The sequence below is a fragment of the Streptomyces sp. NPDC044033 genome, from assembly GCF_056434425.1.
Map to the genome: position 1 here is coordinate 1 of NZ_JBWKFF010000035.1, position 46,987 is coordinate 46,987.

The 46,987-nt window shown below is 70.7% G+C and carries 34 protein-coding genes and 1 pseudogene; 14 read left to right on the forward strand and 21 right to left on the reverse strand.

Annotated elements, in window-relative coordinates; all coding sequences use genetic code 11:
• The 6 genes from AC07AB_RS37425 to AC07AB_RS37450 form a co-directional block, all read left to right on the forward strand.
• Window positions 1-231: hypothetical protein (locus AC07AB_RS37425; protein WP_478576533.1), on the forward strand; the 231-nt coding region annotated here is incomplete at its 5' end.
• Window positions 232-336: 105 nt separating this feature from the next.
• Complete coding sequence (locus AC07AB_RS37430; RefSeq protein ID WP_478576535.1) at window positions 337-819, forward strand: hypothetical protein; 483 nt, start codon at window positions 337-339, stop codon at window positions 817-819.
• Window positions 820-936: 117 nt separating this feature from the next.
• Entirely contained in the window at window positions 937-1,458 is a 522-nt protein-coding gene (locus AC07AB_RS37435) for a hypothetical protein (RefSeq protein WP_478576536.1), read from the forward strand.
• Window positions 1,448-2,620 (forward strand): MAB_1171c family putative transporter, encoded by a 1,173-nt coding sequence (locus tag AC07AB_RS37440; RefSeq protein WP_478576537.1) that lies wholly within the window; start codon window positions 1,448-1,450, stop codon window positions 2,618-2,620. The genes AC07AB_RS37435 and AC07AB_RS37440 overlap by 11 nt, the downstream gene beginning before the upstream one ends.
• Before the next feature lie 82 nt (window positions 2,621-2,702).
• A complete protein-coding gene (locus AC07AB_RS37445) occupies window positions 2,703-2,903 on the forward strand; it encodes a transposase (protein ID WP_478576538.1) in 201 nt (66 codons plus the stop codon).
• An 82-nt stretch (window positions 2,904-2,985) separates the two neighbouring features.
• Window positions 2,986-3,579 (forward strand): IS3 family transposase, encoded by a 594-nt coding sequence (locus AC07AB_RS37450; protein ID WP_478576540.1) that lies wholly within the window; start codon window positions 2,986-2,988, stop codon window positions 3,577-3,579.
• A gap of 4 nt (window positions 3,580-3,583) precedes the next feature.
• Here the strand turns inward: AC07AB_RS37450 and AC07AB_RS37455 are convergent, their stop codons facing one another.
• The 6 genes from AC07AB_RS37455 to AC07AB_RS37480 all read right to left on the reverse strand — a co-directional run bounded on the left by AC07AB_RS37455 (window position 3,584) and on the right by AC07AB_RS37480 (window position 7,683).
• On the reverse strand, window positions 3,584-4,399 hold the full coding sequence (locus tag AC07AB_RS37455; RefSeq protein WP_478576541.1) for an SDR family NAD(P)-dependent oxidoreductase: 816 nt from the start codon (window positions 4,397-4,399) through the stop codon (window positions 3,584-3,586).
• 431 nt (window positions 4,400-4,830) lie between these two features.
• Complete coding sequence (locus tag AC07AB_RS37460) at window positions 4,831-6,318, reverse strand: UvrD-helicase domain-containing protein (RefSeq protein ID WP_478576542.1); 1,488 nt, start codon at window positions 6,316-6,318, stop codon at window positions 4,831-4,833.
• Window positions 6,315-6,791 carry a hypothetical protein gene (locus AC07AB_RS37465; protein ID WP_478576543.1) on the reverse strand — a complete coding sequence of 159 codons (477 nt, stop codon included), beginning with the start codon at window positions 6,789-6,791 and terminating at the stop codon, window positions 6,315-6,317. Before AC07AB_RS37465 ends, AC07AB_RS37460 begins: the two co-directional genes overlap by 4 nt.
• A gap of 2 nt (window positions 6,792-6,793) precedes the next feature.
• Complete coding sequence (locus AC07AB_RS37470; protein WP_478576544.1) at window positions 6,794-6,994, reverse strand: hypothetical protein; 201 nt, start codon at window positions 6,992-6,994, stop codon at window positions 6,794-6,796.
• A 17-nt stretch (window positions 6,995-7,011) separates the two neighbouring features.
• Window positions 7,012-7,320: a DUF4238 domain-containing protein gene (locus AC07AB_RS37475; RefSeq protein WP_478576545.1), complete on the reverse strand. Its 309-nt coding sequence runs from the start codon at window positions 7,318-7,320 to the stop codon at window positions 7,012-7,014.
• Window positions 7,321-7,449: 129 nt separating this feature from the next.
• Window positions 7,450-7,683, reverse strand: coding sequence for a YozE family protein (locus AC07AB_RS37480; protein ID WP_478576547.1), 234 nt, complete (start codon window positions 7,681-7,683; stop codon window positions 7,450-7,452).
• A gap of 282 nt (window positions 7,684-7,965) precedes the next feature.
• Between AC07AB_RS37480 and AC07AB_RS37485 the strand changes: the two genes are divergently transcribed.
• Entirely contained in the window at window positions 7,966-9,075 is a 1,110-nt protein-coding gene (locus tag AC07AB_RS37485) for a three-Cys-motif partner protein TcmP (RefSeq protein WP_478576548.1), read from the forward strand.
• Between the two features lie 42 nt (window positions 9,076-9,117).
• On the opposite strand, the gene AC07AB_RS37490 is transcribed toward AC07AB_RS37485, so the two are convergent.
• The 3 genes from AC07AB_RS37490 to AC07AB_RS37500 all read right to left on the reverse strand — a co-directional run bounded on the left by AC07AB_RS37490 (window position 9,118) and on the right by AC07AB_RS37500 (window position 12,142).
• Window positions 9,118-9,876: a DUF5131 family protein gene (locus AC07AB_RS37490; protein ID WP_478576549.1), complete on the reverse strand. Its 759-nt coding sequence runs from the start codon at window positions 9,874-9,876 to the stop codon at window positions 9,118-9,120.
• A gap of 309 nt (window positions 9,877-10,185) precedes the next feature.
• A complete protein-coding gene (locus tag AC07AB_RS37495) occupies window positions 10,186-11,358 on the reverse strand; it encodes an AAA domain-containing protein (RefSeq protein ID WP_478576551.1) in 1,173 nt (390 codons plus the stop codon).
• Window positions 11,359-11,542: 184 nt separating this feature from the next.
• Window positions 11,543-12,142, reverse strand: coding sequence for a hypothetical protein (locus AC07AB_RS37500; protein WP_478576553.1), 600 nt, complete (start codon window positions 12,140-12,142; stop codon window positions 11,543-11,545).
• A gap of 27 nt (window positions 12,143-12,169) precedes the next feature.
• Between AC07AB_RS37500 and AC07AB_RS37505 the strand changes: the two genes are divergently transcribed.
• Window positions 12,170-12,985 (forward strand): AfsR/SARP family transcriptional regulator, encoded by an 816-nt coding sequence (locus AC07AB_RS37505; RefSeq protein ID WP_478576555.1) that lies wholly within the window; start codon window positions 12,170-12,172, stop codon window positions 12,983-12,985.
• An 87-nt stretch (window positions 12,986-13,072) separates the two neighbouring features.
• On the opposite strand, the gene ribA is transcribed toward AC07AB_RS37505, so the two are convergent.
• Window positions 13,073-13,723, reverse strand: a complete 651-nt coding sequence (gene ribA, locus AC07AB_RS37510) for a GTP cyclohydrolase II (RefSeq protein WP_478576557.1) — start codon at window positions 13,721-13,723, stop codon at window positions 13,073-13,075.
• Between the two features lie 185 nt (window positions 13,724-13,908).
• A complete protein-coding gene (locus AC07AB_RS37515) occupies window positions 13,909-14,664 on the reverse strand; it encodes a CDP-alcohol phosphatidyltransferase family protein (protein WP_478576603.1) in 756 nt (251 codons plus the stop codon).
• Between the two features lie 225 nt (window positions 14,665-14,889).
• Between AC07AB_RS37515 and AC07AB_RS37520 the strand changes: the two genes are divergently transcribed.
• The 5 genes from AC07AB_RS37520 to AC07AB_RS37540 all read left to right on the forward strand — a co-directional run bounded on the left by AC07AB_RS37520 (window position 14,890) and on the right by AC07AB_RS37540 (window position 19,325).
• Complete coding sequence (locus AC07AB_RS37520; RefSeq protein WP_478576559.1) at window positions 14,890-15,909, forward strand: zinc-dependent alcohol dehydrogenase; 1,020 nt, start codon at window positions 14,890-14,892, stop codon at window positions 15,907-15,909.
• Window positions 15,910-15,911: 2 nt separating this feature from the next.
• On the forward strand, window positions 15,912-16,310 hold the full coding sequence (locus AC07AB_RS37525) for a 6-pyruvoyl trahydropterin synthase family protein (protein ID WP_478576561.1): 399 nt from the start codon (window positions 15,912-15,914) through the stop codon (window positions 16,308-16,310).
• 11 nt (window positions 16,311-16,321) lie between these two features.
• The gene (locus AC07AB_RS37530; RefSeq protein WP_478576563.1) at window positions 16,322-17,428 is read left to right on the forward strand and encodes a glycosyltransferase family 4 protein; all 1,107 of its coding nucleotides are present in this window, start codon (window positions 16,322-16,324) and stop codon (window positions 17,426-17,428) included.
• A gap of 77 nt (window positions 17,429-17,505) precedes the next feature.
• Window positions 17,506-18,321: a class I SAM-dependent methyltransferase gene (locus AC07AB_RS37535; protein WP_478576565.1), complete on the forward strand. Its 816-nt coding sequence runs from the start codon at window positions 17,506-17,508 to the stop codon at window positions 18,319-18,321.
• A gap of 8 nt (window positions 18,322-18,329) precedes the next feature.
• Complete coding sequence (locus tag AC07AB_RS37540) at window positions 18,330-19,325, forward strand: lysylphosphatidylglycerol synthase transmembrane domain-containing protein (RefSeq protein ID WP_478576567.1); 996 nt, start codon at window positions 18,330-18,332, stop codon at window positions 19,323-19,325.
• On the opposite strand, the gene AC07AB_RS37545 is transcribed toward AC07AB_RS37540, so the two are convergent.
• The 5 genes from AC07AB_RS37545 to AC07AB_RS37565 form a co-directional block, all read right to left on the reverse strand.
• On the reverse strand, window positions 19,236-20,090 hold the full coding sequence (locus tag AC07AB_RS37545) for a RibD family protein (protein ID WP_478576569.1): 855 nt from the start codon (window positions 20,088-20,090) through the stop codon (window positions 19,236-19,238). The genes AC07AB_RS37540 and AC07AB_RS37545 overlap by 90 nt on opposite strands.
• Window positions 20,087-20,821: a creatininase family protein gene (locus tag AC07AB_RS37550; RefSeq protein ID WP_478576571.1), complete on the reverse strand. Its 735-nt coding sequence runs from the start codon at window positions 20,819-20,821 to the stop codon at window positions 20,087-20,089. Before AC07AB_RS37550 ends, AC07AB_RS37545 begins: the two co-directional genes overlap by 4 nt.
• Before the next feature lie 84 nt (window positions 20,822-20,905).
• Window positions 20,906-21,127 (reverse strand): DUF5988 family protein, encoded by a 222-nt coding sequence (locus tag AC07AB_RS37555; RefSeq protein WP_478576573.1) that lies wholly within the window; start codon window positions 21,125-21,127, stop codon window positions 20,906-20,908.
• Between the two features lie 105 nt (window positions 21,128-21,232).
• Window positions 21,233-25,744: a beta-ketoacyl synthase N-terminal-like domain-containing protein gene (locus AC07AB_RS37560; protein ID WP_478576574.1), complete on the reverse strand. Its 4,512-nt coding sequence runs from the start codon at window positions 25,742-25,744 to the stop codon at window positions 21,233-21,235.
• Between the two features lie 5 nt (window positions 25,745-25,749).
• Window positions 25,750-32,013 carry an SDR family NAD(P)-dependent oxidoreductase gene (locus AC07AB_RS37565; protein WP_478576576.1) on the reverse strand — a complete coding sequence of 2,088 codons (6,264 nt, stop codon included), beginning with the start codon at window positions 32,011-32,013 and terminating at the stop codon, window positions 25,750-25,752.
• Between the two features lie 307 nt (window positions 32,014-32,320).
• Between AC07AB_RS37565 and AC07AB_RS37570 the strand changes: the two are divergent.
• Window positions 32,321-32,698 (forward strand): annotated as a pseudogene (locus AC07AB_RS37570) (DDE-type integrase/transposase/recombinase); the annotation flags it as partial.
• Window positions 32,699-32,830: 132 nt separating this feature from the next.
• On the opposite strand, the gene AC07AB_RS37575 reads toward AC07AB_RS37570, so the two are convergent.
• The 5 genes from AC07AB_RS37575 to AC07AB_RS37595 all read right to left on the reverse strand — a co-directional run bounded on the left by AC07AB_RS37575 (window position 32,831) and on the right by AC07AB_RS37595 (window position 46,093).
• Window positions 32,831-34,042 (reverse strand): MFS transporter, encoded by a 1,212-nt coding sequence (locus AC07AB_RS37575; protein ID WP_478576578.1) that lies wholly within the window; start codon window positions 34,040-34,042, stop codon window positions 32,831-32,833.
• Window positions 34,039-34,242 (reverse strand): MbtH family protein, encoded by a 204-nt coding sequence (locus tag AC07AB_RS37580; protein WP_478576579.1) that lies wholly within the window; start codon window positions 34,240-34,242, stop codon window positions 34,039-34,041. The genes AC07AB_RS37575 and AC07AB_RS37580 overlap by 4 nt, the downstream gene beginning before the upstream one ends.
• A 26-nt stretch (window positions 34,243-34,268) precedes the next feature.
• On the reverse strand, window positions 34,269-35,459 hold the full coding sequence (locus tag AC07AB_RS37585; protein ID WP_478576581.1) for a cytochrome P450: 1,191 nt from the start codon (window positions 35,457-35,459) through the stop codon (window positions 34,269-34,271).
• Between the two features lie 72 nt (window positions 35,460-35,531).
• A complete protein-coding gene (locus AC07AB_RS37590) occupies window positions 35,532-44,870 on the reverse strand; it encodes an amino acid adenylation domain-containing protein (RefSeq protein WP_478576583.1) in 9,339 nt (3,112 codons plus the stop codon).
• A gap of 503 nt (window positions 44,871-45,373) precedes the next feature.
• The gene (locus AC07AB_RS37595) at window positions 45,374-46,093 is read right to left on the reverse strand and encodes a hypothetical protein (protein ID WP_478576585.1); all 720 of its coding nucleotides are present in this window, start codon (window positions 46,091-46,093) and stop codon (window positions 45,374-45,376) included.
• Between the last annotated feature and the right edge of the window lie 894 nt (window positions 46,094-46,987).

Sequence of the window (46,987 nt, forward strand, 5' to 3'; positions counted from 1 at the left end):
ACCGCGATCTCCTTAGCCCAGCAACTGGCCGGCGTGGTGTTCGGGGGCACGGCGCCGGCCCTGGCCCAGGCCCTGGTAACGGTGGGGCACGGCTCGCTATGGCTGGTGGCGCTCTACCAAGCGTTTCTGGCCGTCCTGTCAGCCTCCTGCCTGCTGGCTCTGACGTCTGCCCACCCCACTACCACGGCGGCCGCACACCCCCGCCGGGAGGTGACCAATGCGCCAGAGTAGTTCCCTTGGGGCAACGTCATTGGCCGGACTAGACTTTCTCCCTCCTGGCAGACGCCGGGTTGGCTCCTGCCTCCGTTGGGAGACCTCTGCTGGGAAGGGCAAGAGATGCGCAGTAACGGATCGGCACGCAGCAAGGAAGACCGTCCGCTGCTCCTGCAACTTGAGCAGCGCCTCAACAGGCTGATCGAGACACTCTATCCCGACGAACGCACCCGTCCCGGTTACGCGCGGCTCGCCAAGGAAATCAGCGAGACGATCGGAGGCACTATCTCCGCCACCTACCTCTGGGAACTGGCCACCGGAAAGAAACGCAACCTCACGCTGGAACAGCTGGACATTCTAGCGCAGTTCTTCGGGGTGCCACCCGAATATTTCCTCAACGAGGAGGTATCGGAACGGGTCAATGCCCAGCTAATGCTGGCCACCGCGCTGCGCGACACCAAGATCCGCAGTCTGGCGCTGCGCGCCGAAGGACTCTCACCTGCCAGCCTGGACGCCCTACTCACTATGGTCGACGAGGCCCGCAAACTGCAACACCTCTCGGCGGTGAACCACCCGAATCCCCCCGCAGCCGGATCCCATGACTGAGGAAGCGTTCCCATCGGAATACCCGGTGGGCCGGGTCCATTGGTATGCCACTGGCATACCGGCTCGCACGCGGCCCGAAAGCAACCAGTCTTCTCTACAGCAGGCTATTGGAGACGCATGTCGAAAAAGTACGCTCGATTACATCAGCGTTGCCAGTCGGTTCTGGACAAATTCAGTGTGCCACACCCCTTTGCCATCGATACTTTGTGCCAGGAACTTTCCGCCCAGCGAAGACGTCCGTTGCATCTGCATCCGTTGCCGCAACAGGCCGCCCGGAACAACATCTGCGGCATGTGGCTCACCACCGAGACCGACGACCACATCTTTTTCGAGCAGCGCACCAGCCGCGTGCACCAGGAACACATCCTGCTGCACGAAATCTGGCACATGCTGTTTGACCACTGTGGCGCGGGCCTGAGCCGCGGCGAGGCTTCTCAGGCCCTTCTTCCCGACCTGAGCTCGCAGTTGGCGCAACGGCTGCTCGGCCGCACCAGTTACACCAACCGCCAGGAACGGGAGGCGGAGATGCTTGCCAGCCTGCTGCGCATCCGCGCTTCACCGACCGCCGCCAGAACTCCGCACAGCGTGCTGGGCCGACTGGAAGCTGCGTTGGGGACGTGTACCGCAGATGAACGCTGACCCCTCTAGCTTACTGTACTGGTTCAACTACATCTGTGTGGGCTGCCTATGGCTGGCTCTGGCACTACGTGCCTCCATCGCACTACGCACCCCTGAGCAGCGCGGACTGTGGTTGGCCGTGGCTACCGCTGCGGTGGCCATGATGCTCACGCTCCCTGCCGTGACCCAGCTCGCTCTCCAGGCCACTGGAGGGGTCCATGCCATTGCCCTGCCACGGAACCTGATCGGAGTGCTCGCGTCGGGTGCAGTGCTGCACTTCGTCTCGGCGGTCGTCGGCGTCCGCTTACGTCTGAGCGTGTGGTACGTGATGGGCCTGGCTATGGCGTCCCTGCTGGTCCTGGATTTCTTGGCTCCACCACACCAGGAACACGCCGTAACGGGCCACAGTGCGCCGACTCCCTCCACTGCCTATTGGCTCGTCTTGGTTCTGGTCCATCTCACCGCGGACATCTCATGCGTTTCCCTGTGCCACCAGTACAGCAGACGCACGGCCAACCCCGTCCTCAAGGCAAGCTTACGGATGTTCGGGATCGGCAGCGCGCTCACCTTCTTATTCTGGTCCTGCCAGCTCATCAGCCTGCTATTCCACACCGATCGGCTGCTGCCGTACCTCCCGTACGTCATGGACTTGCACGGTCTGCTACGCGCGATCGCCCTCCTACTGCCCTCGCTCTGGGCAATGCGGGGCGCCGCAACGGAGATCTGCACCATCTGGCACCTGTGGCCGCTGTGGCGCGACCTGGTACAGGCCGTGCCGCACGTCGTGTTTCTCAAACCCCGCCACCGACTACTCGAGATCGTGTGGCCGCACGCATCCTGGCAGCTGCTGGCCTACCGCAAAATCATCGAGACCCGGGATGCCATTCTCGTCCTCAACGACTATGCAGCCGCTGGTACGTGGGCTCGCGCGCGCCGCGATGTGGCCGCTGTGGGTGTCGCTCACGCCAAAGTCGATGCGACGGTGCTCGCGTGTGTAATGACAGGGGCACGCAGCGCCAAGCTCGCCCGCCTGCCTCAGCAGCAGTCCGTCGGCAGTCTCGTCAACTTCGACAAAGGTGACCTCGATAGCGAGAAGGCATTCCTCCTGGACGTGGCGCGAGCTTACGCTTCGGCCCCAGCCCGGAACTTCGCGATCCATCCGAACACATCCGACAGGAAGTGAATATTCATGACCACTATCTTGATCACTGGAGCGACTGCGGGAGTCATGGCGGGCAAGAGGCGGAAGTTTGACACGGAGTTCCGTGAGGGAGCCGTGCGGACTCGTCGCCGAGACCGGCAAGCCGATCGCGCAGGTCGCGAAGGACCTGGGGATCAAGGACAGGACGCTGGCCAGCTGGGTGTCCCGTGCCCACAGGGCCAGCGGGGCCGGGGCGGCCAGCGAGAGCGGGGAGCTCGCGCGGTTGCGAGGGGAGAACGCCCAGCTGAAGAAGGACAACAAGTAGCTGGCCATGGAGCGTGACGTGCTCAAACGTTGCATCGTCCACTGGGTGAAGTAGCTGGGGCGGACCCGGCGGCTCTCGTCGGGTGATCAGCGGCCAGAAGACCGTGCACCGTGTTCCGTACCGCACCTCCTGCCGGGCGCTCGGGGGGTCGGAAGCCTGGTTCTACACGTGGCGGCGCCGTCCGTTCCAGCCGACGCAACGCGAGATCAGGCGGGTCGGCCTGGCCGAGCGGGTCCGCTGTTTCTTCGACTACTCGAGCCAGACGTACGGCTCGCCGAGGATCACGCTGGACTTGTGCGAGGAGAGCTGGCAGGTGTCGCAGAACACCGTCGTCGACATCATGGCCGAGCTCGGCCTGCAGGGCCGCACGCCGCCTCGCCGACGCCGTTCACTGACCCATCCGGGCAAGCGGAAAGCGGCTCCTGTCCTGCGGCGCACGTTCGACGCCGTCGCGCCCGACGTGTTGTGGTGGGGCGACATGACGCAGATCGACTCCGGAGCATCTCCCCGGACCTCACAAGCAGGGCGCCCCAAGAAGCCGTTGACAATGGGGGGCCACGCCGCCGGCATCGAAATCCCCGGCGCCGAGCACGGCTGCCGCTGGGGCTCCGTCCCGGCCCAGCCTCTTTGTGGGGCCAGGGCCCCGCCAGCCCTGTGGAACGGGCCTGTCCGGTAGTCCGTTACAGGCGCGGGGTGCGCGCCTCGATCCGGTATTCGAAGGCGGCGCCGCTGACGCTGGCTGTGGTCACCCCGCCGTCGACGGTGAGGACGGCCCCGTTGACGTAGGACGCGGCGGGCGACAGCAGCCAGTTGATCGCCTCGGCGACCTCCTCCGGATCCCCCGGCCGCTCGGCGGGAGACAGCCGGGTCGCCTCCTCGTACGCCGCCTCGACGCCGCCCGCCAGCCCCGCCTCCGCCGCGAACCGCGCCATCCGCCGGTCGGCCATCTCCGTACGCACCCAACCCGGGCACACCGCGTTCGCCCGCAGCCCCTGCGGCCCGTAGTCGACGGCGAGGGAGCGGCAGAGGTGGAGCAGACCCGCCTTGGACGTCGCATAGCCAGCGTTGCCGACGCTGTTGAGGAGCGCGGCGACCGAGGCGACCGCGACCACCGCCCCGCGGGCCGCCAGCAGATGCGGCAGCGCGGCACGCAGCAGCAGGAACGGGCCGGTGAGGTTGGTCCGTATCAGCTCTTCCCAGTCCTCGACCGCGATGTCGCCGACCGCGCCGGCCCGCCCGATTCCGGCGTTGAGCACCACACCGTCGAGTCTCCCGTAGGCCGTCACCGTCGTCTCGACGAGCTCGCGCACGGCCTCGGGGTCGGCGGCGTCGGAAGGGTGGGCCAGTGCCCCGGTCTCCTCGGCCACCCGGCGCAGGGGCTCGGGCCGCCGCCCGGAGATCACGACCTGGTGCCCGGCGGTGCGCAGCAGCCGGGCGGTGGCGGCCCCGATTCCCGTTCCCCCGCCCGTCACCAGGACAACACGCTGCTTGGACATGGTCGTTCGCCTCCGAAGGTGGTCGGCTTCCGGTTCCCCGCACTGCGATCATACGAAGCGCCGGCATCGCCGGGCCGAGCGGGTGCCGCTGCCGTCGGCACGCGGCTGGGTGCGGGGCGAGGAACGACTGCGGCGAAGGGCAGCGGCGTACAAAGCGGGGAGTAATCGGTGGAACGGTGCGACGGTGTGACGGCGGAGGCTTGCGGCAGAAACACGCCGCATCGAGACGGTCCTGCTCCTGAACCCGGCACTCAGCACTGGTGGGAGGCAGGCCAACCACGCCAGCTCAGCTCGTGCTGCTTCTGGTGCTTCTTCACCCATCCCCGTTCACTTGTACGGGACACTCGTCGTCGATCTATGCGGCCGGTGCGAAGTTCGACGGGAAGCGCATGGTCTTCGGGTGGACGGCTGTTGTGCGCCGACACCAGGCATCAAAGGTTCGGGGCAGGTGGGCTGGCCGCAAGGATTCCGTCGGGGTGTTGGTCGATCCAGGAGAGGCCGCCGATGTCGAGGCGGTTGCGGGTCCGGGTGACGGCGACGTAGGCGAGCCGGGCTTCGGCGTCGTCAATCGGGCCCGGAATGGGCTGTCCGGAGTCGTCCTGTTGGTCGCTGTCGCGGGGCGGTGGGAAGTCGCCTGAGATCCGCACACTGGGCCATTCGCGGCCTTTGGCCTTGTGTGCGGTGGAGACGGTGACCTGGGCTTGATCTTCGTGGGTGAGTTGGTTGACCGCGGCGAGGATGGCGTCCGTGCCGTGTTTGTCGACGAGGTCGACCAGTGGTTGCAGATCGCGGCCTGCCGGGTCATGGCCGGCGTAGTCCTGCAGGTCGCCCCAGGAGGTGAAGAGGACGAGTTCAGGGTGGTGGGTGCGGCGGCCTTCCTTGAGATCGCGGGCTGCCAGGGCCAGAGCTCGGAGGCTCTCCCCTCCCCCGACCAAGGCGACACTGTGGTCGGCAGCCAGGAGTTGGACGACTTCGGTGATGGCGCCGACGTTGGTGCGGCACAGCACCGCGTCGGTCCGTGGGACGAGGCCGAGTTCGGTGAGGACTTGGTCGCTGCCTTGCAGGCGGATCGGTGCGTCGGCGATGGAGAGCCAGCGGTTGGCTTCGTGTGCGAGGCGGGGGCCGAAGCGGAAGGACTTCGACAGGGCCAGGGCGGTACCGTCGAAGCCGGTCATGACGTCTTTGGCGCCGCGCCATTGGTAGATGGCCTGGGCGGAGTCGCCGACCATGACCAGTTGGGCGTGGGAGCGCTGGTTGTTGAAGATCTGCTCGACGACGGGGTTGGTGTCCTGGGCCTCGTCCAGGAGGAGGAAGTCGGCTGCGATCTTCGGGTTCGTAAGGGACCAGATTTTGAGGTAGTGGTCGTGTTCGAAGCGGACCTTGCCGTCGTCGGGGTGCTGGAGGTCGGCCCATGCTTTGCAGGCGAACGGCGTGATGAGTTCGGCAAGTTGTTTGTGCAGGGATGGGTCTTCGAGGCCGCGGAGATGGGGGACGTGGTGGCGGTTGATGGTGGGGTCGGCGGAGTGGCAGAAGCGGGTGACGGTGCGCAGGGCGGCGTTGGACAGGGTGCGTTGTGATACGTCGCGTTCGCCGATGCGGATGGGTTTGGTGATATCGAGGTCTTGTCCGGTCTGCCAGGCGGGGCGGCGTGGGGCGTTCAGTCGGCTGGTGTAGCGGTGGCCGATGGCGGCGAAGGCCAGGGCGTGGGCGGTTTTGCAGGTGACGGTGGTGGGGAAGCGGGTGGCGGCGTCGCGGGCGATGGCCCGGTTGTAGGCGAGGTAGCGGCCGCGGCGTTGGGTGGAGTGGGCGAGCAGGGCGAGGGTGGTGGTCTTGCCTGTGCCCGCGCCTGCTTGGAGGGTGAGGTGGTCGCCAGCGTGGAAGGCATCGGCTGCTGCCGTCTGTTCGTCGGTCGGCTTCATGGCATCGGTTCCTCGGGGAGTCGGGTGAGTGCGTGCCCGACGGCGGACAGCAGGTGCGCGGGGGTGGTGTGGGCGAGCAGGTGGCGTACGGCACGGTCGAGGCGGTCGGCCTGCTGGTCGGCGCGTTCGGCCAGGGCACGGTGGAGGGCCAGCTGCACGAAGTGTTCCGGGGACTGGTCCGCGTGACGGGCGTGGGCCTTCAGGGCGGTGTAGGTGTGGGGTGCCAGGGCCAGGTTGAGCAGGACCTGGCCGCTCGCGTCGGGGTAGTGGGTGGTGATGACGTCGATGGGCAGGTGGGCGGGAAGGCGGTGGCACGGGCGGCGCACGGCTCGGCCGGGGGTCTTGGCGTCCACGATGGTCATCAGGCGGGTGGCGTTGCTGTTGGCCGCAAGTGGCCAGGCTCGGGCGGCATGGTGGAGTTCGGCCGTCTTCAGGGGCCGGGTCAGCGCGATTTCCAGGGCGTGGTGCGGCATTGTCACCCGTTGTGGGGGTGGTGGGCTGGTGGGTGGGGAAGGCGGGTGCGGATGTGTTCCGCGTGCAGGAGGGGGTCGAAGGGGTGCCATGCTGCGGGGGCGAGATCGGCGGCGCCGGGGGCGGCGGCGTGTGCGGGGCAGCGCTGGGTGCGCCAGCGCAGTTGCTCGCTGTAGGGGAGGTTGCTCAGGTCGTAGACGGCCATCAGGGTGTCGGGGAAGGTCAGTTGGCCGTGCTGGACTGTGGTGGGCAGCAGGCGGCTCCGACGGCCGGAGACATTCCTGTCACGTCGATTCGGCGCAGGGCCGCGAGTCCCTGCTCTTCCAGGCCACTGAGTTCGAGCTCGATGGCCGTGGAGGGCACGCCGTTCTCGTCCGTGGTCGTGTAGAAACCGGTCTCGGCTGCGACGTTCTTGACGTTGGCGAGGTGCTTCTTCGGCGGGCACCGGCGCTTCATCCTCACCATGCCGTCTCGCCCGAATCGTGCCAGGTAGCTCTGCGGCACATAGTGGTGAAGTGTCGGTGCAGACACGTGACCAAGCGTAAGCGCTCCCGCGTGGAGGTGCGGTGGCGGTTCGGCAGCGCATCCCTGAGGACGACTGGTGATGCAGTCTCCGTCGCGTCATCCCTCGCGGTCGCTGTCCTTCAGATTCCCGCCCCCTCAGGTGTCCCTTTGGGTCGCCCGATACTCCTCGTACTGATCCCAGGCACGGTCGAGCGTCTCAATTGCTGCCGGGATGGCGCCGCGCTCCTCAAGGTAGTCAAGCTGCCCCTGGAGCCCCCTGCGCGAGGGCCAGTTGGGATCAGAAGATGCATCCCGCGCAAGATCTCCGATGGCATTGCGCTGTTCGGCGTGGGTCTTCAACCACGAGGTGAAGGTCTTCGGCTTGGTCATGTCGGCATCCTTCCGCCGTTGTGTCTGAGCAAACCCAACATGGATTGTTCAGCAACGCAACGCGGGAGCGAGGCCGTGGCTGGCGTTCTTGCTGGCTCGATGCAGGTGCCTGCGCGAATCCGTATGACGGCCCAGGGGGCGGGCGTTGTTGTCGTGGCTGCAGTGAACTGACGGGACAGCCGGCGGCCCGTACATGCTCTTTACAGCAAACCCGGAGTGCTCTCACCATCAGGCCCAGGGGCGGTCGGCGGACGCCCGCCTGTCGACCTGGAGGGGGCCAGGATGGGTGTGTTGTGGACGCTGGAATCGGCAACAGCCGCCAAACACCGCCTGTACGAACGCTACTTGGACGCCTGGTGGCCCATCCTGCTGCAGACGTCCCAGCGCACCGGTTACGCCCGCCCCCGCGTCACACTCCCGGACGCTTTCGCCGGTCCCGGCCGCTACCAGGACGGCGAACCCGGCTCGCCCGTCTTCATCCTCGAGCGTCTGCTGAACCACAGCGCGGTCGACCGCATGCACCTCAGCCCCCAGCGCGTCCACCTTGTCTTCATCGAGAAGGACCCCGCCCGGCACAGGCACCTGCTGGGCGAACTCCAGGATCATTTCGGCCCGTTGCGCTCCCTGCCGGTCCACGTGGAGGTCCAGCGGGGCGAGGCCGGGACCGACAGCCTGCCCCTGCTGACCCGGCTGGGCGCCTGGGGCCACCCCATCCTCGGCATATTCGACAGCTGGGGCAGCGTCAATGTTCCGCTGACCGCGATGCGGCGCATCGCCCGCAATCCTTCCAGCGAGGTCGTCACCACCTTCGGTCCCAACTGGTTCAGCCGCCGCGAGAACCTCAACCCGGACGTCCTCGACACGGTCTTCGGCGGCCGGGCGTTCTGGACGCCCGCCGACGCCGAACTGCGCTCCGACGAGCGGTGGCGCGTGTGGCTGTCGACCTACCGGGATGCTCTGCGCCGGTCCGGCTTCCCCTACCAGCTGCAGTTCAAGCTCGTTCCGCGCACCGGACAGCCCCTTTACCTCGTCTTCGGGACCGGCAGCACGGCCGGGCTGCGGGCGATGAAGGACGCCATGTGGAAGGTCGACGACCGGGACGGCGAAAGCTTCCGCGATCCGCGTACGCGCGGGGCCGTCCCCGACGGCCAAATCGATCTGTTCCAAGGGTTGGGGCTTGCCGACGAAGAGCTTCTGGAACTGGTCGCGCAGCGCCTGTCGATGGGGCCGGCCGCGGTGGAGACGATCGGCGAGTGGCTGCTGGCCGAGACCGCGCGCTGGCTGCCCAAGCATGCGCTGCAGGCCATACGGGAGATGCGGCAGAAGGGCCGGGTGACCCAGCTCTCGAGCGGGAGACTCACGACCAAGAGTCAGGTCGGCCTGCCTGCCTGAAGCGACGCCCCTCCCCCGCTGCCCTGGCTGTTCAGGCGCAGATCACACGCGGACGCGATGCTCGGGGTATTCACGCACCTGCAGCGCTGCGGGGAACTGTGCGATCTCCTTGTACTGCTTGCCCCAGCAGGACCCGAGCTGCTTCACGAACGGGGCGCACCCACACTGCCGGGACCTGGCCACCACGTCCATAGCCCAGACCAGGTCCATCGGGCGGGCCCCCGGCCCGGATTCGCCGCCCACGATCACCCAGTCGATACCCGTCGGGTCCAGGCCGTCGAGCGGGCCGAGCAGGGGCTCGCACGACAAGAACCGCACCGCGGCCGGTACTTGGCGCAGGTCATCGATCCGGGGCAGTTCCTTCGCGCTCTCCACCGAGACCCCCATCCACAGGTTCGGCGGCCATTCCAGCCGGTCGGCGATCTGGCGCAGGCGCCGGGCCCGTTTGGTGAGGACCTGGTAGGTGTGCTGCGGCGTCTCGTGGATCACCTCGAAGACTTGTCGCACGTAGTCCAGCGGGACCCGGGCGTGGAACAGGTCGCTCATCGAGTTCACGAACACCGTGCGCGGGCTCCTCCACCCGTAGGGCACCCGCAGGGCCTGAGGGTGCACGGTCAGCCCGAAGCCCGGCCCTGACGTGCGCGGGTCGCCGTCGGCTTGGTACTTGGGCGAGCCCATCGCCTTCAGCCGCTTCGCCAGCGTCAGCGCGTAGCAGTGATCGCATCCGACGGAGACACGGTCGCAGCCCGTCGTCGGGTTCCACGTCGCCTCGGTCCACTCGATCGCGCTGCGGTCGCTCACTGGACGGCCCTCCACCCCCTCGAACCGCGCTTCACCCCGGCGGCCCGTTCGGCGCCGCTGCATCCCCCAACGACGTGTCGTCTCACCGGACACCGGCATCCAATCATTTGACTGCCGTCGTGGAGCCGCCAAACCAATAATAGAACCTGTGAACTATTTTGTGAGGTTGGCGGCCCCTTGGAGGCCGCGCGTCCCGCCAACAGCCGTTCCGAGGCGACTCATTGAGAGCGTGCCCGCCAGGCCGGAACCGGTGCCCGTCGTTTGCCGCCCGTCCGGCGCACACGCTGCGGGCGCGTGGCCGCGGACCGGTCATGCGCGCCGGGGACGGGAGGTCGCCTGGGCGTGGACGGCATGCCGGGCCAGGTGGGCGAGGACTGACTGGTGGGCCTCCCAGCCTTCGGGGGCCTTCGAGGTGACGCCGAGGTGCACGGGGTCGTTGGCGGGGTGGGCGTCGAGGAGTTCGGGGATTCCGGCGCGGGCGACGACGATGCAGGCGTGCCGGTGCCGTGAGGTGAGGACGCAAAGACGGCCGGCTTCCAGGTGGAAGGCTGAGGCGTCCCCGCGGCCGGAGAGCGGGTGCAGGACGATGGTGATGCGGAATTCGGACCCTTGAAGCCGGTTGGCGGTGTCGACCGTGATGCCCTGGAGTTCGGGGTACTCGCGTGCCAAAAGCGCGCGGATCCGGTGGGCCTGGATGCGGTGAGCGGTTCCGATGGCGATGTCGTGGGGCTGAAGGACGTGACCGTCGGGGGCCCTTTCGCACGTGGTGACGGTGCGCCGGACCAGCAGCCGCTCGGCGATAGCGAGGACGGAGTGGAGGGCTTCGGTGTCGACCCGGTGGGTGATGCGGGCCGGCAGCTCGAACAGTGCCCATCCGGTCCGGGCTGCCGTTTCGACGACTTCGTCGATGGGAGTGCCCATGCCGGTGGCCGAGAACCTGAGCGTCCTGTCGGCTTCGCCGCTTCCGGCCCGGAAGGGGGTGGAGTAGAAGGCGTCGCTGATCAGGGGGACGGCCGCGGCCGGCAGCCGCCAGGACACGGGCAGGCAGTGGACGGGTAGGTCCGGGTTGTTGTCGAGCAGGACGGTGGCCGCGCTGTCCAGGGGGTCGTGGGGCCCTTTCGAGCGAGGGAGGTCGGCCGTGGAGAAGGGGTCGAGTTGCCCGGGGTCTCCGACGAAGAGGATCTGGTCGGCGAGGTGAGCGGTCCGCAGGAGCACGTCGGAGCGCATCTGGTAGGCCTCGTCGATGACCGCCCAGGGCCACCTGCGGCCTGTGACCGTGGCCCATTTCATGGCGGTCCCCACGATGACGTGAGCTGACTTTTCGAGGTCCTGGATACGGGTGCCTGTACGGACGTCGGGGTGTGCCTGCAGGTCGGCGGAGAGGGTGTGTTCCGCCGAGGTGAACCGGCCGATTTTCAGGCCGGGGCGGTCGCGGGTGAAGCGCCGGACCAGGTGGTCCACCTGGCTGTTGGTCTGGGCCATGACGACGCAGGGGGTGCCGGATTGCGCGAGCGTGCCGGCGGCCTGGACGACCAGGGTGGATTTTCCCGGCGCCGGGCGGGGCGTCCACGACGAGTCCGCGGTGGGGTGAGCGCGTGCAGTTCGTTCAGGATGGCGCGGGTGGCCTGCTCCGTCTGCTCCTGCGGCGACGGCCGGTGAAGGGATGTCACTGTCCGGCCTCGTCTTCGCCGCGGTCGTCCGTGTGGTCGCGCGGCGGCCCTCCATGGGTCCAGGGCGTGTGCTCTCGCGCAGGCAGTTCCGGCATCTGGTAGTGGTCTTGCGCCTGGGTGAGGACGAGGAAGTCGCCTGCTGTGGACAGGACGGCATGGGTGGGACTGATGACGCGGCCCATGCCGGCCGTGATCTCGAGTTCGACGAGCGTGGCGTCGTCTTCGTAGGTGACCTCGCAGAGCCTGTAACGGGCGTTGCGGTGCAGGTGTGAGGCCAGGAGCTGGCCGGGTTCCATGTGTACGGGGTCTGTGGTGGACAGGGTGAACCGGGGTCGCCATCGTGCGCGACCGGTGGGGCCGTGGACGATGCGCTCGGGGTCGATCGCGGTGACGGTGCCGCCGAAGGCCTCACCGGTGGTGCGCAGTTCGGCCCGTACGAAGGGGTCGTCGGCTGCGCGTTCGGCGGCGAAGGCGGCGGCCGTGCGTTCCCTGTGGGCCAGGCGGACGGCGGCGGCGACGGCTTGCTCGCGGGCCGGGCGGGGGCGCCCGTCGTGGGTCAGGTGGCGAGCGGCCATCGTCCGGTAATTGACGCTCATTTCCCCGCCAGAACGGGAGCATGTGCAGTGCGGTTCAATCTGATCGGGCCATTCGAGATCATCACGGATGACGGCCGGAGATACGCGCCCAAAGCGCCGAAGATCTCGCAACTGGTCGCTTTGCTGGCGCTCAGGCCCCGGGAGGCGGTGGCGACGGACACGATCATCCGGGAACTGTGGGGAGAGAGCCCGGCAGGGGGCGCGCTGCGGACATTGCAGACGCATGTGTATCACGCGCGCAAGATGTTCAACGATGAGCGGATAACGGCCGATGACCGGCGCATTGTGGTGACCGATCCGCCCGGCTACCGCGTTGAGGTGGCGGACGACGAGGTCGATGTGATGGATCTGGAGCGGCTGGTGCAGCGGGCTCAGCGGGAGTTCACCGCGGGGGCGCTCGATGAGGCCGCTGAACTGATCGGCCGTGCCCTGGAGTTGTGGCGCGGGCCGATTTTGAGCAATGTTCCGGCCGGCAGTGTGCTCGCCGGGCGGATCGGCCGGGTGGAGGAATGGCGGATCCGCGCGCTGGAGCTGCGGATCGAGATCATGAACCGGCTCGGCAGGTATCAGGAATGCCTTCCGGAGCTGCGCACACTGGTCGCGGACTACCCGCTTCACGAGTGGTTTCACGGTCAGCTCATCGTGGCGCTGCACCGTTCGGGCCGCCGGAGCGAGGCGCTGCAGGCGTATCAATACCTTTACAGCATCCTCAAGCGGGAGCTGGGCCTGGAGCCTTCGGCCGATCTGCAGCGACTCCAGGCCGATATCCTCGGAACGGCCCATTCCGGGGCCCTGGCTGGGGCTGAACTGGCACTGCAGCCGGCGGTTTCCGAACTCCGATGACGATGGGGAGGTGCCGGGGGTCACGTCACCGCGGACGGGATGAGGGCGCGGTGAGCGCGGTGCCGGGGCGGCTTTCCGGAGCGTCCGTCAGCTGACCAGGCCGTCCAGGTGCGGCAGGTGGTGGTCCAGGCGCTCACGCTTGGCCAGCAGGTAGCGGAGGTTCTCCTCGTTGGGAGTCGCCAGCAGCGGTACCCGTGCGGTGATGGTGATGCCGTTCTCCTCCAACGCGGCCCACTTTCTGGGGTTGTTGGACAGCAGCCGGACGGAATGTACGCCAAGATCGTGCAGGATTTCGGCGGCGAGGCCGAAGTCGCGGGCGTCGACGGGAAGTCCCAGTGCCAGGTTCGCCTCGACGGTGTCGAGCCCCTCGGTCTGGAGTTTCAGCGCCTTCAGTTTCGCGAGCAGACCGATCCCGCGCCCTTCGTGGCCCTGAATGTAGACGAGAATTCCGGCCCCTTCGGCGACGATGGCCCGAAGTGCCGCCGATAGCTGGTCGCCGCACTCGCAGTGCTTGGACGCGAAGACGTCGCCGGTCAGGCACTCCGAATGCACCCGGGTCAGCATGGCGCTCTCCGTCACAGCGCCATGGACCAGTGCGATTTGCTCATGCCCGGACTGGTGGTCCAGATAGCCAACGGCCAGAAAATCTCCGTATTCAGTGGGCAGTCGGACGTCCACCACTCTCTCAACCAGGGGCTTTTGAGAGGCGGCGTTTAATGCGAGATCTTGGTCTGCCATGCGCCTGATCGTACCGCGCAGGTGGCCATTCACCACTGTGTCCGTGTTTGCCGGGCCGCGCCCAGGCGCTCAACAGCGGGCGGTGCGCGCGGGGCTCGCACTGGTCACCGCAGTGGCTTCCGCGGCCGCCGGCGAAGTAGTGCTGCCCAGCGCGGGCTTCGGCGCATCCGCCTTCTCGGGCCGCTTCAGTGGGCGGCGTCGGATTCGGTGCGGCACGGTGTCGCCGCCGTCCGCCGCGGCTGCCGGCCCGCCCGGACCCGGCTCGCAGCGCCGTCGTCTTGGCGCGCGGCGGGCCGTGCGCGCCACAGCCACCCGCTGTCGCGCCCGAAGGACCACACCAGCAGGGCCAGGGACACGGCAACGGCGACGGCCGCGACCGTACGCGGAAAGACCCCGGACCCGGCGGCCACCAAAACGATTCCCTGCACGGCGGCCACGGTCTTGCGGGCGTAGCTCGCGGGCAGCGGCGCACGCAGCCAGGTCAGCCACCAGCTCAGCGCGGCGAACAGGTAACGCATGAGGCCGATGGCCAGCACCCACGCGCCGTGGAAGGAGGCGACGTACACGCTCAGGACGAGGATGAGGAACGCGTCGATCTCCATGTCGAAGCGCGCTCCGAGCGAGGAGGCCGTGCCGGTGCGGCGGGCGACCTGGCCGTCGACGGCGTCCAGGATCAGTGCCGGGGCGGCCAGGGCCACGACGGCGGCGGCGGGCGCCTGCGGCCCGGCGTCCGCCACCAGCGCCGTCACGCCTGCGGCGAGGGTGGCCCGCAGGGCGGTGACGCGGTCGGCGGGGCCCAGCGAGCGGGCCCCGGACCGGCGCAGTGCGTGCCGCGGCACGGCCCAGACGACCACACCCGAGGCCGTCCCGGCCAGCCAGCCCACGGGCCCCAGGCCCGCGGTGGCCCACAGCACGGCCAGCAGGGCGAGCTGGCCGGCCATGCCCGCTGTCACCTGCCGGTCCAACGTGCCTGTGCCGCGCTTTTCTTGCGTGACCACCTGGCCTCCCATGGCAGTGCGGAGCCTCATAGAACTGCTTATGGTACGTGTGGCTGCCAATGAAAGAGTCATCGGCCGGCGGTCCGTCCGTCAGCGGTCCGTCGTCCGGTAACTCAATGTCCGACTGCTCAGCCCGTGTTGAGCCCGAAGTTGTGGAGGACCCCGAATATGGAGCGCGCGGCTCGCGCCTTTTGGCTGTGCTCGCCCGGCCACGGAGAGATCCGGCCGGTTCCTCTTTCGCCGCCCGGTGCGGACGAGTTGATGATTCGCACGCTGTATTCCGGTGTGAGCCGGGGTACCGAAACACTCGTCTTCGGCGGCCGGGTGCCCGGCAGTCAGCGTACGGCGATGCGGGCGCCCTTTCAGGAGGGCGAGTTTCCCGGGCCGTTGAAGTACGGATACCTCAATGTCGGAGTGGTGGAGATGGGGCCGCCCGCACTGCTGGGGCACACGGTCTTCTGCCTGTATCCGCACCAGACCCGCTTCGTCGTCCCGGCCCACGCCGTGACCCCCGTGCCCAGCGCGGTACCGCCGGGGCGGGCGGTGCTGGCCGGGACGGTGGAGACGGCGGTGAACGCACTGTGGGACGCGGCACCGCTGATCGGTGACCGGATCGCGGTGGTGGGTGCCGGTATGGTCGGCTGCAGTGTCGCCGCCCTGCTCGCCCGCTTCCCCGGCGTCCGCCTGCAGCTGGTGGACGCCGATCCGGCGCGGGCCGCCGTCGCCGAGGCGTTCGGCGTGGAATTCGCCACCCCCGGCGAGGCGGCGGGCGACTGTGATCTGATCGTGCACGCCAGCTCCACCGAGGCCGGGCTCGTCCGGTCCCTCGAACTGCTCGCCCCCGAAGGGGAGCTCGTCGAGCTGAGCTGGTACGGCGACCGGAAGGTCAGCCTGCCGCTGGGCGAGGCGTTCCACTCCCGGCGGCTGGTGCTGCGCAGCAGCCAGGTCGGGGCGGTGGCGCCCGCGCGGCAGACCCGGCGCACGGTCGCGGACCGGCTCGCGCTGGCCCTGGACCTGCTCGCCGACCCGGCGTTCGACGCCCTGATCACCGGCGAGTCCGGCTTCGAGGAGCTGCCCGGTGTCATGCCCCGTATCACCAGCGGTGATCTGCCCGCCCTGTGTCATCGCATCACGTACGGCCCCGCCGCGGGCGAGAAGGCGCCGGCGGCCGCGAGTTCCGGAGAGTGACCTTGTTCAGCATCACCGTTCGCGACCATATGATGGTCGCCCACAGCTTCCGCGGCGACACCTTCGGACCCGCGCAGCGGCTGCACGGCGCGACGTTCATGGTGGATGTGACGTTCCGCCGCGCCGAGCTGGACGCCGACAACATCGTCGTCGACATCGGGCGGGCCACCGTCGAGCTGGGCACCGTGCTCGACGAACTCAACTACCGCAATCTGGACGACGATCCCGCCTTCGCCGGGGTGAACACCACAACGGAGTTCCTGGCGAAGGTCGTCGCCGACCGGATGGCGGACCGGGTGCGGGTGGGCGCGCTGGGCGACGACGCGCTCGGCCTGGACGCCATCTCGGTGGCGCTGCACGAATCGCACGTCGCCTGGGCGACCTACGAGCGCGCCCTGTGAGCCTGGCCGCGATGCCCCCGGCGGCCGACGGCATCGTCCATGTGGTGCTGCCGGGCGGCGTCGACGACCCGGCGGCGCCCAGCGGCGGCAACGCGTACGACCGCCGGGTGTGCCAGGGCCTGGCGGCGGCGGGCTTCAAGGTACGCGAGCTGCCCGTCGCGGGGGCCTGGCCCCGGCCAGGCGCGGCGGTATCCGCCCAGCTGGAGCACTTGCTGGGCCAGTTGCCCGACGGCTCGCTCGCCCTGCTGGACGGGCTGGTGGCGTGCGGCCTGCCCGAGGCCGTGGTGCCGCACGCACGTCGGCTGCGGCTGGCGGTACTGGTGCATCTGCCGCTGGCCGACGAGACGGGGCCCACGCCGCACGTGGCGGCCGAGTTGGAGCGGCGCGAGGGAGAGGTGCTGCGGGCCGCGGGCGCGGTCGTGGCGACGAGCTGGTGGGCGGCACGGCAACTGGCCGGGCGGCACGGCCTGGACGCCGGGCGGGTGCACGTCGCCGCGCCGGGTACGGACCCCGCGCCGCCCGCACCCGGCACCGACGGCGCCGCACGGCTGCTGTGTGTCGCCTCGGTCACCCCCCGCAAGGGGCAAGACCTCCTCGTCGAGGCTCTGGCCTCCCTCGCCGAACCGCGGCCGAGCTGCGATTTCGTGGGGCCGCTGCACCTGGACCCGGCGTACACCGCGCGGCTGCGCGAGCGGATCGAGCGGCACGGCCTTGGCGAGCGGGTCCGCCTGGCCGGGGCGCACACAGGGCAGGCGCTGGCCGAGACGTACGCCGCCGCCGATCTGTTCGTCCTGGCGTCCCGGGCCGAGACCTACGGCATGGTGGTGACCGAGGCCCTGGCGCGCGGAATACCCGTGCTGGCCACGGCCGTTGGCGCGGTTCCCGACACACTCGGCCGGGCCCCCGACGGCGGGGTGCCGGGCCTCCTGGTGCCGCCAGAAGACCCGCGCGCCCTGGCGGACGCGCTGCGCCGCTGGCTCACCGACGCCGCGCTGCGTGACCGCCTGAGGTCCCGTGCGCACAGCCGCCGGGCCGGGCTGGAAGGATGGCAGGAGACCACACGAGAGCTTGCGGGGGCACTCGGAAAACTTGCGTACGAGCCCCGGAGGGCTTCTTGAACACCCCTGACTCTTCCGCCGATTCGCCCGTTGACTCCCCCGTCGGTTCCCCCCGGTTCCCCTCGCGGTGGCTGGCGTTGCGCGAGAGCGCCGACGCCGCGGCACGGTCCGTCGCGCCGCTGGAGCCGCTGCGCACGTATCTGGAGCGGATACGGCCGGTCGGCACCCCTCTTCTCGTCCGTGATCTGGGCTGCGGCACCGGCTCGATGGGCCGCTGGCTCGCCCCCCGGCTCGACGGGCCGCAGCACTGGATGGTGTGCGACCGCGACGAAGAGCTGCTGGCCCTGGCCGCATCCGGCCTGCCGCGCACCGGTGCCGACGGCCGCCCGGTGACGGCCCGGGCCGAGCGGCGGGACGTCACCCGCCTGAACTCCGCCGATCTGGCGGGCACTTCGCTGGTGACCGCCTCGGCGCTGCTGGACCTTCTCACGCACGACGACGTGCGCCGCCTCGCGGCGGTGTGCACCGAGGCCGGCTGCCCGGCGCTGTTGGCGCTGTCCGTCGTCGGGCAGGTCGCCCTCGATCCGGCCGACCCGCTGGACGCGGAGTTCGCGGCCGCCTTCAACGCCCATCAGCGGCGTGCCGACGGCGGCCGGTACCTGCTGGGCCCAGACGCCGTCGCCGTGGCCACGGCCGAGTTCGAGCGGTGCGGCGCGGTGGTGTCCTCGTATGCGAGCCCGTGGCGGCTGGGCGCGAAGGAGGCGCCGCTGGCCGAGGACTGGCTGCGCGGCTGGGTCGCCGCGGCCCTGACGCAGCGGCCGGAGCTGGCGGCGCACGCCGACGCCTATCTGGAGCGGCGCATCAAGGCGTGCCGGGCGGGCGCGCTGCGTGTCACGGTCGGGCACCGCGATCTGCTGGTGCTGCCGGGCACGGCGGGGGGTACACCGGTATGAGTCCCCGTATGCCACGCGCTCTGTGGGGGCGGCTGCGGGTGCCGGCCGCGCTGGTGGTGCTGGCGGCCGTCGTCTACCAGGTGGGCACCTCGGCGTTCCTTCAGGCGCTGGGCAGTATCAATGCCCTCGCGGTACTGGGCACCTTCGCGCTGACGGTTCCGGCGACGGTCTTCAGTGCCTGGCGGTGGTGCCTGGTGGCCCGTCGGCTGGGCCTGGACCTGTCGCTGCGGACGGCCGTCGCGGACTACTACCGCGCGCTGTTCCTCAACGCCGTACTGCCCGGGGGCGTGCTCGGCGATGTGCACCGCGGGGTGCGGCACGGCAAGGACTCCGGGGCGCTGGGGCGCGGGGTGCGCGCGGTAGTGCTGGAGCGCAGTGCGGGACAGGTGGTCCTGGTGGCCGCCGGGGTGCTGGTGCTGCTGACCGGACCGGCCCTCACCCCGGTCATCGACGCCGTACGGGCCCCGCTGGAGGTCGCCGGGGCGGTGCTGTGCGCGCTGCTGGTCGTGGTCGCGCTGGGGCTGTGGCGGGGGCGCCGCACCGCGCGCTGGCGGCGGACGCTGACCGCGGCGGTGGCGGATGTACGCGCCGGCCTGTTCGCCCCCGACGTGTGGCCGGGCGTGCTGCTCCTGTCGGTACTGACGCTGGCCTGCCATCTGGGGCTGTTTTTGAACGCGGCGCGGGTGGCCGGTTCTTCGGCGCCACTGGCGACGCTGGTGCCGCTGCTGCTGCTCGCCCTGCTGGCGATGGCGCTGCCGGTGAACGCCGGCGGGTGGGGCCCGAGGGAGGGCGTGTGCGCGCTGGCGTTCGGCGCTGCCGGGCTGGGGGCCCGGCAGGGGCTGTCGGTCTCCGTGGTGTACGGGGCGCTCACCCTGGTCTCCAGCCTGCCGGGCGCCGGTGTGCTGCTCTTGCGCTCACTGGCCGCCCGGCACGGCGCGGGCGGCCGGCTCAAGTGCGAAGAGCGTGTCGTCGCCGAGCGGGAACGAGCGGACCGCCGGGCGTAGCGCGTCGTCCATGCGGTTTGGCCCGCAAAAGCGCAATCCGGGCACACCGTCACCGATGAGGACGGGTGCGACGGTGACATAGAGCCGGTCGAGCACCCCGCAGTGCACGAAGCGGGAGACGGTGCGGCCGCCGCCCTCGACAAGGACCCGCCGCAGGCCGCGGGCGGCGAGGGCGGCGAGCAGTTCCCGGGGGTCGAATCCGCCGCCGCGGTACGGCATCTGAAGCACATCAGCATCAACGCCGCCATCGGCGTCGGTGTCGCCCTGCCCGCCATCGCCCACCACGCGCAGCGTCCTGGCGTGGTTGTCGGTGAACAGCCGGGCGCCGGGCGCGGAGTGCAGCGCGCGGCCCCGGGGGTCGAGCACCACCCGCACCGGGTTGGGTCCCGGGCAGGCGCGCACCGTCAGCTGGGGGTCGTCCGCGACGACGGTGCCGGCGCCGACGACCACCGCGTCGGCCAGGGCCCGCAGCCGGTGCAGATGCAGGCGGTCCGCTTCTCCGGTGACGTAGTTGGAGTGGCCGGTGCGGGTGGCGATGAATCCGTCCAGGCTCTGGCCGAGCTGGGCGAACGCCAGGCGTGGCCCGGCCAGGCACAGGGGGGCGTAGAGCGCGGCGAGGCGGCGGGCCTCCTCATCGGCGCGCCGGCGCCACTGCCAGGTGCCGTCCGGCAGGCGAACGAGGCCGGCGGCCTCGGCCTGGGCGCGGGTGCGAAGGGTCAGCAGCCGCTCCCAGGCGCCCGCGGTCTCCAGCGGCGGCCGCGTCATCGGGAACTGACCTCCTTGAGCGCGTCCAGCACGGCGGTGAAGGAGTCCGTCAGCTGGTCCAGGACGAGCCGTCCCTTGTCGGCCGAGGCCAGTGAGGGGCGGCCGATGACGCCGGAGGAGGTGTAGCCGCCGATGCCGAGGGTGAGCAGGCGGGGGCGGTCGTCGCACAGGTGGTCCGCCGACTCGTAGCCGGGTCGCACCACTTGGGGGCGGGCGTGCAAAAGGACGGAGGTCTCCAGCTCCCCGGCGTGCATGTCGCTGCGCAGGAGCGTGGCCAGCCCGGCGCGGGCGGCCGCGGCCTCCCAGTCGGCGCCGCTGGGGAAGAGCGCCATCGGCCGCCCCTGGGCGTTGCTCTCCTGGACGGCGTTGCGCAGCACGTAATTGCCGCCGTGGCCGTTGACGACGACGAGCGCGGTGACGCCCGAGCGGCCGAGGCCGGCGGCGATGTCGCGAATCATCGCGTGCAGCGTGGGCGCCGAGATGCTGACCGTTCCGGGCCAGCGCTCGTGTTCGTGCGAGCAGGAGATGGTGACGGGCGGGAGGAGCTGGACTCGATACGCGGCGGCGATCCGGTCGGCGATGGCGCAGGCGATGAGGGTGTCGGTGGCCAGCGGCAGGTACGGGCCGTGCTGTTCGTGGCTGCCGACGGGCAGGAGCGCCACCGTGGCCTGGCGCTCGCCCGCATCGGCGGTGGTGTCCGACGGCAGTGTGTACGGGGCGAATTGATCCACGGGTATCCCCGTCTCTGTGTGGTGCGCGACTTCGATCACGCTGTCAGAGAGTACTTCGCACACCGCCGGCGCGAGGTGCCCCCTCTACTCGGCGATGGCCGTGCAGGCCGTCCACTGAAGGACCGGGATCTCCTCGCCGTCCAGGATGTGGAAGGCGTCCTGGTGGACGAAGTGCTCATAGCCGTTGCGGAATCGCTTCTTGAATGTCTCGGTGAGCGAGGTCGCGTACTGCACGCGCTGCTCGTCGGGGAAGTAGGCGGGGCCGCCGACCAGAACAACCTTGATTCCAGAATTGGTTCCAGACATGTTGCTTCCCTCCGTGTGCTGACTCATATCCTGACTCGGCCGTCTCGCGGAATACCGCATCGCATCCTGCGAGTACCCTGGTTTTCAAAGGGCGTTGACCAAGGATCATTCTTGATGTCCTTCGTCGAGCTGCTCTGCCTTGGCAAAGAGGAGTGCCGCGATCTCGCTGTCGGACAGCGCCTCCAGATCGCTCTCCCCGTTCCGGACGGGCGGTTCGGTGGGGGGTTGGGCCCGTGGCGCTACGGGCCTCGCGCCGGCCCCGGGCGCGGTCACGGACCCGGTCGCCGGGCCGGCTTCCAGCGCGATCTCCATGCGTTCGGCGAGGAACGGCACCAGCGCCTCGATGGTCGGATACCGCCAGCCGATCGTGGCCGGGAGCTTGATACTCAGCGACGTCTGCAACCGGGCACGCAGCTCCAGCGTCCGCATGGAGTCGAATCCCAGGCCGGCCAGCGGCGCCGCCGCATCGATGGGCGCACCCTGTGCGTCCAGCACCTCGGCGGCCAGCCGTGTGACATGCGTGACGAGCACGTGCCGGCGCCGACGGCCTGGCTCGACCTCCAGCAGCCGGCGGCGGATCTCGTCCCCGTCCGCGCCGGCGGTGCTCGTGGGGACGGCGCCACCGCGCTGTGCGGTGGCCGTGCGGCACCACACGAAGAAGTCCAACCGCAGTTCAGCGGCAGCCTGTTGCAGCTGCCAGGCTGCCGGGGTCGGCAACCCGGACCGGCCCTCCGGGGAGCCGGCGACATGCACGGCCCCCGCCAGCGGCGGCATGAAATCCGCCACTTGGTCCAGTGCGGCGGCCGCATCCTGGGGCGTGACCGCATCGGCGGCCAGCACTTCGACCTGGACGCGTCGGGAGCGCAGCTCCTCCCACGCGGCGTCGTCGCCGTCCGCCACGCCGTGGCCCACGAGCGCCAGGTGCCGGGCGCCTTCGTCGGCCAGCCGGCGGGCGGCCTCAAGGCCCGAAGTGCCGGGCTCGCCGGCGATGAGGTAGGTGCCGGCGGCACTGACAGGAGTGTGGCCGGGCACCAGCGTGACCGTCTCGTCGCCAAGCGGAGTGAGCACCAGCTTTCCGACGTGCCGGGCCTGTGCCATGCGGGCGAAGGCCGCCCCCGCCTCGGCGTAGGGAAAGGACGTGATCGGAAGCGCCTCGAACTGCCCGCTTGCGAAGCCGTGTCGCACCATGTCGAACAGCTCGTCGACGATCTGCGGCTGTTCCCACAGTGTCTTTTCCAGGTCGACGGCGAACAGTGAGCGGTTGTCTTTGAAGAACCCCAGCCCGATGGGGCTGTCGTCGTAGATGTCCCGCTTGCCGATCTCGACGAATCGCCCGCCCGGCGCCAGCAGCCCCAGGCTGTGCACCAGCGCCTGGCCGGTGACGGAGTTGAGCACCACATCGACGCCGTAGCCGCCGGTCAGGCGGCGGATCCCGGCGGCGAAATCCAGGGACCGCGAGTCCATCACATGATCGGGGCTGACGCCCAGTTCGTGCAGCATCCGCCGTTTCTCCTCGGTGCCGGCCGTAGCGAAGACCTCCGCACCGCACCGCCGTGCCACCATCAGTGCGGCCAGGCCCACTCCACCGGTGGCGGAGTGGATCAGCACCTTCTCGCCCTTGCGCAGCCGGGCCAAGTACTCCAGCCCGTACACGGCGGTGAGGAAGGCCACAGGGGTGGCGGCCGCCTGCTGGTCGGTCAGGCCCGCCGGCCGTGACGCCACCAGGCGTGCCTCGGTCGTGACGTACGCCGCCAGGCCGGAGGTCGCCACCGCCATGACCGGGTCCCCGACGTGGCGGCCCTCAACCCCTTCGCCCACCGCAGTGACGCGGCCGGCGCACTCAATGCCGAGCGGAACCGACCCGTGGGCACCGGGGTATGCACCCATCGCCTTGAGAACATCGCTGAAGTTCAGCCCGGCCGCGGTGACCTCGATCTCGACTTGCCCGGGGCCGGGAGGAGTGCGCCGCCACACGGTCGGCTCCAGGCTGTCCAGGATTCCGGGCTGCAGCGCCAGGACGCGGTGGTTGTCATCCTGCCCCGCCTCGAACGGCCGCCGCCACACTTCCTTTTCGGCCGGATCGCCGGAGCGGTGCGGGACGAGGACAGGCGTGCGACGGCCTTCGCCGCGCAGCACCACGTGCTCCTCGCCGCGGTCGCGGGTGCGCAGCAGTTCGTCGAGGAGACGGGCGGCCTCGTCATCGGCGGGCAGCGGGTCCAGGTCGATGAACGCGGGGAGCGGGGCAGCGTGCTCGGCCGCGGCCGCCCCGGCGAGCGCCCACAAGGGGGCCGGGGCGCCCGGGGAAGGCGCGTCCTGTCCAGCCACCTGTTGCGCACCACGGGTCAGCAGCACCAGCCGGGGCGCGCCGTCCACCCCGCCCCGGGCGAGCGCCCGGATGAGGCCAAGTGCCGAGGAGGTACCCGGCAACGGATGCTGACCTGACGGGAGTCGGCGGGGCTCGTCGGAGCCGAGCGGGAAGTCGTCCAGGCTCCAGGCGTGCACAACGCCCGCACAGGGCTCCGCATCCTGGGTGCGCAGCTCCTCGAAGAGAGCAGCGAGGTCCTCGCGCCGTAGCGGGTCGATCTCGAAGTGGGCGGCGTCCAGCCGCCGGTAGCGCTCCCCCGCCCGTACCGTCACGCAACGGCCGGAACGGGCGGCCAGTTCACCGGCCAGCGTGTCCCCCATTCCGGTGCGGTCGGCGAACAGCAGCCACCACCCGGGACCCGCCGCACGCGCCGTGCCGGTGTCATCGGCCTTCTGCCAGTGCACCTCGTGCAAGTGCTCGGCGTCATCGCTTTTACCGCCCGCCTCGGGCCGGTTCGGCTGCACACCGGTCACACCGGCCGCCGGGGCGGCGTTCACCGCGGCGGCCGTACGGTCCGCGGGCTGGGGGGCGTAGCGCCGGCGCTCCCACGGGTAGGCCGGAAGATCGGTCACGACGCGGGGAAGCTCCGCGGGCCCGGCACCATCGAGGTCTCCTGCGGGATCCTGTTCCTGCACCAGCACGGCGTCCGTGGTCGCGCCGGCTGCCAGCGCCTTGAGCGCGTCGAGTGCCAGCTCGCGGTCCGGGGCGCTCACCCGGGCGCGCCACTTGTGCCGGGCGCGCCCGAAGGTGACGGAGTACGCGAACGCCGGATAGCTGTCCGCGGGCAGTCCGGTCAGGCGGTGGTGCAGCCGCTCCGCCAGATCACGTACGGCCTGCGGTGTCTTGGCCGACAGCTCGAACCCCTCCACCGGTGTGGTGCCGGCCGGTGCCGTCGGCCCGGTGTCCTCGGCCGGGCCGAGGATGAGATGGGCGTTGGTGCCGCCCATGCTGAAGGCGCTGACCGCGACATGGCGGCCGTGCGCATCCCGTGGCCAGGGGGTGAGCTCGGTCGGCAGGGTCACGCCGGTGCCGTCGAGGTCGATGAGCGGGTTGAGGGTGGAGAAGTGCGCCAGTGGCGGCACCGCACCGTGCTGCAGGCACGCAACTGCCTTGAGTAGCGCGGCGATGCCGGCCGCCGACTCCAGGTGGCCCATGTTCGCCTTGACGGTGCCCACGGGCAGTGGGGCGCCGACGTTCTTGCGGCCCAGCGCGGAGACGATGGCCTCCATCTCGATGGTGTCGCCCAGCGACGTGCCGGTGCCGTGCGCCTCCACCAGGCCGATGTCGGCCGGGGCCAGCCCCGCGTCCGCCAGCGCCGCCTCCATCAGACTGATCAGCGAAAGCACATTGGGCGCGGTGAATCCGGTCGAGCGGCCGTACTGGTTGACCGCCGAGCCTTTGAGTACGCCCAGGACGCGGTCCCCGTCACGCCGGGCGTCCGCCAGGCGCTTGAGGACGATCACTCCGCAACCCTCACCGCGGGCGAAGCCGTTGGCCCGGGCGTCGAACGCCTTGCACTTGGCGTCCGGTGCCAGCGAACCCAGCGCGTCAAGCTGCTTGGTCATGTGGGGGGACAGCGCGAGGTTGACACCGCCGGCCAGAGCCACGTCGCACTCCTTGCGGGCGAGCGCCTGCCGGGCGAGGTGGACGGAGACCAGTGACGAGGAGCAGGCGGTGTCCACCGCGATGGCGGGCCCTCCCAGCCCCAGCTCGTACGCGAGCCGGCCGGCCGCGAAGTAGTGCCCGTTGCCGGTCGTCCAGTGGCGGTCGGGGTCGCCGTCCAGCCAGTGCCACCAGTCGTGGTTCATGATGCCGACGAACAGGCCGGTACGGGCGCCGTCGAGGCGGTCGACGGGCAGCGCGGCGGACTCCAGCGCCTCCCAGGCGACCTCCAGCAGCAGCCGGTGCTGCGGGTCCAGGGCCGCGGCCTCCTCGGCACCCATGCCGAAGAACGCGGCGTCGAAGTCCATGACCTCGTCGAGGAATCCGCCACGGGACCCGAGCCGGTCCCACTCCGCGGCGAAGGGTCCCTTGCGCTGTTCGGGCAGCGGCTGCACCAGGTCACGGCCCTCGGCCAGTGCCTGCCAGTACGAGTCGAGGTCATCGATGCCGCCGGGGAACCGCAGCCCCGTGCCGACGATGGCCAGCGGCTGGCTGCCACCGGCCTCCTCCAGTTGGCCCCGCAGCTTCTTGACCGTGTCCAGCGCCCTGCTCAGCGGGGTGGGGGCGGCGGTGTCGGGCGTGACGTCCATATCCATCAGTCCTTGTCGTCCTCGGCGGCCGGGGCGGCGGACAGCTGCTCCGCCAGGACACCGGAGAGAGCGCGTGTACTGCCGTAGGTCCACAGCAGCGTGGGCGAGAGCTTGAGGCCGAACGCCGCCTCGAGCCGGTTGCGCAGCTCAAGGCCCATCAGCGAGTCCAGGCCCAGCGCCTTGAAGGGGGTGTCCCGGTCGATGGCCCCGGTCTCCAGGCGCAGCACCCGGCCCGCCAGCTCCCGCACCGTGGTCTCCAGCAGCTCGGCCCGGCGCTCGGGCGTGGTCGCGCGCAGTTCGGCCAGGAAGGCACGGCCGGAACCATCCGCGCCCGGTACGTCCTTGGCCGCCTCCCGCAGTGCACTCCAGCTCGGCAGGGCGGCGGTGTCCGGATACGCCTCGAACCACTGGCGCACATTGAGCGGTACATAGGAGACGACCTGCTCCTCGCTGGTCAAGAAGCGCTCCAGCGCCTGCCACGCCTCGTGCGTGGTGATGCCGTCCATGCCGCGTTCCGCCAGCCGCGCGCCGCGGTTGGCGTCCTGCGCGGCGAGCCCGGCGTCGGAGAACGGTCCCCACTGCACGCTCAAACCGGGCAGTCCACGCCGGCGGCGGGATACGGCCAGTGCGTCCATGAAGGCGTTGCCCGCCGCATACGCCGCCTGGCCCGCGTTGCCGAACAGGGCGGCGGCCGAGGAGAACAGCACGAAGAAGTCCAGCGGGTCGCCTGCCGTGACGGCGTCGAGGTTGCGGGCACCGGCGGCCTTGGGCGCCAATACCCGTCGCAGCTGCTCGGGCCGCAGCTTCTGGATCGTGGCGTCATCCAGCAGACCGGCGGCGTGCACCACTCCGCGCAGCGGCGGCAGTTGGGCACGCACCCGTTTGAGCGCCTCCTCGTCGGCGGCATCGGCCTGGAAGGTGTCCACGCGTACCCCGCCAGTCCGCAGCGCCTCTATGCGCGCGACGGCCTCGGGGCCCGGCGCGGAGCGGCCGACCAGCGCCAGCGCACCGGCTCCCCGCCCGGCCAGGAACTCGGCCAGGGACAGGCCGAGCGCCCCCAGACCACCGCTGATCAGGTACGTGCCGTCGGCACGGAAGCGGCCGCCCGGCATCGGCTCCGGCGCCACCGGGCCCGCGGAGTCCGGTTCGACGAGCACGGCCGTACCGATGCGGCCGCCTTCCGACAGCGCGCGCCATGCCTGCGGCGCGTCGCCGAAGGAGTACGTCGTCACCGGCGGCGGAGCCAGCCGTCCTTCCGCTACCAGCGCCCAGACCTCGGCCAGCAGCCGCGCGAACCGCTCGGGCCTGCGCACGATGAGTCCGGCCAGGTCCACGGAGACGAAGCTGATGCCCTTGCGGAACGCAGCCAGGCTCACCGAGTGCTTCTCCTGCCCATCCCGCATGCCGACGTCGAGGAAGTGCCCGTCCTCTGCCAGCGCATCCAGGCCGCGCTCCAGGGCCGCGCCGGTGAGGGAGTTGAGGACGGCGTCCACTCCCCGGCCTCCGGTCGCCTCGCGCACACCATGGACCCACGACAGGTCACGGGAGTCGAAGACGCGCTCGATACCCAGCCGGGTGAGATGATCCCGCTGCTCCGCGCCCGAGGCAGTGGCGATGACCTCGGCACCTAGCACCCGTGCCACCTGGACCGCCGCCAGGCCCGGCCCGCTCGCCGCCTCGTGGATCAGTACGGTCCTTCCCGCGTCCAGCCCGGCCACCTCGTGCAGCGCGTACCAGGCGGCCGTCAGCGCGGAGGGCAGTGCCACGGCAGCGGTCTCGTCCAGGTGTCCAGGCAGCGGACGTATGTGGTCGGCGCGGAGGATCTGGTGCGAGGCAAGCGCACCGGGCGCGCACCCGACCACGCGGTCGCCCTCCGCGAAGCCGGTCACGCCTTCGCCGACACGGGTCACCACACCTGTCGCATCCAGGCCGTAGATCTCGCCGGAGCTTTCGGTGAAACGCGGGACATCGGTGGTGGCCACCGCCGCGGCGCGCACGGCGATCTCGATCTCGCCGGGGGCCGGCGCCCGCCGCCCCAGCGGCCGGCACTCCAGCGGCTCCGGAGCGCTCAGGCGGGCAGCGGCCAGCCGGAACGGCTGCGGCGGGGTGTGCCAGGCGGGCGCCGACCGCGGATCGGCGGAGCCGTCCGGGCCACGCAGCAGCCGTCCGGCGAAGCGGTCCGGGCCGCGCAGCGCGACCTGGTCCTCCTCCTCCCCGGCAAGCAGTTCGGCAGCGCAGTCCGCCGCCCATCCCGCCTCGCCCGGGCCAAGGTCGAGCAGCAGCGGCCGCAGCTCCGCGTGCTCGCGGCGCAGTACCCGGCCGAAGCCCCAGTACAGGGCGGAGCCCGCGTCGGGCAGGTCGGCGGCGAGCGCCGCCTGCGCGCCGGCGGTGACCACGGCCACGCGCGGCGGCGTGGGCAGCTTCAGACAGGCACGCACCAGTGCGACCAATTCGAGCAGCCCCTCGCGCTGTGCCTCCGGGCCGTCGTCGGCCCGTGGCGCGAGGAAGGCGACGCCCGCCAGCTCACCGGCAGCACCGAGACGTTCGGCCCACACCGCCTCGTTCACCGCGTCGTCCCCGCTGACCACGGCCGTGGTCGTGCGGGCGCCGAGCGCACCCAGCGCGCCGGCCAGAGCACCGGCCGCATCGGTACCGCCGCCGGGTGCGCACACCGCCCACGCACCGGGCACGGTGCCCCGCGGCTCCGTGACGGCACGCGGCCGGGGGGTGAAGACCAGGCGATGGATACGGTCCGTCTCGGCGCCCGCCACCTGGGCGGTGACGGCCAGCGGCGTCAGGCGCAGCCCTTCCATCACGAGCAGGGGCCGACGGTCGGCGTCGTAGAAGTACACGTCGAACAGCAGGTGGCCGCGGCGTACCGCGTGCGACCACACCCGCACGGCCGGCTCGGCGAGATCCTGGAGCAGGTGAACCCGGCGCACTCTGGTCGGCACCACGGCGTCCCTCTCCTCGGCGAGAGGCAGCGACACCTGCATCGCACCGTCCCACAGGGCCGGGTGCAGATCGCGGGCCCGGGCGCCGGCCAGGCACTGTTCGCTCAGGTGCACCTCGGCCAGCGTCTCGCCCTCGCCCCGGCGCACGCCGTTGACCCCACGGAACGCCGGCCCGTAGTTCAGGCCCTTGGCGGCGCAGGAGGCGTAGAACTCCTCGGCCTCCATCAGGGAGGCCGCCAGCAGGTGTTCGGGGAACTGCGGCGCCACCACCTCATGGGTGAGCTCGGGCGGCAGAGCCCGGGCGACGGCGTGTTCGGTCCAGGCCGTGGCTCCCGGCGGCAGGGAGGCGAGTGTGAAGGACCCGCCTTGGGCGGGCTCGTCACGCCACTGGACGCTGACCCTGGCCACGTCCTCGCTCAGGGTGAGGTCGCTGCGGAACACGATGTCAGCGAGCGCGCCGGGGAGGTCTCCGGTGTGGGCAAGTGCCGTGCGTACGGCGAACGCCAGCATCGCGGCGCCGGGCAGGACGACGGCGTCGTGCACCCGATGGTCGCGCAGCCAGGGCTGGTCCTCCAGCGCCACCTCCAAGGTTCCCGTCCAGCGGTCCTGTTCGGTCACGGACGGGGCCAGCACGATCTCCAGGCCGGACTGCCGGGCCCCGCGGCGGCCGAGCCGGACCCAGTGGGCGGTGCGCTGCCAGGGGTAGCCGGGCGCCGGGGCCCATGCCTTGCGCGGCAGGGAGTCAAACGGTGCGAGTCCCGCCACATAGGCACGGGCGAAGGACTCGCGCAGATGCCGCGGCGATCCGCTGTCGCGCCGAAGGGTGGACAGTACCCGCGGGGGAGAGGTGCGCTGTGCCGCCAACTGCTCAATGGCCGGGGTGAGTACGGGGTGCGGGCTGATCTCGACGACATGGGTGACGCCGTCGTCGAAGACCTTGTCCAGTGCGTCGGCGAACATCACCGGGCGACGCAGGTTGTCCACCCAGTAGCGGGCGTCGAGCTCACCACCGCCCAGCGTCGTCAGCCGCACCGTCGACAACAACTCGATCGTGCCCTGGCGGGGGGCCACCGGGCCCAGTGCGGCCAGCAGGTCCTCCTCCAGTTCGTCCATCTGCGGGCTGTGCGAGGCGTAGTCCACGTTGACCAGGCGGCAGAACGTGCCCTCCGCCTCCAGGATTTCCTTCAGGACCTGAATCAGCTCGCTGTCGCCGGACAGCACGCAGGAACTGGGGCCGTTGTTCACCGCCAGCGACACCCCGTGCTCGAAACCCTTGATGGCCGCCCGGGCGCTTTCGACGTCCAGATCCACGGCGAGCATCAGGCCCTTGCCGGACGTACGGCGGGCTATCGCGCTGCGCCGGGCCATCACCAGCGCGGCGTCCTCGTAGGACAGCGCGCCGGCCACCGTGGCGGCGGTGACCTCGCCCTGGCTGTGCCCGATGACCACGTCCGGCTCGACGCCTGCTGCCCGCCACACCTCGGCCAGGCCCACGGAGACGGCCCACAGGGTCGGCTGGAGCATGTCGATGCGCGAGAGCCACTCCTCACCGGCCTCGCCGGCCACGATCTTGACGAGGTCCCAGGGGAAGTGCGGCTCAAGCGCCTTGGCACAGCGGTGGATCACCGCGGCGAAGACCGGGTCGGCGGCGAGCAGTTGGCGGCCCATCTCCGGCCACTGCGATCCCTGTCCGGGAAAGACGAAGGCGACACGGCCCACTTCCTCAGCGGCCCGGCCGCTGACCACATCGGGAATTTCCTCATCGGGCTCGGCGGCGTAGCGGGTGAGCCGGTCGCGAAGCTCTTCGGGGCCGGTGCCGGTGAAGGCCGCCCGGAAGGGGAAGTGGTCGCGCTGCCAGGCCAGAGTGCCCGCCAGGGCGGGCAGCGACGCGGCACCCTGGGCGAGGGCCTCGGCCACCCCCAGCGCCCGCTGCTCCAGCGCCGCCTGCGAGTGCGCGGACAGCGGCAGCACCAGGTGTTCTCCCGCCGTCCCGGAGCGCGGTTCGCCCCGCTCGGTGGGCGGTGGGCTCATCACGCAGACATGCGCGTTGGTGCCGCCCCATCCAAAGGAGCTGACCCCCGCGAAGAGCCGCCCGTCGGCGGGCAGCGGGAGCCTCTCGCGCACCACGTGCAGATTCAGCTCGTCGAAGGGGATGTCGGGGTTGAGGACCTCGGAGTGCAGGCTTGGCGGCACCGTGCGGTGCTTGAGCACGAGCATCGCCTTGACCAGGCCCGCCATGCCCGCACAGGCTTCCAGGTGCCCGATGTTGGTCTTGACCGACCCGATGGGCAGCGGCCCCATGGCGCGACTGCGCGACTGCGCCAGGATGTGGCCGATGACCCCAGCCTCGATGGGGTCGCCGCGCTTGGTGCCGGTGCCGTGGGCCTCCAGGTAAGCGACCTCGTCGACGGAGATGCCCAGTCGGCCGTACACACTGCGCAGCAGGTCTTCCTGGCCGGCCGGGTTCGGGGTGACCAGACTCTCCCCGCCGCCGTCGTTGTTGACCGCCGTCCCCGCGATGACGCCGTGGATGCGGTCGCCGTCCTCCAGAGCGCGGGCGAGGGTCTTCACATACAGAGCCACCACGCCCTCGCCGCGGACGAATCCGTTCGCGGAGGCGGAGAAGGTCTGGCAGCGGCCGTCGGGGGACAGCCCGCCGAAGTGCGTCAGGCCGATCATGACGTCGGGGGTCAGCATCACGTTGACTCCGCCCACGACGGCTGCGTCGATCTCCCCCTGCCGCAGGGCCTGTCCAGCCAGGTGCAGCGCCACCAGGGAGGATGAGCAGGCGGTTTCGACGGCCATGCTCGGGCCGGTGAGTCCAAGGAAGTAGGAGACCCGCGCGGCGATGACGTCGAGGGCGGCGCCGACCGCGCTGTGCTGGGTGGCCCCGGCCCCGCGGTCCCTGCGCAGGGTCTCGTAGTCGTGCCACTGCGCTCCGACGTAGACACCGGTCCGCGAACCCGCCAGCGAGTCGGCCGGTGTTCCGGCGTCCTCCAGAGCCTGCCAGGTCGTCTCCAGCATCAGCCGCTGCTGAGGGTCCAGCGCCTCGGCCTCGCGGGGGGAGATCCCGAAGAAGGTGGCGTCGAACTGGTCGATGCCGGAGAGGAAGCCGCCCACGGACTGGATTTGCTTGTGGGGGTCCAACTGGGCCCCGCTGTCCCAGCGTTCGGTGGGCACCGGCCCAATGGCATCGTGCCCGTCCAGCAGCCGCTGCCAGAAGGCGCCGATGTCGTCGGCTCCCGGGAAACGCCCCGCCATACCGACGACAGCGAGGAGCCGGGCCGGATCCTGGGTCACATGGTCTGCGTGCATTGCCTCTTCCTCGGCTAATTCCTCGGCTAATTCCTCGGCTGTCGTACGGGATGCTGGGCGGTGGCGTGGACCGCTCGTGCGCGAGGTCTCAAATGCGCTGGGAAAGGGGCGTCGACCGGCGTGGGCGCGATATGCGGATGCTTGGTGCGCCGATGGTTCTGCTCGCCCGTGATGAGCATGCACGGCTGTTCGAGAATGGCGCAACCAGACAATGACAGCCGCTGTACCGCGCCAGGCCCGGTAGTCCGTCGCAAACAGTCGGCCAGGCCCGGGCCGACTGTTCAACCGTCCACTTCGGGCAGTTGAGCGTATGCCGGTCTCGTGCCGGGAGGCCGAGGAGCTCCTGTGCGAGCGCGGCGTCACCGTGACATACGAGACCATCCGGGCCTGGTGTGCCGCCTCCGGCCCCGCCTCTGCCGAAGAACCGCGCCGACGGCAGCCGAGGCCCGGGGACACGTGGGATCTCGACGAGGTCTTCGTCACGGTCAACGGGACGACGCGGCACCTGTGGCGGGCGGTGGACCAGGACGGCAACGTCCAGTGCCTACCGCACCGAGACGGCCGGGCGCTTGCGCACCTGGAAGACCGTCACCGGCATGCCCGCCACCGGCCGGCCGAGGTGACGGCCCAGGGCCATCCGCACCCTCCGTGCGCCCGCAACTCGCTAGCTGCACCGCTCACTTGACGACGCCCGCCCAGCCCCCCTCGCCCCGATCGGCCTTCGCCTGGTTCGCCCAGGCCCGCTCTCGTGAAGCAACCCCGGGCCATGGGCCCGGCTAGATCAGTTGGGGACCGGTCCGGGCAGCCGGATCGATTCTCAGGGCCGGTCCGGGCGGCGCACCAGGTTCAGCAGCACCAGCGCGCACAGGCTCGCCCCCACGGCGACCGCCGTGAGCACCGTGCCGACCGAGAGGTGCTCGAACAGTACGCCCGCCACCCCGAAAGCGATCGGGCTCGCGACGAAGACGGCGGCACCGAACACCGGAAACACATGCGGCCGCAGGTGCTCCGGTGGGCGCAGCATCATCAACGAGACGGCGGGCGCGGTCACCCCGGGCAGGAACATGCAGCTGGCCGCCACGGCCAGCCCCAGCGTCATGACCGGTTGGTCCCAGGGCAGCAGCCACAGCACGACCGCGGCGCCGGCACCGCCCATCGCCGCCAGCCGGGCCGGTGAGATCTTGCGGGCGAGCCGGGCGACCACGACGGTGCCCAGCGCGGTGCCGCCGCCCCACGCGGCCAAGAGCCAGCCGGCCACATGGGGGTCGGCGTCGTAGCGGCTCTTGGCGATGACGGGCAGCGCGAGCAGCACAACCGGCATGAGCGTGCCGTACCCGAGCGCGGCGAGTGACATCGTGCGCAGCACCGGGTCCTTGAACAGGTAGCGCACGCCTTCGATCATGTTGTGCGCCGACGCCGCCTCCGGTGTCGGCGCACGGCGCGGCAGCCCGGTCAGGAGTGCGGCCGACACCGCGAACGACGCCGCGTCGATCCACAGCACATTGAGCGCGCCGAACTGGGCGATGAGGAAGCCGGCGAGGGCCGGGCCGACCAGGCGCGCGGTCGAAGTCGCCGTTTCGAACAGGGCGTTGCCCGCGACGACGACACCCTCGTCCAGGTCGATGGTCTCGGTGAGCAGCACCCGTTGCGCGGACAGATAGGCCGACGTGACACAGCCGATGCCGGCCACGATCACCAAAAGCATCCAGATTTGCAGCATGCCCGCGACATACAGGATGGGTATGGTCGCGGCCAGGGCCGCGTTGCACAGGTCTCCGACAATCGTGACGCGGCGGGCGCCCCAGCGGGCCACGAGCAGCCCGGCGGGCATGCTGAGCAGCGGCACCGGCAGGATTTGGATGAGGAACACCAGGCCCATGCGGGCCGGTGAGCCGGTGGTCGTCAGGACGAACCAGGGCAGCGCGAGCGTGGTCATCTGGGTGCCGACGGACGAGGTGAACTCCGAGGCGATGACCCTGCGGAACTGCGGGCTGCGCAGGGGTGACCGCACCGCCGCCGCGGTCGTCACCGAGTCGCCCGCGTCGAGGCCGGGCGCAGGTCGAGCCAGTGGGACTCGACGTAGTCGACGCAGGCGTCCCGCCTGTCCGGGCCGAACACCAGCGACCAGCCGGCGGGCACGCGGATGTCGCGCGGCCAAAGGCTGTGCTGCTGTTCCTCGCTGACGAGAACCTGGTAGACGCCGTCGGGGTCGTCGAAGGGATGCGCCATCGTGCTCTCCTTGTCGCCGCTGCCGGTCACCACGTCACCGGCAGCCGGTGCACGCCGTAGACGGTCATGTCGGAGCGCATCGGAATCTCGTCCGGGTTCCCGGCGATGCGCAGGTCCGGGAAGCGGCGCAGCAGCGCGGTGTAGCCGATGCGCAGCTCCAGGCGGGCCAGTTGCTGCCCGAGGCACTGGTGGATGCCGTGGCTGAAGGTGAGGTGGCTGTGTCCGCCTCGGGTGATGTCGAGCCGGTCCGGGTCGGTGAACTGCTCGGGGTCGCGGTTCGCGGTGGGGAGGTGGACCAGCACCGTCTCCCCCTTGCCCAGGGTCACGCCGTCGATCTCGACGTCCTCGGTGGGGGTGCGCTGTACGCCCACGTGCACGATGGTCAGGAAGCGAAGCAGTTCCTCGACCGCGCTCTCGATCAGTGCCTCGTTCGCGCGCAACAGCGCCATCTGGTCGGGGTTGTTCAGGAGTGCGTACGTACCGAGCGAGAGCATATTGGCCGTGGTCTCGTGCCCGGCGACCAGGAGCAGCAAGGTGGCGCCGACGGACTCCTCCATCGTGATGTCGTCGCCGGTCACCAGGACGCTCAGTACGTCGTCCGCGGGGTCGGACTTCTTGCGCCTGAGGAGCTCGCCGATGAGGTCGACGAGGTCCTTCAAAGAGGCCTGCACCTCCTGCGGATCGATGTCCAGGCGAAGGAGGTTCTCCGAGTTGCCCACGAACCGGTCGCGCTCGGCGACCGGCACCCCGAGCAGATCGCAGATCACCTGCGAGGACACCGGCACCGAGTAGTCCGTGACCAGGTCCGCGGGCGGTCCCTTGCGCAGCATCGCGTCGGCGTGCTGCGCGGTGATCTCCTCGATGCGGGTGGCGAGCAGACGCATCCGGCGCAGGGTGAACTGGCCGGCCAGCCGCTTCCGGAAGCGGGTGTGGTCCGGCGGGTCCAAATGCTCGAACAGGCCCGGGATGTCCGCCTCGAGGTCCGACGGGCGGTTGGAGGGGAACGCCAGGTGCTTGTGCGAGGCATGCGAGCTGAAGCGTGTGTCGGACAGGATCTGCCGGCCCTGCTGGTACCCGGTGACGAGCCAGCCCTGGTAGCCGTCGGGGAAGGTCATCCGGCGGATCTCACCCCCGGCGCGCAGCGGCCCGGGCGGGTCGAACGGCCGTTCCCGGAGCGTCGGCAGGCCATTGGTGATGGCTGTGGTGGTGTCGGTCATGTTCTCTGCATTCCGCCGTCGATCGGGACAACGGCTGGTCTGGTGGTGGATGCGCTCTGATCGGGACGGCGGTCAGCGGTCGCGTCGGTCGTCCGTGGTGTGGTCCTGTGCGGCCGTGTCGGCGTCCTGCCCGGCCCGTACCAGGTCGCGTAGCTGCGAGATGGTCAGCTCCGGGTGGCGTGCGACGAGTTCGAGGACCCGCGGCCATTGGCGTACCAGCGCGCCCATGACCGGCGGCTCGATGGAGTCCGGGTCGTACACCCACAGGCCGCGCAGCTCGCCCTCGACGTCACGGGCCACCAGGTAGAGGTCGAGGTTGTGCGGCTCGATGGCGGTGATCAGCCCCGGGAGCGGGGTCTCGTCGCCGATGCGCACGTCCAGGGGCGCCACCTCGAGCCCGTCCAGGGCCAGCGGCTTGGCCGGCACACCGAGCAGGTTGAGTATCACGCGCAGCGGCAGCTGGTTGCCGTCCCCGACGATGCCATCGTGCACCAGGGCGCGCACCGGCACGTTCTGGTGTGAGTATGCGTCGAGTTCGCTCTGCAGGACCTGCTGGACCAGTTCGTGGACGGTCGGGTCGTCCGCCATCCGCGAGCGGTTGAGGATGATGTTGATGAACGGGCCGACCATCGACTTGGTCTCCGGTCGTTCGCGGCCGGCCAGCGGGTGGCTGACCGCGATGTCCGTCGCGCCCGAGTAGCTGTACAGGAGCACATGGAACGCCGACATCAGCATCATGAACAGGGTCACGCCCTCGCGGCGTGCGGCCTCCTTCACCGCCGACATGACCTCGGCGCCGACCACCACGCCGTGGCTGAAGCCCTCGATGAAATCGTCGAGCTGGTGCTCGGGCGCCTCGAAGTCGAGCCTGCGCGCCGCGCCCGCCAGCTCCGTACGCCAGTGCTCGACGTGCTCGTCGAGTGCGCCGCTGGCAAGCAGCCCCTGCTCCCACGCCGCGTAGTCCAGGTGCTGGACCATGACGTCGGGCAGCCGCGGCCGGCGCTCCGCCGTGTGCGCCGCGTACAGCTCCGAGAGCTCGTCGGTGACCACGACGAGGCCCCAGTGGTCCATCAGGATGTGGTGCGCCACGAGGACCAGCGCGTGTTCACGGTCGGAGAGTTGTACGAGCTGGCCGCGGACCAGGTTGCCGTCCTCGATGCGGAACGTGCTCTTGGTCTCCTTGGTGAGCAGCTCGCGCAGCCGCTCACGCTGTGCCTCCCCCTGGTACATGCGCAGGTCGACCGTCTCGATCGGCCACTCGGGACGGCCGTCGGCGAACTGCGAAGTGGCCGAGCCGCGCTGGACGTAGCGCGTGCGCAGGATGTCGTGGCGGCGCACCAGGTCGTCCAGGGCGCGGCGCAGGGCGAGGGTGTCGAGTGCGCCGCTCAACCGGAACGCGGTGATGACGGCGTGGTGCGCGTGGTTGGGGCCGACCGGCTGGAGCAGGAACTCCAGTTGCCCGAAGGACAGTCCGGCGCCGTCGCTGCGGTCGGCCGTGGGGATCGGGGCGGTCAGCGGGTCGGCCGCGCCGGCGGTCACGGTGTGCTCGTGGTCGTCGCGGGTCAACGCGACCGTGCCGTTCTCGACGGCGACCGCGCAGCGGGCGACGGCGCGCAGCGCGTCGAACCAGGCGTCCGCGAGTTCGTGGACCTCGTCCTCGGTGAGCAGCGAGCCGGCCCAGCTCCAGTTGGCCACTAGCTGCGGGCCGTCGGGCCCGTCCTGGGTGACGGCGTTGACCTCGAGCGGGTGGGACAGGGGCCGGGTTCCGGTGGTGCCGGGCGCGGTGTCGTCCCGCAGCGGCAGCCAGGGCGTCTCCTCGTCGGTGACGGGCACACGGCCGAGGTAGTTGAACAGCACCTGCGGCTCGGGCAGTGCCGCGAGCAGCGGCGCGGTCTCCGGGTCCAAGTGGCGCAGGAGGCCGTAGCCCAGGCCGTTCTTCGGTATCGCCCGTAGCTGCTTGCCGGTGCGGACGACCGCGGCCGCCAGCTCGCCGCCCGCACCGGCCACGTCCTCCCACGGCAGCGCGCCGCAGTCGAGGCGGACCGGGTGGACACTGGTGAACCAGCCCACCGTGCGGGACAGATCGACGCCGTCGACCAGGTGCTCGTGCCTGCCGTGGCTCTCCACGTCGAGCACCACCGGGGCACCTCCCTGGCCGGACCGGCCGGCGCGCCACCGTCCGACGGCGAGCCCGAAGGCGGTCAGGAGTATGTCCTGGATGCCGCGCCGGAATACCGCAGGCACCTGCCCGACCAGCGGCGCGGTGTCCTCGGCCGACAGGGTCAGCGAAAGGCGTCCCTCGGTGCCGGTGACATCGCGGTCCGCGTCCAGCTTCCCGGCCACCAGCGGCTCGGCCTTGCGCAGGACGTCCTGCCACACCGGCAGTTCGGCGCGGTGCCGGGCGATGCCCTCACCGCCGGCCACCCGGTCGGCCCAGCCGCGCAGTGACGTCGCCACCGGCGCGAGGACCGGCTCGCGGCCCGCGGCCACCATGTCCCAGGCGACGGAGATGTCGGACAGCAGGATCCGCCACGACACGCCGTCGACGGCGAAGTGGTGCACAGCGAGCAGCAGCCTGCCCGGGCGGTCTGCCCCGGCGTCGAACCACACCGGCTGCAGCATCACGCCCTCGGCCGGGTCGAGCCGTCGCTTGGCCGCGGCCGTCTCCTCGGCGATCAGCGTCCGCGCGTCGGCGTCGGCGAGCCCGCTGGTGTCCACGCGGCGCAGGATGTCAGCGACCCGGACCGTGCCCGGCTCGTCCGCGTGCAGCGACCACTTCCCGTCGGGCCCGGTCTCCAATCGCGTACGCAGGGCGTCGTGTTGGTCGACCACCGCCTGGAGCGTGGTGACCAGACGGGCCTCGTCCACGCCGGCCGGAAGGCCGACGGTCGCGGACAGGTCGAAGCCGGCCACCGAGCCACCCATGTGCCGCTGGCGTTCCATGACGGGCAACAGGCGGATCTCGCCGATGCCGATGTCCGTGACGCTCGCCGTGGCGTCCGCGTCGGCGGCCTTGGCCACCCGGGCGATGCCCGCCACCGTCTGCTGGGCGAACACATCGCGGACGGTGAACACCAGGCCCGCCGTGCGGGACTGCGCGACCAGTTGGGTGGCCTGGATGCTGTCCCCGCCCAGGTCGAAGAAGCCGACCTCGGCGCCGACTTCCGGCAGCCCGAGCACCTCGGCGAACACAGCGCACAAGGTCTGCTCGACCGGCGTCCGTGCGGCCCGGGACTCGGTGCCCGCACCGAGGAGGGGGGTGGGCAGCGCGCGGCGGTCGAGCTTGCCGTTGCCGGTCATCGGGAAGGCGTCGAGGACCATCACGACGACGGGCACCATGTACTGCGGCAGCCGTTCGCCCACGTACGACCGCAGCTCGACGGGCTCGGCGTGCGCGCCGTCGGCGAGGACGACATGGCCGACGAGGTCCTTGCCGCCGGTGGGCTTCTGGTGCACCACGACGGCGGCGTCCGCTACGGCCGGATGGGTGCCGAGCGCGTTCTCGATCTCGCCGGGTTCGATGCGGAAGCCGCGGATCTTGACCTGGTCGTCGGTGCGGCCGAGGTACTCGATCGTGCCGTCGGCGCGCCAGCGCACCAAGTCGCCGGTGCGGTACATGCGTTCACCCGGAGCGCCGTACGGGCAGGCGACGAATCGCTGGGCGGTCAGGCCCGGCTTGTCGAAGTAGCCGCGGGCCAGGCCCGCTCCGGCGAGGTAGAGCTCGCCGGGCACGCCGACCGGCACCGGGCGCAGCCGCTCGTCGAGGACGCAGGCGCGGGTGTCGTCCATCGGTGTGCCGATCGGCACGGTGCCGTCGACCACCTCGCGGGTACTGTGCAGCACGGCGAACGTCGTCGTCTCCGTCGGACCGTATCCGTTGGTGAGGACGGTTTTGGGCCATGCGGCCAGCGCCTTGGCGACCACAGGCGGCGAGAGCGCCTCGCCGCCGGCGAGCACCTCGCGCATCCCGGCCAGGGCCTCGGCGTCGCGTTCGACCAGCAGATTGAAGAGGGCGGCCGTGAAGAACGCCGAGGTCACACCGCGCTCGCGGATGGTGCGCACCAGCAGGCCCGGGTCGAGCTCACCGGCCGGTGCGACCACCACCTCGCCGCCGGAGAGCAGCGGCACCCACAGCTCGTAGGTGGAGGCGTCGAACGCGGCCGGGGCGTGCATCAGCACCCGGGTGTGGTTCTCGCCGCGCCACACGTGGTCGGCGGCGAGGCTCGCCACGTTGCGGTGGGTGACCGTCACGCCCTTGGGCTGCCCGGTGGAGCCGGAGGTGTACATGACGTACGCCGCCCGGTCGGGCCCGTCCTCGGTCCGGGGGACGGGGAGGCCACCCGACTCGCCGTCCGTGGCGGACAGTTCGGCCGTCACATCGAGTACGCGGACCCCGTCGACGGTGGGGTGCGCCGGCCCGTCGCCGTCCACGAGGAGCACGCTCGCCCCGGTCTCGGCCATGATCAGACGCATACGGGAGTCGGGGTAGCGGAGGTCGAGCGGCACATACACACCGCCGGCCTTGAGCACGGCCAGGATCGCCGCGGGCACCCGCACCGAGCGCTCCATCAGCAGGCACACCGCGTCCTCGGCACCGCCGGCGCCGATCCCCAGGGCACGCAGCCGCGCGGCGAGCCGGTCGGCGGTGGTGGAGAGTTCGCGGTAGGTGAGCCGCTCGTCGCCGCAGCTGACCGCGACGGCGTCCGGGGTGCGGGCCGCCTGCGCCTCGAACAGCTCGGGCAGCCCGGCCACCGGCTGCTGGCCGCCCGTGCCGTTCCATTCCTCCAGTACGCGATGCCGCTCGGCCGGGGTGAGCAAGTCGACGTCGCCGACCGCCTGGTCCGGGTCGGCGACCATCGCCAGGACCACCTGGCGCAGCCTGCGCAGCATGGTGCGTACGGTGTCCGGGTCGAAGACGTCGGCGTTGTACTCGATGCCGCCGTCGATGCCGCGCGGTGCGCCGTTGCCCGCGAGGTGCTCGTGCAGGAGCAGAACGAGGTCCATGCGCGCCGTGCCGGTGCTCCGCACCACAGGCACCGCCTCGACACCGGGCAGGTCCAGGGTCTCGCCGTCGGTCACGCTCTGCCAGGACAGCATGACCTGGACGAGCGGGTGGTGGGACATCGACCGGGTCGGGCGCAGGCTGTCCACGAGGGACTCGAACGGGATGTCCCGGTGCGCGAGCGCGTCGAGGGTGCGTTCCCGCACCGCGGCGAGCAGCTCCCGGAACGTCTGCCGTTCCTCGATCCGCGTACGCAGCACAAGGGTGTTGGCAAAGAAGCCGATCAGGTTCTCGGTGGCCTGGTCGTCACGGCCCGCGGTGGCCACGCCGATCGGGATATCCGTGCCGGCGCCAAGGCGGCTGAGCAGCACCGCCATGGCCGCGTCGAGCACCATGAACATGCTGACATCGCAGCCGCGGGCCAGTCGGGCCAGGCCCTCGTGCAGCTCCGCGTCCCACTGGAAGGTGAGCGTGTCGCCGTCGTGGGAGGCCTCGGCCGGGTGCGGGCGGTCGACCGGCAAGGAGATCCGCTCGGGCAGAGCGTCCAAAGCGCCGCGCCAGTAGTCGAGTTGGCGCGACCAGGTGCTGCCGGCCTCGTCCTGCGTACCGAGGTACTGCCGCTGCCACAGGGCGTAGTCGGCGTACTGCACGGGCAGCGGCGACCAGTCGGGAGCGTGCCCCGCCAGGCGGGCCCGATAGGCGACCGCCAGGTCGAGCCGCAGCGGGGCGAGGGACCAGCCGTCCGCCGCGATGTGGTGGACGACGACGGCCAGGACGTGCTCGTCGGCGCCGACCGAGAACAGCTCCGCATGCAGCGGGATCTCCCGGGTCAGGTCGAACGCATACCGGACCACCGCTGTCACCGCGTCGTCCAGTCCGGCCTCGTCGACCTCGGTGACCGGCAGGGCGGGACGCGCCTGTTCGGGGGCGAGTATCTGCTGGCAGGGCACCGAGCCCGTGTCCGGGAACACGGTCCGCAGCGCCTCGTGCCGGGCGACGACATCGGCGAGGGCGGCCCGCAGGCAGTCCACGTCGAGGGCACCGGTCAGGCGCAGCACCACCGGCAGGTTGTAGGTGGGCGAAGGGCCTTCCACCTGGTGCAGGAACCACAGGCGCCGCTGGGCGAACGACAGCGGCAGCGGGTCGGGCCTGGTCATCGGGCTCAGCGCGGGCCGTACCTCGCCGCCGCCCTGCCGCAGCAGTTCGGCCAGCTCGGCCACGGTCTGCTTCTCGAACAGGGCGCGCACCGGCACCTCGACGTCGAGCGCACCGCGGATCCGCGCCACCAGGCGGGTTGCGAGGAGCGAGTGCCCGCCGAGGGCGAAGAAGCCGTCGTCGATGCCCACTTGAGGCACCTTCAGGACCTGGGCGAACAGGTCGCACAGGGCCTGCTCCCAAGCGTCGCGGGGCGCGACGTATGCCGCCGTGCGGGTCTCCTGCCCATCGGGCGCGGGCAGCGCGCCGCGGTCGGTCTTGCCGCTGGGGGTCAACGGCAGCGCCTCGAGGAACACGAACGCGGACGGGACCATGTAGTCGGGGAGCTTCTCGGCAAGGGCGGCCCGCAGCCGACGGCGCAGCTCGTCGGGTCCGCCGACCACCGGGTCCGGCACCACGTAGCCGACAAGGCGCTGGTCGCCCGGCTGGTCCTCGCGGGTCACGACGACCGAGTCCTTGACGGAGTCCTGGCGCATCAACACCGACTCGATCTCGCCGAGTTCGATGCGGTAGCCGCGCAGCTTGACCTGGTGGTCGAGCCGGCCCAGGTAGTCGATGGTGTCGTCGACGCGGCGCCGCACCAGGTCACCGGTGCGGTACAGGCGGTCGGCGAGGCCGGACGCGAACGGGTTGGGGATGAACTGCTGCTCCGTCAGCTCCGGCCGGTTGATGTAGCCGCGGGCAAGTCCGCTGCCTCCGATGCACAGTTCACCGGGCACGCCCGGCGGCACGGGCCGGCCCTCAGGGTCGAGTATGTGGACCTCGGTGTTGGCGATCGGCCGGCCGATGGTGATCGCGTCGTCCACGATTCGGGTGCCCAGGGAGTAGATCGTGGTCTCGCTCGGGCCGTACATGTTCCACAGGTCCACGCCCTTGGCCAGCAGGCGCCGCGCCAGGTCGGGGGGCAGGGCCTCGCCGCATATGAGGCCGCGCAGGCCCGGGCGGCCCGGCCAGCCAGCATCGAGCAGCATCCGCCAGGTGGACGGAGTGGCCTGCATCATGGTCGCGCCGGTGGCGACCATCTCTTCCGCCAACAGCCTTCCGTCGGTGGCCACTTCGCGGGTGGCGAGCACCACGCGGGCGCCCTCGACGAGCGGAAGGAGCAGCTCGAGGGTTGCGATGTCGAACGACAGGGTGGTGACCGCGATCAGGCTGTCGTCGGCGTCGATGCCCGGCCACTGCTTCATCGCCCAGAAGAGGTTGCGCAGCGCGCGGTGCGGCAGTTGGACCCCCTTGGGGCGGCCGGTCGACCCTGATGTGTAGATGACGTAGGCGAGGTCGGCGCCGTCGACCGGCTCGCCGAGGACCTCGGTGGACTCGGCGGCGAGTTCCTCGCGCAGCTCGTCCACGCACAGCGTCGTAGCCGCGCACTCCGGCAGGTCCGGCACCACCGAGCTCTGGGTGATCAGTACGGGAAGGCTTGCGTCCTCGATCATGAACGCCATGCGGTCCTTGGGCAGCTTCGGGTCGACCGGCACGTAGGCACCGCCCGCCTTCAGGACGGCGAGCACCGCGACGACCATGTCGAGCGAGCGCTCCAGACAGATCCCGACCATGACATCACGCCCGACGCCAAGGCGCTTGAGCCGGTGCGCCAACTGGTTGGCGGCCGCGTCGAGTTGGGCGTAGGTGAGTGTCTCACCCTGGCAGTACACCGCCTCGGCGTCGGGCCGCAGCACCGCCTGCTGCTCGATGCGCTGATGGGTCAGGAGATCGTCGGGCCACTCGTGGCGGGTGTCGGCCCGCTCCTGGCCCTGGGCGCGCTGCTCGTCCTCGGTCAACAGCGCGACGTCCAGGATCGGCTGGTCCGGGTCGGCGAGGAGGTTGTCGAGGAGCACCTTCAGGTGGCTGCCCATGCGGTCGATCGTGGACGCGTCGAACAGCTCAGCGTTGTACTCGAACCAGCCGCCGAGCTCGTCGCCCTGCTCGAACACCTGGAGCTCCAGGTCGAACCGCGCAGTGGAGCTCGCCACGTCCATCAGCTCCAGGCGCAGCCCGCCGACGCCGAACTCGGGCACCGGGATGTTCTGGTACACGAACGACACCTGGAAGATCGGCGAGCGCGACAGATCGCGCTCCGGGCGCAGCTCCTCCACCAGCCGCTCGAACGGCACCTCCTGGTGGGCGAAGGCGCCGAGGGCGGTGCCGCGCACCCGGCCGAGCAGTTCCGTGAACGTCGGGTTACCCGACACGTCGTTGCGGATCGCGAGCGTGTTGACGAAGTAGCCGATGAGCTGCTCGACCTGGGACTGCCCGCGGTTGGCCACGGGCACGCCGACGACGACGTCATCCTGCCTGCTGTACCGGTGCAGCAGGGCGATGTAGGCGGCGAGCAGCGTCATGAACGGGGTGACGCCGGCGCGCCGGCTCAGTTCGCGTACGCCGCTCATCACCGAGGCGGGCAGCCTGAACGGCCGTGAACCGCCGGCCGAGCCGAGCACCGCGGGCCGCGGCCGGTCGGTGGACAGCCCGAGGATGGGTGCGGCGCCTTCGAGGGTCGTCTTCCAGTACTCCAGTTCGTCCGCGAAGCCCGGACCCGTCAGCTGCTTGCGCTGCCAGGCCGCGTAGTCGGCGTACTGGACGGGCAGCTCGGGCAACTCGGCCTCGGCGCCGGTGAGGTGGCCTTGGTACAGCGTGACCAGCTCGCCGAACAGGACCGAGGTCGACCACAGGTCGGCGACGATGTGATGCATGGTGAGCAGCAGGACGTGCTCGTCGGGGGCCAGGCGCAGAAACCTCATCCGCATGAGCGGCCCGGTGCCCAGGTCGAAGGGGCGGGCGAACTCCCGGTACGCCAGTTCCTTGACGCCCTCCTCACCCTCGGGGCCGCGCAGGTGCGCACACTCCTCGACGGTCAGCTCCAGCTCACCGGTCTCGTGGACGACCTGCACGGGCTCGCCGTCGATCTCTTCGAACGTGGTGCGCAGCGATTCGTGCCTGCGGACGATCTCGGCGAGGCTGCGGCGCCAGAGCTCCACGTCGAGCGGGCCGTGTACGCGCATCGCGGCCGGGATGTTGTAGGCAGCGCTGCCCGGGTTGAGCTGGTCCAGGAACCACATGCGCTGCTGGGGGAACGAGGCGGCGAAGCGCCGCTCCCCTGCCGCCGGCCGGTGGCCGTTCTTGCGCCGCAACCGCTCTGCCAGCAGCGCGCGCTTCTGCTCTGGCGTGAGGCTGGTCAGATCGATGTCGGTCATACGCCAGTCTCCTGATCGTCGGTCTCGGCGGCGCGGAGTTCCCGCACGTGTGCTCCCGGCTTCGTGTCGGTCTGCGTCTGTGGTGTCCCCGACTCACCGGCCGCGCCCTACGAGGGCCGCGGCACCGGCGTTCGGGCGCGTCGAGCTGGATCAACGCGGCCTGATGGTCGGCTGGTTGGGGTGGGCACGTACCTGAGAAGAGTCGAAGCCCCTGCACTGCGCGGCCTCGATCAGCCCTCCGCCCGGAGCATCACACGCCTGTCTATCCAGCGGTGATCGATCTGTCCATGTTCGATGCCCACCGGCCAGCTGGTCACACGCCCTGCGCTCGACGGGGTCGAGCCGCGCCACGGATCATCGCCCTTCGGGGCGGACGGAGGCAACCGCGCAGGCAGAACGCCGAATCAGCGCGGGTGAACGAGAGTGCGGCCGGCCAGGCCCGGACAGCACAGAGCGCAGGCACGGACCGACCGTGCCTGCGCCGTGGGTTTCGTACGCAGGGGTCAGGCGGTGCGCCCCCGCGCCCGGCGGATCGGCCGGACCATCAGGTACACCACCGATCCGGCCAGCATGACCAGGCCTGCGGCCAGCAGCACGGCGCCGGTCCAGGGCAGCCACGCGATCTTCGCCGCCACGGTCACCTTGCCGGAGAGGCCGCTCGACCCGTCGGCCTTCATGAAGACCGCCGCGACATCGCCCGACTTCACGGGCCAGTTGAGCGTCTGTGCCCCCTTGCCACCGGCCTTGGCGGCCCACACGTCGGCCTCACCGGGCAGCGTCTTGGGCGCACCACCCGAGTGTTTGCTCAGGGTGTCGCCCTTGGGGCTCGAGTCATGGATGGTCACATGCTGTACGCCGGCCAGATACCGCTGCATCCCGGCCTTGTCGGCGATGCCGACGAACACGGGTTCGCCCGTCTTGTCCGGCGTGAAGGTCATCCGGAGGTCCTTGTTGAGACCCGCCATCTCCTTGTCGGCGCGCCAGCTGTCGGTGGCCATGGCGTATGTCTCGGTACGGTGCACGTACCGGTCCGTACCCAGATCGATGTAGCCGTCGTCCGCCGTCGCCATGTACAGGGCGGTACCGCCCAGGCTGACGAACGTCAACGCCACGAGGGACAGGACCGCACCGCCCACGATGGCGACGATGCGCCTCGTGGGCCAACCGGCCGACGTGCTGCGCACGTTCGCCCCCTTCGCTAAACCCTTGGAAGTGTCGGTCACAGGTTCCTCCTCGTTCTCGTCACCCGGGTGGCGAACGCCGGGCACGGTGCGCTTCTCGCCTGGACTGTCAGTGCAGGGCGGCACGAAGACGCCCTGTTCAGTCCAACGTGGCTCACCGTAATCGGACGAAGATCCTCCGGGGATCAGGGGAATCCCTCATCTCATATCAGGGATTCCCCTGACCTCCTGCGCGGTTGCTGGGCTCCAGGGCTGTTCCAAAGTCGTTCGGTCTTGGTGTAGTTGCCGGTCACGGGGCGATGCCGAGGAGGTCGAGGGGCGGGTGAAGGGTTCGTGGGACATCTCGCGGAGGCCGGCGGCGATGCTGGTGCGGCCGGCAGCGCGGGGCTTGTTGATCGTGAGGTTGCGCAGGGTGGCCGTGTGCTCCGGGCCGTGTCCGGTGCGGACACACCGGCCCACGCCCGGAAAACGGCGGACGCAGCGATCAGCGGCACCGCCACGAACGGGTGACGCACACCCCGGCGATGGCGTGGGTCCGGCAGCCTGACCAGCCGCTCCGCCAACGACAGCCCCGAATACCCCACCCGAGACGGCGACTTGACGAGGCAGACGCAGGCCGACGGCACACCGAGGCTCGGGCTCTGGACGACGACTCGCACGGCCATCCGTCCACAGCGGAAATCCCGATCTGCTCGCAGCGGCCCCTACCGACATCGTCACTACGCCGTGACCAGCACCGTCACCCACCCGTCAGGACTTTGGACCAGCCCTGTGCCGGGCGGGCCCGCATCGACCGGCCCGGGGACGTTCAACTGACCAATTCGGCCGGTTGAACACGGCAGGCCGACGGCACACCGAGGCTCGGGCTCTGGACGACGACTCGCACGGCCATCCGTCCACAGCGGAAATCCCGATCTGCTCGCAGCGGCCCCTACC

Bases quoted from the DNA above. Each gene is read 5' to 3' on its own strand.
- AC07AB_RS37565 (WP_478576576.1), bottom strand. From the start codon at position 32,013: ATGCACGCAGACCATGTGACCCAGGATCCGGCCCGGCTCCTCGCTGTC.
- AC07AB_RS37460 (WP_478576542.1), bottom strand. From the start codon at position 6,318: ATGAAGCCGACCGACGAACAGACGGCAGCAGCCGATGCCTTCCACGCT.
- AC07AB_RS37515 (WP_478576603.1), bottom strand. From the start codon at position 14,664: ATGGCCGGCCAGCTCGCCCTGCTGGCCGTGCTGTGGGCCACCGCGGGC.
- AC07AB_RS37430 (WP_478576535.1), top strand. From the start codon at position 337: ATGCGCAGTAACGGATCGGCACGCAGCAAGGAAGACCGTCCGCTGCTC.
- AC07AB_RS37495 (WP_478576551.1), bottom strand. From the start codon at position 11,358: ATGGCCCAGACCAACAGCCAGGTGGACCACCTGGTCCGGCGCTTCACC.
- ribA (WP_478576557.1), bottom strand. From the start codon at position 13,723: ATGGCAGACCAAGATCTCGCATTAAACGCCGCCTCTCAAAAGCCCCTG.
- AC07AB_RS37440 (WP_478576537.1), top strand. From the start codon at position 1,448: ATGAACGCTGACCCCTCTAGCTTACTGTACTGGTTCAACTACATCTGT.
- AC07AB_RS37470 (WP_478576544.1), bottom strand. From the start codon at position 6,994: ATGGCCGTCTACGACCTGAGCAACCTCCCCTACAGCGAGCAACTGCGC.
- AC07AB_RS37480 (WP_478576547.1), bottom strand. From the start codon at position 7,683: ATGACCAAGCCGAAGACCTTCACCTCGTGGTTGAAGACCCACGCCGAA.
- AC07AB_RS37465 (WP_478576543.1), bottom strand. From the start codon at position 6,791: ATGCCGCACCACGCCCTGGAAATCGCGCTGACCCGGCCCCTGAAGACG.
- AC07AB_RS37590 (WP_478576583.1), bottom strand. From the start codon at position 44,870: ATGACCGACATCGATCTGACCAGCCTCACGCCAGAGCAGAAGCGCGCG.
- AC07AB_RS37540 (WP_478576567.1), top strand. From the start codon at position 18,330: ATGCCACGCGCTCTGTGGGGGCGGCTGCGGGTGCCGGCCGCGCTGGTG.
- AC07AB_RS37500 (WP_478576553.1), bottom strand. From the start codon at position 12,142: ATGAGCGTCAATTACCGGACGATGGCCGCTCGCCACCTGACCCACGAC.
- AC07AB_RS37530 (WP_478576563.1), top strand. From the start codon at position 16,322: ATGCCCCCGGCGGCCGACGGCATCGTCCATGTGGTGCTGCCGGGCGGC.
- AC07AB_RS37580 (WP_478576579.1), bottom strand. From the start codon at position 34,242: ATGGCGCATCCCTTCGACGACCCCGACGGCGTCTACCAGGTTCTCGTC.
- AC07AB_RS37455 (WP_478576541.1), bottom strand. From the start codon at position 4,399: ATGTCCAAGCAGCGTGTTGTCCTGGTGACGGGCGGGGGAACGGGAATC.
- AC07AB_RS37520 (WP_478576559.1), top strand. From the start codon at position 14,890: ATGGAGCGCGCGGCTCGCGCCTTTTGGCTGTGCTCGCCCGGCCACGGA.
- AC07AB_RS37485 (WP_478576548.1), top strand. From the start codon at position 7,966: ATGGGTGTGTTGTGGACGCTGGAATCGGCAACAGCCGCCAAACACCGC.
- AC07AB_RS37560 (WP_478576574.1), bottom strand. From the start codon at position 25,744: ATGGACGTCACGCCCGACACCGCCGCCCCCACCCCGCTGAGCAGGGCG.
- AC07AB_RS37585 (WP_478576581.1), bottom strand. From the start codon at position 35,459: ATGACCGACACCACCACAGCCATCACCAATGGCCTGCCGACGCTCCGG.
- AC07AB_RS37545 (WP_478576569.1), bottom strand. From the start codon at position 20,090: ATGACGCGGCCGCCGCTGGAGACCGCGGGCGCCTGGGAGCGGCTGCTG.
- AC07AB_RS37435 (WP_478576536.1), top strand. From the start codon at position 937: ATGTCGAAAAAGTACGCTCGATTACATCAGCGTTGCCAGTCGGTTCTG.
- AC07AB_RS37555 (WP_478576573.1), bottom strand. From the start codon at position 21,127: ATGTCTGGAACCAATTCTGGAATCAAGGTTGTTCTGGTCGGCGGCCCC.